Genomic DNA, 57,509 nt, shown 5'->3' on the forward strand with positions numbered 1-57,509 from the left:
CGGGTTTGGGGTGGAAAAACGATACGTGAAGTGGTAAATTCATCGAAGTCTTAATACTTAATACTCCAATCTTAATACTCCATTGATACGTGAAGTGGTAAATTCATCGAGTCTATCCCGATAGCCATCGGGACTAGTTTCCCCCAACACGGTACGTCAAATGGTAAACTCATCGAAATCTTAATACTTAATACTCCTATCTTAATACTCCATTGATACGTAAAGTGGTAAACGTTGCGATTCTGATAGCTATCGGAACTAACTTCTATCCCGATAGCCATCGGGACTAGCTTCCCCTAAAAGATACGTAAAGTGGTCAATTCATCGAGTCTAGCTTCTATTCCGATAGCTATCGGAACTAACCTCTAACTTCTAACCTCCCACTACCAACTTCCGCCACTTCCGCCGCCAGAGAAACCACCGCCGCCAAAGCCACCAAAGCCGCCGCCGCCACCACCAAAGCCGCCTCCGCCACCGAAACTTCCGCCTCCGCCGCTTCTGCCTAAACTGCTTAATATGATGATATCCGCTAAATCAAAACCGCCACCCCGATGATTGCCGTTTCCTCTGCCACCACCGCCTTTGCCAAATTTGCTGATCAATACCAATACGATAACCACAATCACAAACAATAAAGGCAACGGAAAACCACCCGATTTTTTCTTCGGTTCCGCATCGTACTTGCCAGCAAAAAGCTTAATCATAGCATCAACGCCCGCATTCAGACCGCCTACATAATCTCCTTTTTTGAAGTAAGGAATAATGTCGTTTCGGGTTATCGTACCGCCAACTCCAGCGGTAAGTACGTCTTCTACTCCGTAACCAGCCGATATCCATATTTTGCGTTCTTTCACCGCCAGCAGCATCAAAACGCCGTTGTCTTTGTCTTTTGTTCCGCCAATTCCCCATTCTTGTCCCCAGCGCGGCGTCAGTAAACCAATATCTTCGCCTTGAAGCGATTCTATAATAACCACCGCTATTTGTGTCGACGTACTATCCGCGTAATTAACCAACTTTTGTTCCAACATCGCTTTGTCGTTAGCCGAAAGCAAGTTGGCATAATCGTTCACCAAACGCGGTGGGTTCGGAATTTCCGGAATTTTTAGTTGCCCAAAAGCCGTTCCGGCAAGTAAAAGCCACAAGAAAAGTAGGATACGTTGCCGCATTAGCCTTTCGATATTTCGTTAGATAATTCGTTTTGATCGTCTTTCGCGTACGGAAAATATTTTTTCAGTTGCTCGCCAGCAAGCTCAATTCCCGCAATCAAGCCGGCTGCAAATTCAGCACGCTTAAAATGCGATGCCAGCAAATCTTTGGTCGAGTTCCAAAAATCAGCGGGAACCACGGCATCAATACCACGGTCCCCGCAAATAGCAAATTTATGATCGTCGACCGCCAAGTAAAAAAGCACGCCGTTCTTTTGCTCGGTTTTATGCATTTCCAGCAATTCAAAAACTTGTTTCGCACGCTCCAATGGGTCGCCCGAACACAAACGCTCGATGTGCAAACGTATTTCACCCGAAGTAGCGCGTTCCGCCGAAGCAATAGCAGCTACTATTGCCGATTCCTCAGCAGACGTTAAAAAACTTTCTACGGCCGACATCCGATTAAAATTTAACTTCTACAGGCTTGTCAGCACCTTCAACCGATTTGAAATACGGTTTTTCTGCATAACCGCTCAAAAACCATTTCTGTGGAATTTTCAACACATAGCCGTTGTAAATCTGTGCCTGCTCGTTAAAACGCGTGCGCGCCGTTAAAATCTGGTTCTCGGTACTAGCCAATTCATCTTGTAATTTCAAGAAATTTTCGTTGGCTTTCAAAGTCGGATACTGCTCCACACTCACCAATAATCGCGATAAACTGCTGCTAACACCGCTTTGTGCAGCGTTAAAAGCTTGCAATTGCTCCGGTGTTACGTTGCTCGGGTCGATCGTTACCGAAGTAGCTTTCGCACGCGCCTCAATAACCGCTGTTAAAGTCGATTTCTCAAAGTCGGCTGCACCTTTAACGGTATTCACCAAATTGCCAATCAAGTCGTTTCTGCGCTGATACGCCGTTTCCACATTTCCCCATTCTTTCTTAACGGCTTGGTCGTAGCCTAAGGCAGTGTTTTGCATGCCTACAACCCAAAAAATTCCTATTAAAATAATCCCTACAATAACCGCAATCGGTATGAACTTTCTCATGATGTTTGTTTATAATTGTTGTTTAATTTGTATCAATTGTTGTTTAATTGTTTCAAGCTTTGCAATAATTTCAAATGTGTCGAGCGATTTTTTCTTCCCTTCCTTCAAATGCGTTTTCGCTCCTTCCAACGTAAAACCGCGCTCTTTCACTAAATGATAAATCAATTGTAAATTTTTAACGTCGTCTGGCGTAAACATCCTATTGCCTTTCGCATTCTTCTTAGGTTTCAGAATTTCAAATTCTTTATCCCAAAAACGTATCAATGAAGCGTTTACGTCAAATGCCTTCGCTACTTCGCCAATCGAGTAATACAATTTCCCCGGAACTAAATCAATTTGCATACCAAAAATGAATTTCATCTGCCAAGGTAGCAAAATTCGACTTTCTGTCATGCTGCGAAAACGTATTTTTAAATCTCATTAAGTCTGTAAAAATTTTACTTTTGCAGTCAATTTTTTAAAACTTTGTTTTGGCTGCCATTTCCGGCTGTTACTGCAAGCTAAACCTGCATCGGCGGTTTGTGTAGTGCAGCGTGCGGGCTTCCTTCGGTCGCCGCTCGCCGCCCACACGCACACGCCACTGCACGTTCAGGCTTTCCGTGCCATCCGGGGCAGGGCTGTCAGACCCAAAATACGATACTAACCCAATGTCGATTATGAAATCCGAACTCATCCGTAAAAAGTTTCTTAACTTCTTTCAGTCCAAACAACACCTGATTGTTCCCTCAGCACCAATCGTTCTTAAAGACGATCCAACGCTGATGTTCAACAACTCGGGGATGGCACAGTTCAAAGAATTCTTCCTCGGCAACGGAACGCCTCCTTCAAAACGAATCGCCGATACCCAAAAATGCCTTCGCGTTTCCGGAAAACACAACGATCTCGAAGAAGTAGGTATCGATACCTATCACCACACCATGTTCGAAATGCTCGGAAACTGGTCGTTTGGCGATTACTTTAAAAAAGACGCCATCGATTGGGCATGGGAATTCTTAACCGAAGAACTTAAACTCGATAAATCACTTTTATATGTATCGGTATTCGAAGGCAATGCAGCCGAAAACGTACCTTTCGATCAGGAAGCCTTCGATCTATGGAAACGATACGTAGCTGAAGACCGAATTATTCTCGGAAACAAAAAAGATAATTTCTGGGAAATGGGCGATCAAGGTCCTTGTGGTCCGTGCTCCGAAATTCACGTCGATTTGCGTTCTGCCGAAGAGCGTGCACAAATACCCGGACGCGAACTCGTTAACGCCGATCATCCGCACGTTGTCGAAATTTGGAACCTCGTTTTCATGGAATTTAACCGTAAAGCCGACGGTTCTTTGGAGAAACTTCCCGAAAAGCACGTCGATACCGGTATGGGCTTCGAACGTTTGTCTATGGCAATGCAAGGCGTAAAATCCAACTACGACACCGACGTTTTTACACCATTGATTCAAAAAGTTGAAACAATTACGGGCGCTTCGTACACAAAAAACAATCCGAATGTCGAGCAAGAAAAAATCAATATCGCCATTCGCGTAATCGCCGATCACGTTCGTGCAGTTGCTTTTGCCATCGCCGACGGTCAGTTACCGTCAAACACCGGAGCAGGTTACGTGATTCGTCGCATTTTGCGTCGCGCCGTTCGCTACGGATTTACCTTTCTCGATGCGAAAAAACCTTTTGTATGCGAGTTAGTGGCTACTTTAGCCGCGCAAATGGGCGAGTCGTTTCCCGAAATCGTTGCACAACAACAATTGGTTACCAACGTAATCCGCGAAGAAGAACAAGCCTTTTTACGCACACTCGACCAAGGTTTGCAATTGCTCGACCAGGTTATTGCACAAACTAAAGGCGATACAGTAAGCGGACAAAAAGCCTTTGAACTGTACGATACATTCGGTTTTCCAATCGATTTAACAGCACTAATTCTTCGTGAACGCAACCTCAAACTCGACGAAGCCGGTTTCGAAGCCGCCATGTTGGAACAAAAAACACGTTCGCGTGCCGCAGGCGAAGTTACCACCGCCGATTGGGTGCAAGTAAACGATCGCGAACTCGATAATCCGTTTGTAGGCTACGATTCGCTTACCAACGAAACTACTTTGGTTCGCTACCGTAAAATCGATTCCAAAAAAGACGGAATTCGTTATCAATTGGTCTTAGAAAGTACGTCATTTTACCCAGAAGGTGGAGGCCAATTAGGCGATCGCGGAACGCTTACCTTCGGAAATGAAGTAATCGAAGTTCTCGACACAAAGAAAGAGAACAATTTAATCATGCACATCGTTGCCAAACTTCCCGAGCAATTAACTGCCCGCGTTCAGGCAACAGTAGATGCCGTTTGGCGCAAACATATTTCGGCAAACCACTCGGCTACGCACTTATTGCACCAAGCCTTACGCCATATTTTAGGTACACACGTCGAGCAGAAAGGTTCGTTGGTAGCGCCGGGTTATTTGCGTTTCGACTTTTCGCACTTTTCAAAAGTAACCGCCGAAGAATTACAACAGGTAGAATCGTTTGTTAATGCGCGTATTAACGAAAATTTACCCTTGGTAGAACGCCGTGCAATTGCCTTTGCCGACGCGGTAGCTGAAGGCGCTATGGCTTTATTCGGTGAAAAATACGGCGATAAAGTCCGCGCGATTAAATTTGGCGATAGCGTTGAATTGTGTGGCGGTATTCACGTGCCATCCACTTCCGCTATTTGGCATTTCAAAATCAGCAGCGAATCGGCAGTAGCGGCCGGAATTCGCCGAATTGAGGCCATAACCGGCGAAGCCGTTGCAAATTATTTTGCAGAGCAAGAAAGCGAATTGAAGGAAATCAAATCGATTTTGAAAAATCCACAAGACATTCAAAAATCAATCAAGCAATTGCAAGAAGATTTGCAAAAGGCGCAAGAGCAACTTGAAAAACTCAATAAAGCGAAGTTCGAAGCATTAGCAACACAACTGAGTACACAAGGTTCGCTTCAAAACGGTATCGAAGTATTTGCGTTCGAAATAGACGCCGATGCCAACCAAGCCAAGGATGTAGCATTTGCCATTGGCGCCAACCACAATCATGCAGCAATTTTGCTCGCAACCAACACCGACGGAAAGCCAGGCTTGTCGATTTATCTATCTAAAGAACTCGTAGCCGAAAAGCAATTAAATGCTTCGACTATGGTGCGCGAATTAGGAAAGTACATCCAAGGTGGCGGCGGCGGACAACCGTTTTTCGCGACAGCGGGAGGGAAAAATCCAGATGGAATTCAACAAGCTATAGAGGCGTTTAAAGCGCAATTCTAATCATGAAATGGGTAACCGAAGTTAACGTTCCCAAATACAATTTCGACGTTAATCATCGTCAAAAGCAATTGTTTTTGGGTTCGTGCTTCGCGACACATATTTCGAATAAGTTTTCCTATTTCGGTTTCAACCAAGTGTACAATCCGTTTGGTGTACTTTTTTCACCAATTGCCTGTGCAAATCTTATCTCTAGCGCACTTTTAGAAAAATCGTTGCCGCAAAAGCATATCATAAATCGAGACGACCACTTTTTTAGTCTCGACGCACATTCTGAGATATTCGGATCGACCACAGCAGCCTTGCAAAAACGTTTAGACGACGCAAGCCAAAAGCTGAGAACAGCTTTGCTCGAAGCGGATGTTTTGTTTTTAACCTTAGGAACGGCATTTGTTTATCGGTATTTGCATACGGGCGATTTTGTGGCTAATTGTCAGAAAGTGCCGGCAAATCAGTTTGAAAAAGTACTGCTTACCGTCGATGAGATAACGAACGACTTGCAAGCGAGTTTCGATTTGCTTCGCCAATACAATCCGAAGATAAAAATCGTTTTAACGGTTTCGCCCGTTCGTCATACCCGCGACGGTCTCATCGAAAACCAACGCAGTAAAGCACAATTGTTACTTACCATAGAAAAACTACTTTGCACAGACGCTGTTTTTTATTTTCCATCCTACGAAATCATGATCGATGAATTGCGCGACTATCGGTTCTACGAAAGTGATTTAATTCATCCCAACCAAATGGCGGTCGATTATATTTGGGAAAAATTCGAGGCTTCGTTCTTTAACACGGAAACTATACAAATTTGTAAAGCGGTTCGAAATTTAAGAAGTTTCGAAGCGCACAGTCCACAGAGTAAAATCGATTTGCATTTCGATAAATTAGCTGCCATAAAAACAGATTTAATATCTAAATATCCCTTTCTTCAGCTTTAAGCTTATCTAAACATCTACCCCTTTTTTTCGCTAGAAATTTGCAGTAAACTTCGAAAATGGGTTCGGTCTTAATCAAATAAATACGGCTTTATACGTATTTCTTTAGAAGGTGCTGCTATGCATTTTTGCTTCATAATCACTAACAACTTAAATCAACGTAATTATGAAGAAAATTAAAATGACATTTGCGGCCGTTTTAACTGCGGCTACTTTAATTGCAACCTCATGTAGTTCAGACGACGGCGGGTCGGGCGGTGGAAGTAATTTAGATACGTACATCAGTGCGAAAGTCGATGGGCAAACATTCACCACTTTCTCAGCAGGAGGAGTTGCTGCTTCAACTGCGATTCGCTCAGCCGATCTGATTCAAGTAACTGCAACGTCTATGGTAAGTGCAACAGCTACCGACACGAAAACACTTGCCATATCATTGTTTGGTGTAACAGCACCGGGTACTTACCAAGTAGGTCCAAATAGCGATAATTCGCTTTCGTATGTTGAAGGAGCTTCTTTTAGCGCTTTTAGTACTAATGTTTGTGCGGATGCAACGGGAACCATAACCGTCACGACCATCAACGATACAAAGATTGAAGGAACTTTTTCATTTACTGGAAAGAATGACGACAACTGTAGTCAGCAAAGAGTTGTAACCGAAGGTCGATTCCGTGGGACTTTCTAAAGACAACAGACTTTTTCACAAATCGCTCCTAGTGAGCGATTTTTTTTGCCATTTCTGAAAGAGAAAAAGCACAGCAGAATAAGGCAAATTACGTATTGATTCACAACCAGTCAAAGGAGAATTTTACCAAACAAATCATTCGTTATGAAAGTAATCTATCTATTTTTTGCGATTTCTCTATTGCAACTCCCAATTCAAGCGCAAAATCGAAAACTACTCACTTCAGAAGAGGAAGTTCAAGAAGCCGTTAGCGCTGAGGTATCTGATTTATTTAGTTCTGAAAAATTTATGAAGTTGAAGAATAAGAAGTTTCCCGAAGTTAAAGGATATATCGTTTATGATTTATCAATTGTGGGGAATGGAAAAGTATCAACCTGCTTTAAAGTTGATTCAGATATTAAAAACCCGTTGTTCATCAATTTTATTTCATCGTATCTAATTGATCAGAAATTCTTCTTCAAACTCCAAAAGCAACAACGTTACAAAGTGCGATATCGTGCCGAGTTCAGCTAAATTCTTACCAACCAAACCACATACTTATGAAAACTACAAACACTATTTTTGCTTGCATTGCCCTCATCTGCACAATTTCAGGGCAAGCACAAACTACAAAATCACCAAAAAGCAGAGGAGGAGCTGGAAAAAAATCCGGACAATTTGCAACCGTTTGGGAAGGCACATTCGATAACAAAGCAACACGTTTAGCCGTGTCGAGTTCTAATGGAGATATTATTCTTGGAACCGATGATAATTCAGCGTCGGCACTAGACAAAGACGGAAAACCAATCTGGAGCGGCGATTATAAGAAAATGACTACCAACAAAACCAACAAATCAGAATATCAATACGTACAATGGAAAAACGGCGGCGGAGGTTACTTATTCCTTTTCGACGAACGTAAAATGGGCACCGACCGTGTAGCCGTTTTAGATCTCTATTCGGGAAAAGAGTTGTGGAGTTCGGAGGAGTTTCAAAATTTACTTCCCAAAGGAACCAAATCTGAAGACGGAGCCGATCAAGGAGAACTCGACACAGTGAAATATCTCGATGAACTCGACGCCTTTCTCATCTCTCAAAAAGCCTCGGTAATTTTGGTAAATGCGAGTACGGGCGAGAAAATTTGGGAAACGAATCGCTTTAAAGGTGGAGTAGGTAAATATGTGTACAACAAACAAAAAAACGAGATCATCATGGTAAACTTCAAACCTACGGGTCTAGGAGCTTTACTCGCTGGTTTCAAAAACCAAATGGTTCGAATCAATGCAGCAAATGGCGAGGTTTTATGGGATGCAACCTTTGTTGGAACCATAGAAAAAGAATTGGTAACCCGACGTGCAATAATTGATTTATGGATAAAAGACGATAAAATTTTCATGTATCTCGACGGAATTCGCGTTTACGATTACAATAACGGCCAAAAATTATGGGAAGTAATTTATGAAAACGATATGGATAAAGGAAATTCGGGTGGTTTTCTTGGAAACAGAAGCCGAAAGAAAATCTACAGAACTATAGCCGATCCTATTTTTACTAACGATGCTGTTTACTTAGTTGTTTTTGGAAATCGTGATAGAACAAAATACGTTGAAAAACATGATTTAAATACAGGTAAACTGATCTGGGCGTCAGAGAAAATTACGGGAGCGCTTTCTATGCCAAACATTTATAAGGCGGGCGATCGCGTTATTCTTCAAATTGGAGGAAAAGTTCAAGTTCAGGAATTGCGTTTAGAAGAAGTTAGCAGCGGTCTCGGTGGGGGCTTAGGCGGTTTTGGCGGCGGATCGATGAAAAGTTGGGTACCTTATATTTATTGGGAATACAGAAATCAGAAAAACGGATTATTGGCTATAGATGATAAAACAGGGCAAACAGCTTGGCGTTCAGAACGCTTCGATAAACGCATTACCGATTTTATCGTAAACGAAGACAAAACGGTCTTTGTTGGAGATGGCGACGAATTTTACAGCTACGATATTCCTTCCGGAAAACTACTGTTTGATGTAAAGCACAACGATGCGAAGGTCGGGAAAGCTACTGATGTAATTGATTTTGACGATAAAGTAGTCGTACTTTCAGAAAAAGGACTTGCCGCTTACCGAAAAGCCGACGGAACACGTGCTTATGCCTCAGAGAAAATTAAAGGTGTTGATTATTTTTATCTGGTTGGCGATAACTACTTCCTTCGCGATCAGCGCAATAATAAAAACATCATCTACGGAATTGATATGACAAACGGCGAAACGAAAGGCTCGGTACAATCTAAAGGAAAAGGCGGAAGTCCGCAATACGGTGATGGTATTGATATCACTGCCGATGGCGAGTATATTTTTGCCTTCAAAGGAAAAAAAGTGGAGAAAATTAAAGTCAACAATTAGAGTTACTTGAGTTTTGCGATAGAAACCGGTTTACGTATTCTCGTTTGCCGGTTTTTTAATGATTAAAGTTATGAAACTACGAACGTTTTTTTGGATACTACTTGCCATGCAGATGCAGGCACAACAAGTGCAATGGGCATCTAAAGTAGTTAGTTACAGTTCTGATTTAGGAGGAAAGCAGTTCGGAATTAAGCAAATTTTAGGGAAGCCAAATGCGTTTCCGCAATGCGAAAGTTCTCCTACAGCATGGATGCCTAAGTCGGCTTTAAGCGGCGCACAAGTACTTGAAGTGGCGTTTGAGAAAGAACAGACTGTGCAGCAAATTGCCATTTTTGAAAACCTAAATTCGGGTTGTGTCAAAGTAATTTCGGTTGCTGGATCCGATAATAAATACAAAGAAGTTTGGCGCTGGACCACCGATTGGCGTAATCAGCCTTTTAAGCGTAATCTGAAGACTGATCGCTCTTACTATTTCAACCGCAAACGTCGAAAAGTAGAACCCGCACCACCTGTCGACGGTTTTCCAGGAATTCACCGTGTGCTGTTAACCGAACCGGTTGCTAACGTCAAGAGCGTTCGAATCAAATTCGACTTCTCGATACTTCCCGGGCAAAAACAAATCGATGCCATCGGAATTTCAGACAGCAAGATTCCGATTGAAGCCCAGATTAATAACATTCCGAGCGACTTACTATTGAGCAAGCCGGAACTTTTAGCAAACAACTGCGATTCGTTCACCTGCACCGAAGATGGGAAGCAGTTGTTCTTTACCCGTGATCAAGCAGGAAAAAATGTGGTTTTTAGCAGCTCGTTTGAACAACCCTCGCTCGCAACGATAGTAAACGAGTGTAGCCTTAACGCAACTTACAACCATTTGCAAGGAGGCAACGCGAACCTCTTTCTACACGGCGGTGCAGCTTATAAAGCGAGTATGGGTGAAACAGGTTGGAACCTCATGCAGTATAAAAATGGTAGTTTTCAAAATCTTGGAAAGCTTCGTATCGCCGCTTACAGCAACTACGGCGAATCTGCAGACGCGACAATTACGAGTGATGCAAAAATTGTGATTGTAGCAGTGGAAAGCGATCTTACACAAGGCGGCTCCGATTTATATTTAGCCCGAAGAAAAGACGACGGAACTTATACTTACCTAGAAAATCTGGGAAAACAGCTCAATACAGCTGCCGACGAGCTTGCGCCATTCTTATGTGCCGACAATAAGACGCTGCTTTTTGCTTCGAATGGATTTGCTGGATATGGCGGAATGGACATTTTTGTTTCAAAGCGACTCGATGATACTTTTCTAAATTGGAGTGAGCCGCAAAATCTGGGAAATCTTATTAATTCCGATGCCAATGAAGTAGGCGCAGCCATTACAACGAATAATCAGCTGCTGGTAAATAAACAAACCGAGGAAGGTTCCGCTCTTTTTCATGTGGCAATCAAAACCGGCGATTTTGAGAGTAAGTAAAGCATGTATTTAGGAATCGTACATGAGATACGAAAATCGTCGTATGTATCGCAACAACTAAAATCCAGAACTTAGCCAAACAATTTTAACAAACTCCAACAACATTAGCAAGTTTGCTCTACGCGGCAGCGCTTCATTCGACGTGTAACGAAAATTTGAAGATTTTATGATTTGGTCTATTCTCTTTTTACTTGTTTGCGGCTTAGTTTTGGGTTTTCGTTTTTGGAAACAAAAGCGTTTGGATAGCTGTGAAACCAGTAATACAGCCTTGAAGTTACTCGAAGATCAAATGCAACATCAGCAGCAGCTTAACGAACAATTGCAAACTAAGGTATATCTAGCAAAGCAGTTTCAACAATCGTATTTTTCAGCTGCTACTTCGCTCGAGCAAATGCGATTTGAACTTACAAACGAACTCGTTTCAAAAATTGGCGACTGCCAAGAAAAGTAACCTAAAAACAAATTTTGTTAAATTAGAGGAATCCAACCCGCAGTAAAGCATGCCAAAATATTACTTGATTTTATTTCTTTTTGTCCTAGTAGCATGTAAGAATCAACGAGCTGCTTCCCCAAATCTTAGTGCTAAAAGCAATAACGCCATTGCACAATATTACGACCAGATGCTGAAAACCAGTGGAGCGGGCGCCGATTCTAATGCCAAAGCTTTGGATCGTCTCAAGAAGCAATTTAACTCGAAAAGTACCGCAATCGATTCGTTTAAGTACGCAGTAGCCTACGGTATTCACCAATCTACAAAGGGATCATATTCTGAAGCCTTAAAACAATTAGAAGATGCAAAAGAGAATCTGAAACGAATTGAAAACGACACACTCCAAACCGACTGGTTGATGTGGACGGCAATTTGTCATAAAAGTCGCGGCGATTATCCCATGGCGTTTCGCTATGTTTTTCAAGCCTTAAAAAAGTATGAAAAAATGGGCTTTTCACAAGGAATTGCCCGCGTTTACGGAACTTTAGGTCAAATTTATTTACAGAAAGAAGATTTACTTTCGGCCGAAAAATATCTACTTAAAGCAAAAGCTGTTTTAAAAGATAAAAAACCGCTGGAACGTTATCTTTTCACTACACATCATCTGGCAAATGCATACGGCATGCAAGGAAAATTCGACAAAGCGCTTGCTCTCGATCGCGAAGGCCTGCAACTCGCAAAAGACATTCCGTACATAAAAGTTACTTTTCTGGATAACAAAGCTAATTGCATGTTGTACACCGGCAAGTTAGACAGTGCTGCACATTACTTTAGGGAATGTTTAAAAGTGGATTTTCAAGTCGGAAATCAGAAGCAAATAGCCGATTCATACAGCAATTTGGCCGTTGTGGCTTTGTATAAAAAAGAGCTTTCACAAGCAAAAAAGTATATTGATAGTAGCATGAGTTTACTCCAATCGGGCAGCAACAAGTTTAATGTCGCGAAGTCTTTGCAAATTCTCATCGATATTCACAAAGCTGAAGGCGATTTTAAAAAGGCTTTGGAGGTGACTGAGATCTACGATAATTCGTATCGTGAAATGATTAACGAACGTAAAGAAGATGCGCTCGCTGCCTATCATATTCTTTACGAAACCGGAAAAAAAGAAGATGCGCTTGCAAAACAACGCTTGCAGTTAGCCGAAAGTAAAGCGGCTTCGAATCGGAAAACAGCCGTAATCGTTATCTTGTTTTTGATAGCTGTTTTAATGGCAATTATCGGCTTTCTTTTCTACAAACAACAGCGTTTGAAAGTACTTCAGAAAGAAAAAGAATTTCAACTGAAAGAAGCCTTAAGTGTAGTAGAAACGCAAAATAAACTCCAAGAACAACGTTTGGAAATTTCACGTGATTTGCACGACAATATAGGTGCACAACTTACTTTTATCATCTCTTCCGTGGATACAACTCGAAGTAGTTTTGAAATAAAAGACATATCATTAGACACCAAATTGCAAGATATAAGCAGCTTTACAAAATCGACGATACTCGAACTTCGCGACACGATTTGGGCGATGAATTCCAATGAAATTACATTTGAAGATCTACGCATTCGCTTGTTGAATTTTATCGAAAAAGCACAATCTAATGTAAGCGACGTTTCGTTTGGTTTTGAAGTCGACGATGAGTTGAAAGCGCTAAAGCTGAGTTCGGTAGTAGGGATGAATGTGTACCGAACTATTCAAGAAGCGGTGAATAATGCGATCAAACACGCCAAAGCTGCGGAAGTAAATGTACTAGTAAGCAGCGATGAAGCGGCGATAAAAGTTATCGTTTCTGATAATGGAATTGGTTTTAATCAAGAGGTACAAAACTTCGGTTCCGGACTTCACAACATGGAAAAACGAATCGACGAAATTGGCGGAAGTTTTCAAATTATTTCTCAATCGGAAAACGGCACACGCGTGCAATTCCGGCTTTATAAGAATCTTTTAAATACATAGCTATGATTAGGTTTGCCATTGTCGACGATAATATTTTTCTTCAAAAAGCAATAACAGAGAAATTAGCCTTATTTCCAGACACAACTTGTAGATTCACTGCGAAGAACGGAGTGGAACTACTCGCCAAATTAGAAAAAGATCGCCATGTAGATTTGATTCTTATGGATATTGAGATGCCAGTAATGAACGGAATTCAAGCTACTGAAGCGGTAAAAAATAGGTTTCCGCAGATTAAGATCATTATGTTAACTGTTTTTGATAACGACGAGAACATTTTTAAATCGATTAAAGCTGGCGCCGACGGCTATTTATTGAAAGAAGTGAATCCGGAAGATTTGTACCAAGGTATTTGCGATACCATGCAAGGCGGAGCCACCATGACACCTTCTATTGCCCTTAAAACGCTGAAGTTATTTCGCAATCCGATAGCATTTGAAGATACGCAAGTAAGCCGTGAAGAAGTGTCGCTTACGCCGCGAGAAATCGAAGTTTTGGAACAGCTCAGCAAAGGTTTGAAGTATCAGGTCATTGCCGAAAACTTGTTTCTTAGCTTAGGTACTATCCGAAAGCACGTCGAGAATATCTATACCAAATTGCAAGTTCACAATAAACTTGAAGCCATTCAGAAGGCAAAAGACAATTTTTTGCTGTAATGAAACAACCTCAGTTCAACGCAAAATGGGAGCTATATTTTTTAGAATGCTACTCGCTTATAATCTTATCGAAAGGGGCATGTATCGTTTTTGTTATCAACTTTTTCAGCGATTTCCATATCTGATTTTACAAGTGACTTACGGAAAAAATAGGGCAACTGCCTTATTGCAACACCAATACGGGAAAACGAATTTTGATTCAGTTCAAATTCTAATTCTATAAGTTATGAAATCAGTTTCTAAATTTTTCTTTTTGGTGATGCTGTTCGGATTATTTTCTTGCAGCAACGACGACAATGGTTCAGGTGCAAGCTCAGGTTTTTATCTGAAAGCGAAAGTCGAAGGGCAGAATTATCGCAGTTTCGTTTCCCCAACAGCAGTATCGGTTGCAGGAATGCTTATGATTCAAAGTAGTGCGAGTTCAGGAAATTCCATACAAATTCAAATTGCCAATTACAACGGCGTTGGTACCTACACATCGGGTAACAACGACTTAACAGCCGGATACATCAACTATCTCCTTTTAGGCGATACGCCAACAAGTTTTCAAACTTTTACGTCGGTACGCGGAACAGGAACAGTGGAAATAACCGAAGTTACCGAAACTTCGATATCCGGAACTTTTTCTGCGACAGCGCCAGAGAACGTACCAGGTGCCACCAACCAAGTTTCTATTACTGAAGGCAGCTTCAGAGCCGAGTTACAATAAAATGTAGTAGTAGCGTTTGTTTGATTTCCCTCGGCGTCAGTTATTGTGTCGGGGGTTTTCTACTTCAATACGATAGTTTGTTTCCTAAAATTTAGTATCTTACAGAGATTAACCAACCAAACCAACTCATGAACAAGCGCCTATTTTTTAGTCTGCTTTTCAGTCTTGTCGCGCTCTGTAGTTTCGCTCAAAATCAACAGATCGATAGTATGTTGCGGAAGTTAAACACCGGAACGGTCAAAGAACGCTTCAAGAACCTAGTAAAAATAAGCGATGCATACACGCAAACCGACTATAATAAAAGCATTCAATACGCACGAGCTGCCGTTGAGTACGCGCGGAAAGTGAATGACAAAAATTTTGAAGGTGAAGCGTATAACGTATTGGCCAACGGTTTTCAGTTTCATGGAAAACTCGATTCGGCATTAATTTATCATCAAAAATCGCTGGAAGCACGAAAAGCCATTGGTGGAAAGAAGGAAATAGCCGACTCGTACAACAACTTAGGCGTAGCTTACGATACTTCTGGTAAATACCGACAAGCGCTGAGTTACTATTTTGCGGCATTAAAAATTTTTGAAGATTTAGCAGCCACACCGCAAGTAGCGATGACCTGTACCAATATTGGAATTGTGTATAAGGAAATGAAAGACTATACAAAAGCTTTGAAGTACTACAACAAAGCGTATTTGCTTTATCAAAAAACTACCGATGATTTTGGCAAAACCGTTTCGGCAGGAAATATGGGATCGATCTTGATAAATTTTAATCGATATAAAGAATCGCTTTCATACTCAAAACAAGCTTTTGCGGGCTATCAAAAACTTGGTTATGAAACGTATACGGCATATCCGCTGTCGAATATTGCTGTGGTTTACGATAGTTTACACGTTTTTGAAGAAGCAGAAAAAGCTTACCGCAACAGCATAATATTGCATCAGAAGTTCGAGAATACGTTTGAAATTGCCAACATTAGCTGCGCTTTTGCTAATTGCTTGTACAAACAAAACAAATTAACCGAAGCCGTTTTTTGGGCCAAGCGTGCCGAGCAAGTTGCCACCGAAGCCGAACAGTTTTTATTAGTTGTTAGAGCTTATGAAATACTTGCCAAAGCCTATCGAAAAAGTGCCGATTATAAAAATGCGTCGCTTTACGCAGAAAAGTACGCTTCCGGACGCGATCATTTATTTGAATACGAGAAAACCAAAGCCAGTTTTGAATTAGAAACCGTATACGAAACCGCTAAGAAAGAACGCGAATTGTTGGCACAGCAGGCTAAAACAGAACGTCGAAACATTACAATAGTTGCTTTAGGAACAATTGCCGCACTTTCTGTTGCACTCGGATTTTTATTTTATAGACAGCAAAAGATAAAAAACCGACAACAATTGCAAAGTTTTGAACTCCAAACGGCATTGCAGCAGATAGAAACTCAAAAGCGACTTCAGGAACAACGCGAGAGTATTTCCAGAGATTTGCACGATAATATCGGCGCTCAACTCACATTTATCATTTCTTCTGTAAACAACATCGGTTTTGCATTTAAAAACAGCGACGATAAGATTCTGCGAAAGCTAAAGTCGGTGGCCGATTTCACTAAAAGTACAATTGTAGAATTGCGCGACACCATTTGGGCAATGAACGAAAGCCATATCTCATTCGATCAACTCAAATTGCGGATTTTGAATTTTGTGGAAAAAGCCAGCGAAATGTCGCAAGTAGCATTTACGTTTTCGATCGACGAAGATTTGAACGCACGAACTTTTACCGCCATCCAAGGAATGAATCTGTATCGGATTATTCAGGAAGCAGTAAATAATAGTTTGAAATATGCCGAGGCAAAATCCATTGCAGTTTCGGTTTATCAAGACGAAACTCAGCTCACAATTTGTATTTCCGACGATGGTAGAGGTTTTGATATGAAAGAAATTACACTCGGAAATGGCTTATTAAACATGGAAAAACGTGCAACAGAATTGTTGGGCACATTTGAAATTTCCAACAAAAATCCCGGAACGCAACTATGTGTTCGCTTTCCCAAAACTCAATTATTATGATACGTATCGCTATAGCCGACGACAATGTATTTTTGGTAAAATCGACAGTTGAGAAGTTGCAATTTTTCGAAGATTTTACAGTAAAATTTACCGCGAAAGATGGCCTAGAAATTGTAAAGAAAGTTGCCGATAATCCGAATATCGATGTCATTTTAATGGACATTGAAATGCCGGGAACCGACGGAATTGAAGCCGCTCACGCCATTAAACAACGGTTTCCACAAATCAAAATCATTATGCTGACTGTTTTTGATAACGACGAAAACATTTTTAACGCAATTAAAGCCGGTGCCGACGGATATTTGTTGAAGGAAATTGATCCGGAAGAGTTGCACAAGAAAATTCTGGAAACTTGTAACGGTGGTGCTGCTATGCATCCATCAATTGCCTTTAAAACGTTGAAATTACTCCGAAATCCGACCGTTGTCGACAGTTTTGAATCAAGAGAAGAAATTGCGTTAAGCGCTCGTGAAACCGAGGTTTTGGAGCAAATCAGCAAAGGTCTGAATTACATCAATATAGCCGAAAATTTGTTTTTGTCGCCCAGTACCGTTCGTAAACATATCGAAAACATCTACGGAAAATTACGTGTGCACAGCAAGCTAGAAGCCGTTGAAAAAGCAAGAAGAAATAATTTGATTTGAAACCTACTTGTTTTTTGTTTGAACTCCGCACTGATTGAAAACAATCATCAAATACGATTTTCTTCGGATGGTCTACTAGTTAATAGTTTTACAACTTCGTGATGTAAAAAATCAAACATCATGAAAAGAGTACTTTTATTTTTAGTTACCACTGTCGTATTTTCAATTACTGCTTGCAGTAGCAACGACGACAGCTTATCGAATCCTTCACCAACATCAAATTTCTTTAATGCAACTATTGGAACTGCTGAATTTGCGACAAATGATATTGTATTAGCAGAGGTCTCCGCTGGAGGTACGCAAGCATTTGTCGCTACGGGTGCAAATGGTGTGAGTTTTAGTTCGGCTATTTTTCCAAATCAGTTTCCAATTGGGCAAGCCGTAAACATTGCCTATTCATCTAGTATTACATACAAAGTTGGAGATGTAATTTATATTCCAAATTCGGGAACAATGACTCTCGAAATCATGCAAAATTATAAACGAATGAAAGGAAGCTTTTCAGGTACATTCGTTGGCGGAACACCTGCCACAGAAATTGTGATATCTGGAACATTCGACGTTCAAAATCCCTAAAATATCATAGAAAATTTAATCCCTAAAACTTAAACTATAACTTATGAACAGATTTTTTTTTATCCTTTTCGTGTCAACAACTTTAATAACAACTAGTTCTTGTAGCGGCGACGACAGTTCAAACAACGGAGGCGGTAACAATCAAGCGTCTGGTTTTACTTGGCGTGAAAACGATCCGAATGGCATGATCAACCAAGCTGCTTCCGCTACATTTACAAATCAATTTAATACACTCATTGCAAAGAAAGCGGATGGTTCGACCTTGTTCGAAATTAATTTGTCAGGAAGTTCAGCAGCGGCGTACACTTTGTCGAGTTCTGGTGCAAACATGTTTACTTACACCGGCGAAAATCCGTTTTTTGTAGCCGAGTCCGGATCAGTAACTATTTCTTCAAACACCAATAATAAAATCACGGGAACTTACGAGGCGTTTCGAACAGGAAATAGTGGATTAACACGCCTTTACGGAACTTTTACAGATGTTCCCGTGAATTAGACGCATATTTTCTAAATACAGTAGTTCCCTTATACAAACAGAATGAAAAGAGCGGATTTTTGGTCCGCTCTTTGTTTTTTTAATGAAATGCGATTTACAACTTAACCAACGATTCGATTGTCTTTGGCAACAAATTTCGCGAATCCCATTAATGCGCCCGTTACAAGGATATTTCTAAAAAAGTTTACCATTTCGAGCTCCTTCTCACGAGCGAGGTCGGCTGTCATGCGCTCAATTTCAAGTTCCTGACCGAGAGCACGCGGTAAGTGAACTAAAAAAGCCATTAAGATAACGTACACTGCCATCAACGTATAAGCTAATTTATCGTACTTTCCGAGGACTGCACTTCCGATAAAAAGCAGAATGCATACTAGTGTAAAGTAGTTCCAGAATAGCGGAAAGGGCAAATAATCGGGTACAAAAGCGGCTCCTACTTCAGGTTTTCCTAAGTGCAATCCTGCATAAAGCAAGAACGAGAGCGGGAAGAGGTATCTTCCCATGTTTAGTATTTTATCCATAACAAAATTAATTAGTTGGAAAAGGAATTAGCGGACGGATTTCCACTGAACTCTTGGGATATTTAAGGATCGGACAGGTTTGGCTCCAAGCTTCAACTTCTTGCAAATTGTCGGATTTACAAATCAAATAGCCGGATACTAGCACGCTATTGCTTTCTTTGTGCGGACCATCCACAACTGTTTCCGAATTTACCAGCCGAGCTTCATAATGAATGGGAGCCGTGTGGACTAATTTTCCCTGAGCGGCAATGGCACCAATCCATGATTGCCATTTAGGCATGTCTTCGGCCATATCTTGCGATGTTGCCAAATAACTACTCTCATTGCTGGCGTTGCGAAATAATAATAAATACTCTGTCATAACGTTGAATTTTAAATCTGATTAGGAAGTAAAATTCTCGTTTCTGTTTTCGTTTAACGATGACAAAAGTCGATGTTTTATAATTTGGCTTTCAACCGGCTGAAAACATCTTTATTGATTCCTAAATAGGAGGCGAGCAGTTTACTCGACAGGCGAGTCATAAGTGTTGGCCGGTACGTCATGAGCCACTGCATGCGCTCTAAAGCCGTTAGCGAAACAAACGTATTGATGCGATAAACAGAATTGGCATACGATGCTTCTAAGATCTGTTTGTACACCTTGTCAAATTGCGGAATAGTTTCCATCATTTTTTGAAACGACTGTCGGTTGATGGCAAAGAGTTCGCAGGCTTCTACAGTTCGGATATTTTCGGTTGCAGGATTTCCAGTTCCAAAACTTAACAGTTCCGAACACCAATGATCTTCAATAACGATATCCCGTGTCGTTTCGTTAAAATCGCGATCGTAAACGTAAACTTGTAAACACCCTTTTGCGACAAAGTAAACATAATTACACACCTTTCCTTGTTCCACGAGTTGCACGTTTCTTTTCAACGAAAGATGCTCAAATTCGGCTAGGACTTTCTCCAAATTCGGAACATCGGCTCCCAGTCGGTTTGTGATGTGATTGCGGAGAACTGCTTGCATCAGATTTTTTGTAAAAGATAACTTGTCAACTATATCGGCTGCGGCTGTGCCAACTCAATACCATTTTGGATCAAGTGCGCAATTTCTTTGCGATTTTCCTTTCGAGTTTTAAGTAATTGTAGTGCAGCATTTTGTAGTGCTTCGTCTTCGTCTGTATGTGCTAATTCAAGAATTTCGACTGCCAAAAGCCAATCTTCAGGAAAACGTGTTTCTAAGGTTTGTAAAATCTCAGACAAACTAGCTGTTTCAGTGCCGTTTCGATGTTTGCGAACTGCCGCATACAGTGCTTCTAAAGCCGAACGCTCGTCGGATTTTTTAGCTTTTATTGTTGTGGAAGAAGGAACGTGCGTGATTAAATCGAAGCTACGTACGTCGGCTGGTCCTGAGAATGCTGAAACAATTTTCTTGCCCACCGCCATATCGTAAACGCCCCATTCCGGACGGAACAATACGGTATCTCCGTGCTTTACTGTACAATCGCGGAAGCTAATTATTATGATTTCACCTTGTAAATTCCTGCTTCCTGTGATGATTTCACCTTCCACAGTTAAATCGCCTTCAAAAACCAATTCCACGCGTTCGCCTTCGTAAATGTCGTAGGCACGTAAATCCCGTGGCGACATATCTTCGATGGCTAAATTGATGCCTTTTAGTTTTCCAATCGGACTACCAAAGCCGTCTTTGTGCGTTTCGGTTCCGTGACCTACTAGTTCTTTCTCGCGGTATGCTAAAGCGGTTTTACCCGTTGTTTGAATATAAATTGGCTTGCCTTCGTGAGAGATTACATTAGTGAAAACGCCCGAAACTTGAAGTCCGGTGGATAATTCAATAGTTCCTAAGGCTTTGCTGCTTACTAATTTTTTAACACCGCTTAAACCACCTGTTCGAAGCGACATGCTATTAGCAAATTCTTCTAAAACTAAACTCAAATGTGCAAAATCAGGTGTTACAAAAAGCTGAGGTTGTGGTTTAGTGATGTCGAAACTTTGCTGTGCAGCGGCAATGGAGTAGGGGAGCTTTTGTACGGCATCGGTCATGCACCAACTACTTTCGCCAATCGACGACAATAATCCCGCACCGTAAATCTTCGGATCGTCTAAGCTGCCAATCAATCCATATTCCACAGTCCACCAATGTAAGTTACGAATTTGAGCCATTTCCGAAAGTTCGCCCATATTGTTTTGAAGTTCATCGACACGTTTTTCCGCGGCAGCGATATCTTCCGGCGAGGCATCTTCAGCTTCTTTCAAAATCGATAGCAAACGTATCGCCTCGTACATTTCGTAATCCTTGTGCGATGAAATGGCTTTACAACCAATTTCACCAAATCGGCGCAAATACTCAGCATATTCCGGATTTGCAATGATCGGTGCATGACCAGCGCCTTCGTGAATGATATCGGGTGCCGGAGTATATTCGATGTGTTCTAATTGTCGAATATCTGAAGCAATAACCAAAACGTTGTACGCTTGAAATTCCATAAAAGCATTTGGCGGAATAAAACCGTCGACAGCAACGGCTGCCCAACCGATTTCTTTCAGAATCCGATTCATCCCATACATATTTGGAATTTCATCAACACTGAGACCGGTTTTCGTTAATCCATCGACATACGAATGATGCGCAACTTTCGAGAGGTAATCCACGTTTTTACGCATTACGTAGCGCCAAACTGCTTGGTTTATAGGCGTGTAGTCGTCGTAATTCTGTGGCTTAATAAATTGTTTGAGATGTTGCGGTAAGCGGTCGATCAACGGATTGCTAACAAAATGCTCAGACATAGGTAATTTTTTAGCTAAAGTACAAAAAGTACAACGACGCACCACAGCGAAAACGTTGTAAATGCGTCGTTGATTGCGTTAAACTGAAATTAAAATAGCCTTTAAAAAGTTAATATACGTTCGTGGAACAAACGAATTCGTTTACAATTTCAGTGAAAGATGTTTTTATTTTTTTGGTTGTGGCGGATATTGCGCCAAGATTTCGGATACAAATTCGCGGATTTTCGCTTCTTTTCGTTTTGGGTGCAAGTCGAGCAGCCCGTCGCCCTGTCCTTGCCAAACGAGTTCTTGTTTGCGAGCGTCAACCACATCGATGTAGAGTGTGCCGTAGGTGTCGGTAGTTACAGAATAATTATTCCAACCCCAAGGACCTCCCCAGCCCCAACCCCAACCCCAGCCCCAGCCGGCGTTCCAGTTGTTGACGTTCACTTCTTTGCGCTCTTTGGTGAAAATATTTACCAAAACATCCGGATTATCCGATTTTGTAAAACCTTTGCTTTGCAACGATTCTTCAATAGCGGATGTTATGCGGCGCTTGTCTAAGTCTGAAATAGCAACTTTAGCAATCTCAGCAGTCATTAAATTGTAGGTTTTGTAGGCAGTAAAATCAACTTTATTGTCGAAATCTGCCGAAACGTGCACGCTACGGCATCCCACCGTAAGCATCAGCACCATCAGTAAAAAAACAGCCTTTTTCATTTTCTTCTCTTTTCTTTAATACTCGTGTACGCGGCAACTACATTGAGCAATATCGAAGTAAACAGTAAACTGTATTTAATGTACAGACTATCGATTAGCCAACCTAAAGCCAGAAGTACATTTGCGAATAGAAAGATTTTTAAGCTTCCAACTTTTTCCACTGTTTACTTTAGCAACTGCTCATCTACCAGATTTGGGATGGTAACTTTTAGTAAGGGTTGCGCTTCCATGGCGCGTTTTATAGCAAAAACAGCGTTTTCATTTCGCGCCCAGTTTCGTCGTGCAATACCGTTGTTAACGTCCCAAAACAGCATCGATTCCAATCGTTTAGCTGCTTCTTCTGTACCATCAAGAACCATACCGAAGCCGCCGTTTATCACCTCGCCCCAGCCAACACCGCCGCCGTTGTGTATCGATACCCAAGTGGCACCTCTAAAACTGTCGCCTATTACGTTATGAATCGCCATATCGGCCGTAAATCGGGAACCGTCGTATATGTTTGAAGTTTCACGGTAGGGTGAGTCGGTGCCGGAAACGTCGTGATGATCGCGGCCCAAAATAACCGGTCCGAGTTTTCCTTTGGCAATAGCTCGGTTAAATGCTGCCGCTATTTCAACTCGCCCTTCCGAATCGGCGTATAAAATTCGTGCTTTCGAACCCACAACCAAGTTGTTTGCCTTGGCACTTTCAATCCATTTAATGTTATCCATCATTTGTTGCGCGATTTCCGCAGGAGCTTTGGCGGCCAATCGCTGTAAAACTTCTAGTGCAATTCGATCGGTTAAATCCAAATCTTCCATTTTGCCGCTGGCGCAAACCCAACGAAACGGACCGAATCCAAAATCAAAGCACATGGGCCCCATAATATCTTGCACATAACTCGGATATTTAAAATCGATGCCGTTTTCTGCCATAATATCGGCGCCGCTTCTGCTTGCTTCCAATAAAAAAGCATTTCCGTAATCAAAAAAGTACGTTCCGTGCGCTGTGTGTTTGTTTATGGCAGCAGCGTGTCGCTTCAAACTCTTTCGTACCTGTTCTTTAAACGTTTCAGGATCATTAGCCATCAAATCGTTGGCTTCTTCAAAACGCAAACCTACCGGATAATAGCCACCCGCCCACGGATTGTGTAACGATGTTTGATCAGAACCAATATCAATCATAATACCTTGCGTGTCAAAACGTTCCCAAACTTCAACCACATTTCCTAAATAAGCAAGCGACACCGCTTCTTTGGCCGCTTTTGCTTCTTTAACACGGGTAACAAGGGCGTCGAGATCGCTGTAAATTTCGTCAACCCACTTTTGTTCGTGTCTGATTTGCGTAATTTTCGGATTTACTTCCGCACAAACCGTTACGCAGCCCGCAATGTTACCAGCTTTAGGCTGTGCGCCGCTCATGCCGCCTAAGCCCGAGGTAACAAACAAGCCGCCGCTCGGATTCTTGCCAATTTTTCGAAAGGCGTTTAAAACAGTAATGGTGGTTCCGTGTACAATACCCTGCGGACCGATATACATATACGATCCGGCGGTCATTTGTCCGTATTGTGTAACTCCCAGTGCGTTAAAACGTTCCCAATCGTCGGGTTTCGAGTAGTTCGGAATCATCATGCCGTTAGTAACCACTACGCGTGGTGCGTTTTTATGCGAGGGAAATAAGCCCATCGGATGTCCGCTGTACATAACCAAAGTTTGCTCGTCGGTCATAGTTGCCAAATACTGCATGGTTAGGCGGTATTGCGCCCAGTTGCTAAACACGCCGCCGTTTCCGCCGTAGGTAATTAGCTCATGCGGATGTTGCGCTACAGCATGATCCAAATTGTTCTGAATCATCAGCATAATAGCTTTGGCTTGTTCGGATTGTCCGGGATAATCGGATATCGAGCGTGCGTAAATTTCGTAATCGGGCCGGTAACGGTACATATAAATACGTCCGTAGGTTTCGAGTTCGGCTTTAAATTCGGGTAAAAGCGCGGCGTGAAGCTCGGGTTTAAAATAGCGTAACGCATTTTGTAACGCCAATTTGGTTTCGGCTTCGCTGAGAATGGCTTTTCGTTTAGGCGCGTGATTTACTTTCGGATCGTACGCCTTTAATTCGGGTAATTGGTCGGGAATTCCGGCTAGAATTTCTTCTTTAAAAGTCATGCTTTTATTTCTTTTTTCTGATGGTGTTTGTTTTTTTGTCGAATCCGTACGGACAATGGCGACAGCCGCTCTTGCAGCAATAACCGCGCTTTAAGTGCCACTTTTCGGTAAAACAACGATAGCCTTCGGGAGTCAGATAGTAATCTTCTCCTTCTTTGGGCTTTTCTTCTTGGAATTTATTTGGTTGCATAACGACTTAACAAAATTACGGGTTTAATCTCATCTTTGTAAACCGATTTAACATTTAGCAAATGATTGTTGTAGCTCCGTTTTTGTTTTCGAAGCGGTTTCGCGCGCTGGCGCTGTATCCGTTTATTTTTGTGGCTACCACAGCCGATGCGCAAGATCAGGTATTGTTACAGCACGAGCGCATTCATTTCAGGCAACAAAAAGAGCTGCTTTTTGTGTTTTTCTATTTGTTTTATGCCCTCGATTTTTTGCGAAATCTGTTCCGTTTTCGCGGAAATGCCCATCAAGCGTACCGCTACATTTGTTTTGAACAAGAAGCATACACTTTCGAACACGACGCTACTTACCTCAATTCCCGAAAGCTGTTCGCCTGGCGCGTGTTTTTGTAGTTGTTAGCTGTTAACTTTTAGCGTTTAGCAATCAGTATTTAGCTTTTAGCCTCTATTACTTTCCCCCTTTTTTCCATTCTTTCCATTCTTTCCATTCTTTCCATTCTTTCCATTCTTTCCATTCTTTCCATTCTTTCCATTCTTTCCATTTTTTCGCTTTTTTCGCTTTTTTCGCTTTTTTCGCTTTTTTCTATTTTCCGTGCCCATCCTGCCGCCGAATTTAGTGGAAGTTGGTGCAGCGGCAGGTCGGGCTGTTCACTGCAATACACGCGTTTTGGCGCAGTTTCAGCCTACGTATTTGGTTGGGCTTCCGTTGGTCGCCAGCCAAATCCGGGCTTCAATCGCGCCAAAAAGCTTGTATTTTCGTTGCCATCCCTTGTGCGGGGGTGAGGGTGCCTGGTAATTCGTTTTTCCTCGAGCACTTCCGCCGCGGCCGCGAGTGCAACGAATAGCCCGCAGCCAAAAACGCTAGCTTTTGTGGCAGCGAGCGGGCGACCCAAGAAGCCACGCTAAGCAACTACAAAAGCAGCGTTTTTGGCTGTGGCCTAGTAGTGTAAGGCGCGAAATGCCGCCCAAAAAATTACCAAAATAGAAACAGTTGTTCTTGCCTAGGCGTTTATCTTTGCACTGATGGCTTTTCTTCCTACAGAAATAAAAAATCAGTGTGTTTTTTTACCGGGATGCGATCGCGTTTCGGTATCGATGAAGCGACTCGATTTGTGGCATCCGGTGGTTTCTGGCAATAAGTTTTTTAAGCTAAAGTATAATTTAGAAGCCGCTTCAAAAATGGGTGCAAAGCGTATTGTAACCTTTGGGGGTGCGTTTTCAAACCATATTGCTGCTTGTGCGTATGCGTGTAAATCTGCTGGTTTTGAGTCGGTTGGAATCATTCGTGGCGAAGAACTCGAATTTCAAGAGCGCAACGCCACCTTGCGCTTTGCCGAAAGTTGTGGCATGCAGCTGCAGTTTGTGTCGCGCGAAATTTATTCTCAAAAGCAACTGCCGTTTAAAGCTGCGCCAACCGATTTCATCATTCCGGAAGGCGGTGCCAACGAATGGGGCGTGCACGGGTGTCGGGAAATTTTATCGGAATCCGATTCGACGTACGATTACATTGCCGTATCGCTCGGAACTGGAATCACAGCGGCCGGTTTGTCGCATGCCTTGTTTCCACAACAACAATTACTCGTTTTTTCTGCTTTGAAAGGCGCACTAACTGACAGCGATTTTTTTACTTTTGCCGATGCAAAGCGATGCCGGCTTTTTGAGCAGTATCATTGCGGCGGTTACGCGAAATGCCCGCCCGAATTAGTACACTTTATCAACGATTTTTACAAACAAAACGGTTTTTTACTCGATCCGATTTACACCGGAAAAATGATGTTCGGTTTAGGCGATTTAGTACAAAACGGATTTTTTAAAGACGGGGCAAAAATTTTAGCCATTCACACTGGCGGATTGCAAGCAATTTCTGGCATGAATGCACGTTTGAAAGCAAATGGACTCTTAGAAATACAAACTGAATTATGAAGTATTTACTGGCTTTAGTAGCTGTTTTATTTTTAGCAACCAGCTGCAAATCGAAACAAAATTTAGTGCGAACCACCAAAACGGAACCGAAGATCAAAACCGTGAAAACAAAGCCGGTTGCTCAGAGTACTTCAAACCAGTCGCAAACCACTAAACCAAATAATTCGAAGAAAACGGAAACCATTGTATCGACATCAAATACTGTGGTGTACACCGAAGTAGTGCAATCGTACGTGAACGATTTCAAAGACGTTGCCATGTCGAACATGCGTACTTACGGTATTCCGGCGAGTATAATCTTGGCTCAAGGAATTTTGGAGTCGGGAGCGGGTAGAGGTCGGCTGGCGGTTGAAGCCAACAATCATTTCGGAATTAAATGTCATAAAGATTGGACCGGCGAGAGTGTTCGTCACGACGACGACAGTGAGCAAGAGTGTTTCAGAAAATACAATGATGCCAGTGAATCGTATCGGGATCATGCCGTTTTCCTGACAGGAAGACAACGCTATGCTTCGTTATTTCAATTAGAGAAGAACGATTACGAAGCTTGGGCACGCGGCTTAAAAAATGCAGGTTATGCCACCGATCCGAAATACCCAGAGAAGTTAATTTCGTATATAGAACGGTACGAGTTGGCGCAATACGATGCGGCTGTTTTAGGTAAAAATTACATTCCGAACCAGGCACCTAGCGAATCGATTGCCTACAGCGACAGCGATTATTATGAAGTGCAAAAAGGCGATACGTTGTATTCGATTTCAAAGCGGTTCGGACTCAGTGTTGAGGAATTAAAATCAAAAAATAATTTGGCAGACAATGCGATTGCTGTCGGACAAAAAATTAAAATCAAATAATGGAATACAAAAGGAGTAGTGCTTTATTTATTGAAGCGCAACAGTATATTCCGGGAGGTGTAAACTCTCCGGTACGAGCATTTAAAGCGGTTGGCGGACATCCGATTTTTGTTAAATCGGCAAAAGGCGCTTATCTGTATGATGAAGATGGTAACCGATTGATTGATTATATTAACTCGTGGGGACCGATGATCTTAGGACATGCCTACGAGCCCGTAGTGGAAGCTGTGATTGAAAAAGCAAAATCGGGAACTTCGTTTGGAATGCCCACGGAAATTGAAACTGAAATCGCGAAACTAGCCATTGCAATGGTTCCAGGTATCGATAAAATTCGGTTTGTAAATTCCGGAACAGAGGCTTGTATGAGTGCTATTCGTTTGGCGCGCGGTTTTACTTCGAGAAACAAGATTATAAAATTTGCGGGCTGTTATCACGGGCATTCCGATTCGTTTTTAATTCAAGCCGGCAGTGGTGCTAGTACGTTTGGTATGCCAAACAGTCCGGGTGTAACCGCTGGAACAGCACAAGATACGCTATTGGCAACATACAACGATGAAGCCAGTGTTCGCGAATTGTTTGCGGCCAATCCGAATGAAATTGCCGCACTAATTGTGGAGCCGGTGGCGGGTAATATGGGTTGCATTCCTCCTGCAGCAGGATTTTTACAGTTTTTGCGCGACATTTGTTCGGAGAATAATACGCTGTTGATTTTCGATGAGGTAATGACGGGCTTTCGATTAGCTAAAGGAGGCGTACAAGAGTTATACGGTATAACGGCCGATATTTGTTGCTTTGGAAAAGTAATTGGCGGCGGTTTGCCCGTAGGTGCATTTGCAGCTCGTCGGGAAATCATGGATTTTTTAGCACCAGTTGGACCAGTGTACCAAGCCGGAACATTGTCGGGCAATCCGTTGGCTATGGTTGCTGGACTAACGATGCTGCGTGCAATTAATTCCGATGCCGAGTTGTTTAAAAGGCTCGAGGAGAAATGTGCGTATTTAGAAAACGGCTTGCGTGAGGCATTTTCAGAAACTGCGATTCCGTTTACTATAAATCGGGTTGGATCGATGATTTCAATTCACTTCGCCAAGGAAAGTGTTGTTGATTTTGCCACTGCAAAGCTCGGCGATAACGAGTGGTTCAAAAAGTTCTTTCACGGCATGCTGCAGGAAGGCGTTTACATTGCACCTTCGGCTTACGAAAGTTGGTTTTTAACCGACGCTTTAACGTACGAAGATTTAGATTATACGATTACGGCGGCGAAGAAAGTCGCGGCAGAGATGTAACAAAAAGCTGTTTTATGGCGATATGAAACAAAAAAGGCGGTCAATCGACCGCCTTTTTTAATGAGTTAAATTATGGAATACTTGCTGGTTTGCTTTCAACTTCTCATACTGGTCGTTTGGAAGAGAAGCTTCTAGTTTTCTCGCAATGGTTTGATAGATAATTTCTTTACGTTCGTCACTAGCACCCGCAGCTTCATTTAAAAGACGGTATTTGGTAGTAAAAAGTTCTTTGAACATTTCTTTTTGCGGTTCTGTAAGAGATAGTACAGAAGTCATTTCCGCAAGATTAGATTCAACTTTTTTAATATCTACACCTTTTGAAGTTGCCGTTTGACTAGTAGCTAGTTTTGTTACTATTGGTGCTGCTTTTTGTGCCATTCCTGCTAGGGAGAACATCATAAAGCTAAGTAATGCAAGTTTTTTCATAACGTTTTTCGATTTAAAGAAAGCCAAATCTAAAGAAATTATTTTAGATACAATTAATCTTGTGGCTCATTTAGTGCAGGTTCTGCATTTTTTCCTCTACGTCGGTCTGACAGTTTTTTCTCCATCTTATCCGCTCTTTTGTCGCGCGTTGCTTCCCACTTGGCAAATTGTTCCGGTTTTAGAATCTTTTTCATTTGGTCGCGAAGCGCAATTTTTTCGTCAAGGATTTTGTTCTTCATGTCGAAACGATCTTGCTCGGTTGGCTTTACGCCCGACTTTCTTTTAGCGATTAATTCTTCGCGAGTAGCTTCTCTTTTCTTTTCCGCTTCAAGGAAAACTTGTTTAATCTCCTTTTGCTGAGCGGCAGTTAGATCGAGCTGCAATGTCAATTCCTTAACACGCAATTCGGTGCGTTGCTCGGGTGTTAGCGGCGCTTTGCGGGTTTTAACTTCTTTCTCTTGAGCGAAGCCTACGAAACTCGTAAGTACAATCGCAATCATCAATAGTTTTTTCATCTGCTTAAAAATTAAATATATGTCTATGACGATTTCATTTTCAAAAGGTTTAATGTTCAGCTTTTAATTCAAAGTATTTTTCTTCTCCTTCAGTAACTACACCAATTAAACCTAACTTCGTTAAGTTCTTGGTGTATTGATCCCATTTTTTGCCAGACAATTCCGCTTTTCCTTTCAATTCAGAAATAAGCAACTTCCCTTCCGCTTGTTGTAGCAGGTCTAAAAGATGCTGCTCTTCAATGTGCAATTCAATAGTTTTTTTCTGTTTTTCAGGACGCATTTGCGGAAAGAAAAGCACTTCCTGAATCGAAGTATTGTCGGTTAAGAACATGATTAGTCGATCCATACCTATTCCCAAACCTGAAGTAGGAGGCATGCCGTACTCCAAAGCTCGTAGAAAATCTTCGTCGATAAATTGTGTTGCTTCCACATCGCCTTTTTCAGCCAAACGCAGTTGCTCTTCGAAGCGCTCACGCTGATCAATCGGGTCGTTTAATTCCGAATAGGCATTGGCAATTTCTTTTCCACAAACCATCAACTCAAAACGCTCAGTCAACTCCGGATTTTCGCGGTGTTTTTTGCACAGCGGCGACATCTCAATCGGATAATCCGTAATAAATGTAGGTTGAATAAAATTCCCTTCGCAAAACGCGCCAAAAATTTCGTCGATCAGTTTTCCTTTACCCATGGTGCCATCCACTTCAATACCCATACTTTTGGCAGCCTCGTATAATTCTTGCTCCGATTTTCCAGAAATATCAAATTGGGTAAATTTCAAAATGGCATCGCGCATGCTAATTCGCGGGTACGGCGCCTTAAAATCGACATCCATACCGTTGAAAGTCGTTTTTGTAGTTCCGTTAACCGCAATCGCACAATGCTCGAGTAATTTTTCGGTAAACGACATCATCCAATTGTAGTCTTTGTAGGCTACGTAAATTTCCATAGCGGTAAACTCCGGATTGTGCGTACGGTCCATTCCTTCGTTCCGGAAATTCTTCGAAAATTCGTAAACTCCCTCAAAACCGCCCACAATGAGTCGCTTTAAGTACAACTCGTTTGCAATACGCATGTACAGTGGCACATCAAGTGCATTGTGGTGCGTAATAAACGGTCGTGCGGCAGCCCCACCTGGGATAGGTTGTAAAATAGGAGTTTCTACTTCTAAATATCCTTTTTCGTTAAAGAAACTGCGCATCGCATTAAAAAGTTTTGTGCGCTTAATGAAGGTTTCTTTAACGTGATCGTTTACGGTTAAATCAACGTATCTTCTGCGGTACCGCAATTCGGCATCGCTAAAGGCATCGTGTACTTTTCCATCGGCGTCGGTTTTAACCACCGGCAACGGGCGAAGTGCTTTTGAAAGAACGGTCAGCTCAGTAGCATGTACCGAAATCTCACCTACCTGCGTTTTAAAAACAGTTCCTTTTATTCCGATGAAATCTCCTAAATCCAGTAAGCGTTTAAAGACTACGTTATAGGCATTAGCGGCTTCATCAGTCGAAATATCATCTCGAGAAATGTATACTTGAATACGTCCTGTCGCATCTTTAAGTTCTGCAAACGATGCCTTCCCCATGATGCGTTTACCCATCAAACGACCGGCAATGGTTACTTCTTTCCCCGCCAGGGCGTCGTAGTTATTAAGGATTTCTTCCGCGTAAGCGTTGGTGTGAAAGGCCGCCGCTGGAAACGGATCGATATTTAGCTTTTTAAGTTCTTGTAGTGCTTCTCTGCGAAGTATTTCCTGTTCTGAAAGCATGGAATAAATTTTTTGCAAAGATAGCTTTTAAGCTCGCGGCTGCAAAACCCAAAGCACGGATAAATTGAGTAGTAAAATCTTTAGGGTAATTGATTCATTTTCAATTGGATTGTCTGTTTTATCAGGGCGGCTTTTCGCGCTGTTCGTTGCAATACCGCCTTGCCGTACCGGTTTGGGCTGTTTTTCGAGTCAGCTTCCTTTGGTCGCTGGTCTCAAAACGCCCGCACACGGCACGGTTGCGGCTTTATTTCCACTACCATCACGGCCGCGGCAATCGTTGCTAGGAAGCGTATTGTGAAACTTGTTAGAAAGTTATTTTTTTCTTGTGTTTTTTTTGGATTTAAAATATTTTAAATCAATATCTTATACGAGGTAATATTGCAATATTACAAGTGTTAAAATTTAATAGAAAAGTAGCTAATTTTTCAAAAGCATTATCGTCAAAAACAGAATGAATTAGGATTCGTAACTTTGCAGCATGCAAGTACTCCAAAACAAAAAAGTTCTATTAACCGATTTAGGTTCGAAAGATTACAAGGAAACATGGGATTTACAGGAGCAGATTTTTCAGCAAATCGTTTCGCAAAAATTAGCAAATCGTTCAGGAGTCTATCAACCTACGAGAAATCAGTTGTTATTTGTGGAACATCCGCATGTGTATACTTTAGGCAAAAGTGGTGATTTTGAAAATTTACTGTTGTCGGAAGAGCAATTAACTCGAATTGGAGCTACATTTTATAAGATTAATCGGGGAGGCGACATCACCTATCACGGTCCGGGGCAACTGGTTGGTTATCCGATTTTAGATTTGGAGAACTTCTTCACAGATATTCACAAGTACTTACGTTTGTTGGAAGAAGCAGTAATCGCTGTTATCGGACATTACGGTTTAAAAGGACAACGATCGTCGGGTGAAACAGGCGTATGGCTCGATCCCGACACTAAATTTGCGCGGAAAATCTGTGCCATGGGAGTTCGAGCTTCGCGTTGGGTTACCATGCACGGTTTTGCCTTGAACGTAAATGTCGATGTAGGTTATTTCGATCACATCATTCCTTGTGGAATTAGAGGTAAAGGTGTTACCTCTTTGCAAAACGAACTAGGAGTTACTCAGGTTCCTATAGAAGAAGTAAAAGCCTTGTTTTTGAAATTTTTCCAGCAGTATTTCGAAGCCGAAATCGTTACCAATTAAGAGGAAGTTCTGGGTCGGGCAGTAGTTGGAAGGTTTTTCGGTGATGCTCAGTAATCCCAAAGTCGCGAATTCCTTGTCGATGTTTCGGGGTTGGATATCCCATGTTTTTGTGCCAGTCGTATTCTGGATAGGCCTTTGCGGCTTGTTGCATATAGTCGTCTCGATAGGTTTTAGCTAAGATAGAAGCCGCTGCGATATTCATGTATGTCGCATCCCCTTTTATAATGGTTTTATGAGGAATGTCTTTATATTTTTTAAATCGGTTGCCATCAATTAATAGGTGTTGAGGTTCAACAGCAAGGTTTTCTATGGCTCGATGCATGGCTAATATCGATGCGTTCAGGATATTGAATGCTTCAATTTCTTCGACGCTTGCCCAGGCAACTGCGAAGGCTATGGCTTCTTTTTCGATGATCTCACGCAGTTGAAATCGCTGATTAGCGGTTAATTTTTTAGAATCGTTCAATAATTTACTCTCGAATTGTGGAGGCAGAATTACCGCCGCTGCTGTTACAGGTCCAGCAAGACAACCTCTTCCAGCTTCATCGATACCAGCTTCAAGAAGATGGCTTAAATGATTTGATTTTAGCATAACTAATTGAATAAGAGCTTTAAAATGTTAAAAAACTTCATAGAGCGCAACCTTTTTTTTAAATATACTCTTGTTAACATAGTTATTCAAAATTATGAACCTTAGCTTGGAAATAAGTTAATTTTTCGCAATAAAAGGCTTTATGTTGTGTAATTAAGAAATTATTATGAAGTTTGCGGAATAACTAATTCAAATTAATTAAATATGAAATCAAGATTAAAGTGGTTTCTGACATTACTGATCGGATTTTCTCTTCAGTTTGCTTATTCGCAGGAACGAACCATTAAGGGTACAGTCTCTGAGGGACCTATGCCGCTTCCCGGAGCAAATGTTATTGTGAAGGAGACGAAGAAAACAGCCGTAACAGATTTTGATGGAAACTATTCTATCCAAGCAGCGACGGGGCAAACTTTAGTTTTCTCTTTTACTGGATTAGCTACCCAAGAAATTAAGGTAGGTAACGCGTCTACAATTAATGTAACCATGAAAGAATCTGCAGAGATTCTTCAAGACGTTGTCATTGACTACGGATTCGTAAACACGAGTAAGAATAAAGTAAATTCTGCTACAGCAGTAATCTCAGGTAAAGAGTTGGAAAAATTCTCCAGCGTCGTTTCCATAGACAATGCTTTGCAAGGTAAAGTTGCAGGTGTTCAAGTAGTTGCTGCTTCTGGTCGTCCAGGACAGGCTGCTAGAGTTGTAATTCGAGGTGTAAATGGTCCAGATGGATCTTCTAATCCGCTGTACGTAGTTGATGGTATTTATATGAATGCTACCGAAATGACCGCGATTAATCCTGCTGATATTGAAACGCAGGTGGTTCTGAAGGATGCTGCCTCAGCAGCCCTCTATGGTTCTAGAGGAGGTAATGGTGTAATTGTAATTACAACTAAAAAAGGTAGAGAAGGTCGTACAAGCTTTTCGATCAACAGTAGTTATGGTAGATCAGAACGAGTGGATGATAACTTTGCGGTAATGAACGCTCGTCAATATTTGGCATTAGGAGAAAAATATCGCGCAGCTGGAATTACTTCGATTCCTGCAAGAACACCACAACAGCAAGCGATCTTGATTGCAAACGGAACTTCTTGGGAAAATGAAATTTTCAGAGAAGGTACAATCCGCTCAACGCAATTTCAAGTTACTAGCGCAGATGCAGATACAAATTTCCTTGCCTCTTTCGTAACAGACAGTAACGACGGTTTGGTTCGTCCTTGGAATGGACAAGAGCGTCTTACAGGTCGTATTAAAGTTGATCAAAAATTGAAACATGGCATGTTTGTCGGAGCAAACGTAGCGATGTCTTATCAGAGCGACGACCGTCCAAGAGAATCATTTAACGTGCTTTCTCCTGTTTTTACAGCTTATGGTTCTGTGCCAATTATTCCGGTTTTTCAAACGAACGATGATGGTACTTTAGTACGCGACGCAAATGGCAATCCACTTTACAACAGCGCTGGTTTACCAAATAACTTCTCGTATTTCGATATTTACGATAACTATTTTATCACCACACGTCAATTTAGAATTTTCGGTGGTGTAAATGCCGGGGTAAATGATTTATTTATTAAAGGTTTGAACTTCAAGTCGGAATGGTCTGCTAATTACAATAGAGCCGTTTCAGAAACATTTGTGGTTCCAGGTTCAAATATCGCATCTGCTTTTGGTGTCGCAACCGGGTCAAAAGATGATGCTGGTTCTGATGATTTGGAATTTACTTGGATTAATACCTTGTCATATTCTAAAACATTCGCGGAAAAGCATGAAATTGCCGTAACCTTGTTTACTGAATTAAACCAAGGTAATACTTATAGTTACTCATTAGGATCTACAGGTTATCCGAATTCATTTTTACAAGTACAATCTTTAGGTGGTACACCAGTTGAAGCTAGTACTGATCGCTCTGATTTCCTATTTACTGGGGGTGGTATCAACTTTAACTACTCTTACGATAATCGCTACTCCGTAACATTAGCTACTAGAAGAGACGGAAGTAGTTTCTTCGGTGTTGACAGAAGATACGGTAACTTCCCTGCGATCTCTTTGGGATGGAACATTATTAATGAGAAATTTATGCAAGGAAGTAAGATTTTCGACAACTTGAAGTTGAGAGTATCTTATGGAGAAAGCGGTGTGATCACGGGTATTGGACAAACATATCCAACTACAAATGTTATTTTCCCGACTTACAACAACTTAAACGGTGCAGCTCCATCTTTGAATTATTCATCTCCAACTTTAGGTTGGGCTTCCCGAATCAGTAGAAACGTAGGTGTCGAAATGAGCTTCTTGAAGCGTCGTCTTAATATTGTAGCTGACTACTTTTATGACACACGTTCTGACTTTTACTTTGCCGACAACCTTCCAGTTGAAGGTGGTTCTTACGGAAGAACAATCAACGCTGGTAAATTCTTAAACAGAGGTTTCGAGGTAACTATGGATGCAACCATTTTAAAAGCGAAAGATTTTTCTTGGAATATCTACGGTAACATAACTACTATAGATAATGAAATTCAGGATATTAACGGTCTTGAATTCCTTCCTGATACAAATGGTGATACCCGTAACGTTGTTGGAAACACACTTAATAACTACTTTTTGGTTCGTTACGCAGGTGTAAACCCAGCTAATGGTGAGCCTTTGTACTTAACAGCGGATGGAGAAGTGACCAATCGTTACGATGCTAATGATGCTGTAATACTTGATGGAAAGTCTCCGATTCCAACTTACTATGGTGGTTTTGGTACTTCTATTAATTACAAGAATTTCGATGTATCTGCAGATTTCGCTTACCAAGGCGGTAACTACATCTATAATGTAGCAGAACTTGTTCTTACAGATCCTTCAAACTACGCAAACCAAAATATGCGTGTTGAGGCAGCAAATTTCTGGACTACGCCAGGACAAACAAATGTATTGCCAAACCCAATAAATACAAACGGAACAATTCGTCCAATCGAAGGAACAGATCAGTTCTTACAAAAAGGTGATTTTATCCGTTTCAGAACATTAAACATCGGCTATACATTTGGTAAAGAAACCTTTGGTAAATTCCCTATCGATAAGTTTAGAGTTTATTTCCAAGGGCAAAACTTACATACATGGACAAACTTTAAGGGTGACCCAGAAGTTGGTTTCATGGGATTGGAAAGCACTGCTACACTTCCAGGATCTGCATACAGATGGGCGTATCCTAATGCTAAAATCATGTCATTCGGAATCCAGTTAAACTTCTAATTTAATTCAAAGATGAAAAATATATTTTCAAAAACTTTATTCGCTGCTTCTCTAGCTTTAGGCCTTGGTAGCTGCGATGGATTGTACGATCAATACGAGCCGTACAATGCAGTAACTTTAAATACATTTTATAGAACTCCTGAAGATTTTGAACAGGCTATTCTAGGAATGTATGGTGGTTTCCGTTCTAGTGGTTATTTCGCTGGAAGTGGAAGTGCTGGCGATTTGGTTGCTACTCCGGATGTAATGTCAGACAATCTTGTTTTTAACACAGAAGGTCGTCAATCAGGGCGTAGAGCAGCTGAGTTTACCTACAATTCAAACGAAGCGCCGACAGGTTTGTATAGTGGTGCGTATTTTGTGATAAGTAGAGCTAATGCGATTATTTCGAATATCGACAATCTCGCAGACGGCGATTTTAAAAATAACGTTTTAGGACAAGCTTTGGCCGTGCGAGGTATTTGCCATTTCGATGTTGCAAGATTCTACGCTAAAATTCCAACACAAAGCGCTGACGCCAATGCTTCATTAGGTGTTGCTTATGTTGATCGTTTCGATCCGCTTCAAAAGCCGGCACGTCTTGCTACAGTTCAAGAAACCTACGAGCGCATCATTGCTGATCTTGAAGAAGCGAGTACTTTGGTTTCAAATACCAATGAACCATTCACAATTTCTCAAAGAGCAGTAAAAGGACTACTTTCTAGAGTTTATTTGTATGCAGGTAATTACCAATTAGCAAGACAGCGCGCTGAAGAATGTATCGCTTTAGGTACAACTCTTATGACGAGAGCTCAAGTTGCTGGATTTTGGCAAGATAGTTACACTGCAAACGTTGAAGAATTATTTACAGTTCGTTTAACTGCACAAGACAATATTCAGTTAGGTGTAAATTTCAACCAGTTGTTATCTGGCGAAATCTTTTCTGAATTCGTTGGAGACAAAGCGTTTGTTGATTTGTATACTTCAACAGATATTCGTCGTTCAGTTTATTGGGCTACGTCTTCAACTAACGGATTGTTCTATCACCACGTAAATAAATATTTCCGTGATGCAGGAAACTTGCGTTGGGTTGATGGTAAGTATATTCGTCTTTCAGAGGTGTATCTTAATCTAGCTGAAGCAGCTTACAGATTAGGTGATGAAGCAGCTGCTTTAACTGCTGTGAATAATATTCGTTCACGTCGATACAATAACTTTGTAAGTCCGAACGAGGCAGGACAAGCTTTATTAAATGCTATTTTATTACAACGTCGTTTAGAATTAGCAATGGAAGGAGATCGTTTCTGTACTTTGAAGCGTTTAGGTTTGCCGCTTCAGCGCTCTGGGCTCGGACATTTAGCTGATGGTAGCGGAAACATCCCAAGTCCACAAACAGTTGCTGCAGATGATTACCGTTGGCAATTACCAATTGATCAGCAGATTAGAAATTTGAATCAAAATATTGAACAAAATCCTGGTTATACTAACTAACATGAAAAAAGTTATAATTCCCTTTTTGGTAGGAGGTTTGTTCGCATTGTCATCGTGCGAACAAGATAACCATGATCTTTTCAAGACCTATGGTGAAACTGATGTGCTTACTTTTGTAAACACCACTGAAGTTATCTCTTTTACAGAGAATGTCGGACAAGTTCGTATTCCTGTTGCACTTTCTGTTGCACAAGCGCAAGATGTGGTTGTGTCACTCAACGTGGTGGATGATACTGCTGTTACAGGTACTAATTTTACTTTCCAAAATCTATCGATAACGATTCCGGCGGGAGAATTCACAGGTGAATTTGTTCTTAACGTTGTTGACGATGTTGATTTTAACGAAGCTCGCAGATTTAAAGCTACTTTAGCTACCACTGCTCCTAATGTTAGCGTTGGTTTTGAAGCTGCTCTCGGGACTTTTGAAAAAACCTTCTTAATTGCAAATGACGACTGTCCTACCAATTTTGATTTATGGTTTGGCCCTGTAGATGTTGAAGATGTTGGTTTCGGAAGTACGCCAGGTGTAGGTGGTTTGAATGCAAATGGAGATTGTGATACTATCAGAATTGAAAATAATCTCCCTGGAGTTCCTTCCCCAACCAATGAGGTCTATGAAATCGTTTTGGTGCCTGATTTCCCAGGAGCTACTACTGGTACCGCTACTGTGGCCGCTACTGTATCGAGAGTTAATGCTTCAGGTGCATTAGATGCGGTTTACGAAGCTTCGGGTACTTACGATGAAGCTACCAAAACCATTACATTAGATTACGTATTGGCAGCGGTTAATGATGCTGGTGCAACCGTAGGAAATTTCTACACAGGTACCAATGTCATAACAGTTCCTTAAGTATTTTCTTAAAATAATTAAAAATCCTGATTGAAAAATCAGGATTTTTTTACTTTTATATCATGAAAACTTTTACTATCTCAGCTTTTTTGTTAGTTGCCTTATGGGCAAACGGGCAAACCATCGAAGAAAGGGCTAAAATCGCCCAAATGTCAGATTTGAAAACGCTTGATTCTCTTAAATTAGAGTTCCAACGTGAAGAGCAGGAACGTTTTGTGCGTATAGAACAGTATTTGCGTAATAATCCAGGTCAGACAAGAAGATCGAAGTCTGAGAATGGTGTCTTAAAAGAGATTTATGATATAAATCCCGACGGTACTGTAGCGTATTTTGTAGCAGGAAACGCAAATGCAGCCAGAACCGCGCGTGCAAATCGTCTGTATTCAGGTGGTAACCTTGGTCTAAACATCCAAGGTCAGGGAATGAATGCAGTTGTTTGGGACGGTGGCTCAGCGAGATCAACTCATGTGGAATTTCCAAATAATAAGGTATTTGTTGCCGATGGTGGTGAACTAGATGATCACGCAACGCATGTTGTGGGTACCATTTGCGCACAAGGAATAACAGCAAATCTTCGTGGTGTAGCTTTTGACTCTTCTGTTAAATCATACGACTGGAATTCTGATTATTCTGAAATGACAAATGAGGCCTCTAACGGTCTACTTGTTTCAAATCACTCTTACTGGATCTCGGGTAACGGTGGTGGCGGAGCTTGGATGTTTGGCGCCTATGATTCGCGTGCTCGTGGTTTTGATTTAATTGCTGCCGGTGCTCCTTTCTATCTGGCAGTTACAGCGGCAGGAAACGATCGCAACGATTTTTCTGACGCAGTTGTCGGGCCTTATCTGTCCGAGAAATTTGGATACAACCTCACAAGAGGAATGCAAAATGCTAAAAATTTCTTGACAGTCGGTGCTGTTAATCAAGTTCTTAATTATACCGGCCCTAATTCCGTACAAATGTCGAATTTTAGTAGTTGGGGGCCAACAGATGATGGGCGTATCAAACCGGAGGTTGTTACTAAAGGTGTAAGTGTTAGATCAACTTTAAGCAACAGCGATACCGCAAATGGAATTTTAGACGGTACCTCGATGGCATCACCCGGTGTAGCAGGTTCCGCTCTACTTTTACAGCAGTATTACAATAGTTTAAAAGGTTCTTACATGAGAGCAGCAACGCTTAAAGGCCTAATCATGCATACAGCAGATGAAGCAGGTGTTGAAGTTGGACCCGATTATTCGTATGGTTGGGGATTAATCAACTGCGAAGCTGCTGCAAATGCAATTACTGCTAGTGGCCAAACGAGTTTAATCTCAGAGAACACGATTACAACAGGAACTTCCTACTCAATTACGGTTGCGGCAAATGGAACAACACCCTTGAATGTATCTATCTCTTGGACTGATAGAGCCGCATCTGCAAATTCAAATGGAACTAATGATCCAACAACTAAATACTTGGTTAATGACCTAGATTTGAGAGTTACGAAAGATGGTCAGACATTTTATCCTTGGCGTTTAGATGTAGCAAATCCGACTGCTCCAGCTACAAGAGAGGGTGATAATGATGTAGATAACTTTGAAAAAGTTCAAGTTGATAATCCAAGTGGTACATACACAATTACTGTAACCCATAAAAGCAACTTAATTGCTGGTCAGCAACCGTTCTCTTTAATTGTTACAGGGCCGTCTTTGGTACTTAATAATGAAGACATCAACAGAACCAAACCGTTTGTAGTTTATCCAAACCCATCGAAAGGGTTTATCAATGTAGGCTACGAAGCGTCTACAGATCGCGTTCAGATCCAGTTATTTGATATCAGTGGTAGAATTGTTAAAACTCTAGACAGCTCAGCGCTTAATAACTCAATCGATATTTCGGATTTAACGAACGGAGTTTACATCTTAAGATGTAACGATGGTAACAAATCAGTTAGTCAGAAAATAGTACTATCTAAATAAAAATTATTATGCGTAAGCTCCTAGCTTTAATTACTACGCTTACCGCATGCTTATTTACACAAACGACCGATGCAGCACGCATGGGTCGTTTTTGTGTAAATCAATTAGTAAATTGTTCTCTTCTACATGATAGCCCCGAGCCCGACTTAAAGCAACTGGAAGCTTTAGGAGATAAAGCAGGGCAAAATAAAAATTGGGAGCTTGCAATTAAGTATTACAAGCAACTGGTGCAAGCACGACCTGAAATCGCCAATTATCATTACAAATATGGTGGAGCCTTGGGCATGTTCGCAAAAGAGTGCAACAAATTTAAAGCCCTTGGCATGATTGGAGAGATAAAAAACTCTTTTGAAACGGCTATAAAACTTGATGGCAAGCACATTGAAGCTCGATATGCCCTAATTGAATTGTACCTCGAGCTTCCCGCTATAGTTGGTGGTAGCGAACGAAAAGCACAACAGTACGCTAGTGAGTTATTGAAAATCTCCCCAATCGATGGATATCTTTCTAGAGGTCGCATCGCCGAATATTTCAAAAGATACAAAGTGGCAGAAAACTATTATCTACAAGCCTATAAACTCGGAAATTCGAGAACGACCAAGCAAAAACTTATCAATTTATACAAGCTTACTAAGCAATTTGATAAATTGCAGAAACTAGGTTAATATCAAAAAAATGAAAATCCATTTTATTGCAGTTGGAGGAAGTGCCATGCACAACCTTGCACTAGCATTACACGCAAAAGGTGACACCATCACGGGCAGCGACGACGCTATCTTTGAACCCTCGCTTACACGACTTAAGAACGCGGGTTTACTACCTACCAAGCTCGGCTGGTTTCCTGAAAAAATCACAACTTCTTTAGATGCTGTAGTTCTCGGGATGCACGCAAAGGAAGATAATCCTGAACTTTTACGAGCCAAAGAACTGGGCATAAAAATTTATTCCTATCCCGAATTTTTATACGAACAAGGGAAGAATAAAACGCGTGTCGTTATTGGTGGTTCCCATGGAAAAACATCAATTACGTCAATGGTGCTGCACGTTCTCAATTACTGTGATAAACCAACCGACTATATGGTAGGTGCTCAGCTCGAAGGTTTTGATCGTATGGTTTCAATAGAACCTGAAAACGAATTCTTCTTGATCGAAGGCGATGAGTATCTATCTTCACCAATCGATCGTCGACCAAAATTCCATCTCTATAACCCAAATATTGCCGTAATCAGCGGAATTGCCTGGGATCATATCAACGTCTTTCCTACATTCGATTCTTATGTAGAACAGTTTCGGATTTTTATTTCGAAGATTACTCCCGGTGGCATTTTAATTTATAACGAACAAGACGAAGTCGTTAAGCGAATTGTAGAAGAAAGTTCAAATCCAATTCGAAAAATACCTTACAACGTTCCAGATTTCAGCATCAAAAACGGAATTACCTATTTAAAAACCGCACACGGTGAGCTGCCTTTGGCGGTATTCGGAGAACATAACCTCAGTAATTTGGCCGCCGCAAAGTGGGTTTGCCAATGCATGGGCGTAGATGAAGCTGAATTTTACGAAGCGATCGTTTCCTTTAAAGGAGCATCAAAACGTCTAGAACTTGTTGCTCGAAACCAAACAAGTACTGTTTTCAAAGATTTTGCACATGCGCCAAGTAAAGTAAAAGCTACAACTGCCGCAGTAAAAAATCAGTTTCAAGGGGTAAATTTTATTGCTTGCCTCGAATTACATACATACAGCAGCTTGAACCCTGAGTTTCTCGTACAGTATAAAGCTGCACTCGAACTTGCTGATACGGCTGTGGTATTTTACGACTTGGAAGCGCTTAAAATTAAAGGGATGACAAAAGTTAGTCCTGATGACATTAAGGAGGCATTTGATCGAACCGATTTGATTGTATTTACCACCGCTGAGGATTTCCGTAATTATGTTTCTGAACTTCCTCTAGAATCAAGAAATTCAGTTCTACTGTTAATGAGTTCTGGGAATTATGGAGCAATTGATTTTGGAAAATTAAAATCAAGGTTAGCATAAAATCCGTACTTTTAGGCTTATTTAAAAGCCATACAGATGTACGATTTAATAAACGAAGGGCCAATTAATACTTGGCACGAATCCGAACAGCCACGTGAAAAACTTAGCACCAAGGGGGTAAACGCACTATCCGACTCTGAATTATTAGCCATTATTCTTGGAAGTGGTTTTAAAAGTAAATCGGTCGTAGCCGTAGCTCGGCACATGCTTAACTTCAATCAAAACAAACTACATGTACTCGCTAATCAATCGCTAACCGATTTAAAAAAGTTTAAAGGAATTGGTACCGCTAAAGCCGTTGCTATATTGGCCGCTTTCGAACTCGGACGCCGCAGAGAACTCGAAGCCGCCCAAGAACAAAAGACATTTAAAACAAGCAACGAGATGTATCAGTATTTGAAACCACTTATCGGCTATCTCGAACACGAAGAATTCTGGGTCGTTTATCTCAACAACTCAAATAAAATCCTCAGTTCTGTTAAAATTAGTAGTGGTGGCCTTACTTGCACTGTGGTCGACATACGTGTTATTTTCAAACAAGCATTGCAACTATCCGCGGTTGCCATTATATTAGCACATAACCATCCTTCTGGAAATGTCAATCCGAGCAAACAAGATTTCGAAATCACACAAAAAATAGCTCTAGCCGGAAAACAGCTTGATATTGCCGTACTCGATCACATTATTGTTTCTTCAAATAATTATTATAGCTTTAAACGAGAAGAGGAAATGCCCGATATCTAAATGAAAACCAATCAACTCCAACATATTTTCTTTGATCTCGACCATACGTTGTACGATTTCGATACCAATTCTGCGAAAGCACTCGAAGTAGCATTCAACGAATTGAACCTTTTACAACGCGGAATTGCGCTAGCCGATTTTCTACCCGTTTACGTTCCCATCAATAAGAATTTGTGGGATTTATACCGCGATAACCTAATTTCACAACATGAATTGCGCTATCGTCGATTTAAAGACAGTTTCGACCAGCTGATGATCACTATTGCCGACGCAGAAATACAGCAACTTTCGGATACCTATATCAATGAATTACCCAATTTTGCAAGCTTGTTTCCGCATGCTGATCAAGTCCTTCACGAACTCAGCATCAAGTATCAACTTCACATTATTACTAATGGTTTTGAAACGGTTCAGCTAAAGAAAATGAAACAAGCAAACATTCAAAACTATTTTCAAACAATAACGCACAGTGAATCAGTTGGGTATAAAAAACCTGATAAGCGAATCTACGAACACGCACTGCGAACCGCCCAAGCAAATGCTCACGAATCGATAATGATTGGCGATTGCGAAATTGCTGATTATTCGGGAGCGCTAAATGCCGGTATGCATGCCTTGTTATTTGATCCCCAAAATTCGTCAAACCTTAATAAAAAAATATCATGCCTTTCTCATTTGCCAAAAATTCTCGAAAACTATTCTTTGTAATTCTTTTCTGTATCTCCTCCTCTCTAGGATTCGCACAGCAAAAAGTATTTATTGTTCCCACTCAATTTGATTGGCAAACCAAAGAAAATCAATATCGTATCAGTACCATTGTTAAAAACCGTATTGCCGAAAAAGACTTTGTCGTTTATTACAGTAGCGATATTCTACCCGAGGCAGTACTTAATAATGCATGCAATAATTTTACAATTAAAGTAGTACGTCTAAAAGGTACCTTCCTTTCGAAAATTAGAATCGATGTTGCCGATTGTCAAAATCAAATTGTTTTGCAAAGTATTGTTGGCAGTAGCAAAAGCAAAGAGTATGAATTAGCCTATCAGGAAGCACTTAACGAAGCGTTAGTCGATATTATTCCGAAGCTCAGCACTGTTAAACGAAGTGAAATACCTAGCGAACAGGCAGCCAACACAAAACAAACGACAGCAGCTGCTTCTACTGTTGACGAAGATCAACCCAAAAATGCGGGAATTTTGGCGCAACGCACATCAAGAGGCTACAACTTTACAACCGAAAAAGGTGTATTGGTTCAATTACAACAGTCGTCGAAACCTGGTGTATTTTTAGCCTTTCTAGATACGCAGCCGGCTGTAGCGTTTTATAACAGCGGCAAACTACTTGTCGAATATTACGAAGGTAATAACAAGATTAGTATAAACTATGAAGTGCAATTGCCCCAGTAACAACGTTTCAGTATCCGTATTTGTCGCCCCAACGCTTTTTCAAAAACGCACGATCTGTCGTTTCCCGAGAATTAGTACCCGGCTCGTAAAACTTCGTGCCCGATAGCTCCTCCGGTAAATATTCCTGAAAAGCAAAGTTTCCTTCGAACGAATGTGCATACTGGTATTCTTCTCCGTAGCCCAATTCTTTCATCAATTTCGTGGGCGCATTGCGCAAATGCAACGGAACTGCATACGGCGGAAGCTTCTCAATCAGTGCCAAAGCCTCATTAATAGCAACGTAAGTGCTGTTCGACTTCGGACTGCTAGCCAAATAAACCGCACATTGGGCTAAAATAATCCGACTCTCCGGATTGCCAATTGCCGAAACCGCCTGAAAAGTACTGTTCGCTAAAACCAAAGCCGTTGGGTTGGCATTCCCAATGTCTTCCGAGGCTAAAATCACCAATCGTCGAGCAATAAATTTCACATCTTCACCACCGCTCAACATGCGTCCCAACCAATAAATCGCCGCATTCGGATCACTGCCGCGAATCGATTTTATAAAAGCCGAAACCACATCGTAATGCATCTCACCACTTTTATCATAGCGCGATATTTGCTGCTGCGCCACCGCTAAAACCTGAGCATCGTTAATAATTGCAGGCTCCGAAGTTTGCGACAACACAACCAGCTCCAACAAATTCAATAATTTTCGTGCATCACCGCCCGAATAGCGCATCAAAGCTGTAGTTTCCTCAATCTTTACTTCGCGCGTTTTTAGCAAAACATCTTCAGCTAATGCTCGTCGAATCAGCGTTTCCATCTCCGGAACACCAAAGGATTCCAAAACATACAACTGGCAACGCGACAAAAGGGCAGGAATAACCTCAAAACTCGGATTTTCTGTCGTGGCTCCAATTAAGGTCAACCAACCTTTTTCAACCGCTTCCAACAACGAATCTTGTTGCGATTTGCTAAACCGATGAATTTCGTCTATAAACAAAAGCGGTTTTTGCGGATCAAAAATTCCACCGCCGCGTTTCGCCCGATCAATAACCTCTCGCACGTCTTTCACACCTGCGTTTACAGCACTTAATGAATAAAACGGACGCTTCGTTTCCGCCGCCAAAAGCTGAGCTAAAGTTGTTTTTCCCGAACCCGGAGGTCCCCAAAACAACAAACTCGGAACCACACCCGATTCAATAAACTTGGTCAAAATCCCACTCGCACCAACCAAATGGGGTTGGCTAATATAGTCGCGCAAATGCTTCGGCCGCAAACGTTCAGCTAAAGGTATATCCATACCGTAAAAGTAATTCTATTTCATAAATCTTAATACTCCCGTCTTAATACTTAATACTTCTGTCTTAATACTTCCCCGAAGCTAATCCGCCTATCCACTACAAGTTTGCGCACTGGCGTTTGGTTTTGTCTGGCGCTGCAAAGCGCTTCCTGCGGTCGCATGTGCAGCTGCCGTCAAAACGCAAGCGCAAGCACACAAAGCTTTCCGTTTCTATGCGGGCTAGGGCAATCGTTTCCACAATCAAACCTGACAAAAAAGCAGTTCACTAAAAATCGGACTTGTTTTTGCTTTCCACAATTAAATCTAGCTATACAGCGCCATGAATTTAAAATTTACACCTGCAACCTGGCTTTTCCCGCTGCTATTCGTAGGTGCGCTGTGGCTCGTTTTCGGAATCGAAGAGTTTTTAAATACCACTTTCGTGGCGTTCTCGCTCAATCCAAGAACATTCACCGGTCTGGCAGGTGTCGTTTGTGCCCCTTTTCTGCACGCCGATATCGAACATTTAGCCAATAACAGCGTGGCGCTTCTCGCATTGCTTACGGCATTGATGTACTTCTACCGCCGACTCGCATTAAAAGTAGTGGTCATAGGTATCTTACTTTCCGGAATCATCACTTGGTTAATCGGTCGGCCTTCCTATCATTTAGGCGCTAGCTCACTAATTTATGTGGTAGCGTCATTTCTCATTTTTAAAGGCTTGCAAGTGCAGCATTACCGCTTGGTTGCGTTATCTTTTCTGGTTATCTTTTTCTACGGAAGTAGTATTTGGTATATGTTCCCAACAGCCGATGCAGGCATTAGTTGGGAAGGTCACTTGTCGGGTTTCATCGCAGGTTTATTCCTAACCAAAAAATACGCCGATTACAATCCTATTATCGAGCCCCAATACGATTGGCAACGGCCCGATTACGACCCATCGACCGATAAATTCATGCAACGATTCGACGAAAACGGAAATTTCGTAAACCCACCACCGCCCGAACCCGAGCCAGAAGCTATTTCTGAAGTTCAGATAATCTACGATTTCAAACCCAAGAAAGAAGAGTCGAATTAGGCAAGACGCTGCCGAATGGCTTCATACAAAAAAGCACCGCAAGCCACCGAAACATTAAGCGATTCTATGGTTCCGTGCATGGGTAGTTTTGCCGTAGCATCAACAATTTTTAAAACACTTGGGTTTATTCCGCGGTCTTCACTTCCCATAATTATCGCAGATGGTTTAGTGAAGTCAATATCATAAACCAAAGCATTTGTTTTTTCGGTAGCTGCTACTACTTGAAAGTCGCTGCTTTGTAAATAAAATATAGCGTCTTTAATGTGATCTACTTTGGCGATCGGAACATTAAAAACCGCGCCCGCACTGGTCTTTACAGTATCGCCGTTTACAGGAGCAGCTCCACTTTTTCCGATTATAATTCCGTGGACTCCCGTACATGATGCTGTTCGAATAATGGCTCCGAAATTTCGGGCATCGCTAATTTGATCTAAAATCAAAAAAAGCGGCGTCGAAGTCGTTTCAAGTGCTTTTTCTACTAGTGTTTCTAAACTCAAAAAATCAATGGGAGCAATTGTAGCCACAGCGCCTTGATGGTTTCCCGGCGTTAATTTGTTAAGCTTCTCTACCGGAACTTGCGAATAGGAGATACGCTCTCGATTCAAGGTGTTGATTAGCGTTTTCATTAAATCGCTACTGCTATCCTTTTGTATATACACTTTATCGATCGTCGTTTTCGCTTGAATTGCTTCCAAAATAGCGCGAACGCCAAAAATATTTTCTGAATTTTGCATGCGGCAAAGATAAAAACGTAGTTCGACTTTTTGCTCGCCTTTCAGTTTAAAATATGCCGGAAATGCTTGATGTATTTTCACCTCGCTCCCAACTGCTGAAATAGAACTTTTTTATTAAAAATAGCTCTTAAAGCTAATGTGTGCCAATGCGTTGCGTAACGAGTTTTCTGTGCCTGATAATCGCGAAAAAGCATAAGTGAAATTCAGAATTCCATTTTTAGTTGCCAGAACAAAACCAGCACCAGCCGCAATGACAGTTTTTGAAATATTTGTTGTTTGATCACTGAAATATCCAAAGTCACTTAAAATTTGAACATTTAAGTTCGGAGCTACCCGATAGTAATAATTATTCATGAGCGAGGTAAAGCTGTGGGCTTGCAAAACATTTTCATTCAATCCACGAATCGAGTTAAAACCACCGAAACGATATAATTCATTCACAAGAATTTTCTGAGATCCTAAGAAGTAGTTGTCGGTATTTATTTGAACTCTGCTTTTTGCAGAAAAAGCTATATTGTAGCTGCCAGTAAGTCTAAACAGAGTTTGGTCGACCTCGCTGGTTTCACGAACCGATTTCCCAAAGCCTAATTTTAAGTTTACAAAATCCGAGTACCGAAAAAAATCATCACTTTCTGCATTCCTGCTAAAGTCGAAACCAACCGTGTAAAAAGTGCTGCGGAAGTCTTGTAGTGTCTCGCTATTTTGCGACTGAATATCACTGGATTCTCCACTTTCATATCCTAAAAATATCCGTGAATTGTGTTTGAGTAGATAACCAATTTCTATGGCCGATTTTGAAGTTTGAAAGGTGCTGTCTTGCCTGAAAATGTTGAGCTGACCTCGTAGCACTAAGTTCGAATTAAAAAGATAGGGTAGAGTACCGGAGAAAAAGAAATTGCGTTGTTCTTGTCCGTCGGTTTTCCAGTTTAACTGAAATTCTTCGCTAGACTTTAAAATATTGACCAATGCTAAATCTAAATAGCCATTTACCACCAATTTATTGTCTGCGTTTTGTAGTCCTGCAAATCCTTCAAATCGATTATTACGCACTTTCTCATCGTATATATATAGGAGTGTCGAATCTTTGGTAAACAAGACTTCACTTTTGCGCGCAATCCGGGCAAATTTCAAGTTGTTGATTTCTGCTTCGATTTTAGAAATGGTTTTATCGTTGAAAATGCTTTTCCGATAGCGGGCTTTTAAGTGTTTTAAAACGTTTTTAGGAATCTCGGTATTTTCTGCAAAGATTAAATTTGAAATTTTTCGTACCGTCGTATTCGAAATCTCCACTTTTAAAAAAACTTGATCAGCGCGCTCGGCAGTAACCACTGTTTTTAAACCAGCAAGTGCCATTCCTTGATCTTGCAGTTTGGTAGTGATTGATTCCATAAAAGCAGGCAGCTCGGCGGGTTTCATCGATATGCTTTTCGGTCGTTCTGTTAGATAGGGTGTTATCGAGCTTAAGTCGATTTCAACGGTGTTAAATTTTGCTCCAGATTCACATTCAAAAAGAATGCTGTTTTTTTCAATGATGCTCGATTTACAGCTGGCAAACAAATAGCCCGATTGCCTTAAAGAATCTGTGAATTGCTGTAGCCGGTCTTCATCGGATACTTTGGCAGGGATTTTTAGTGTGCGTTCTATCTTTTGATTGGGAAAATTAACTTTTATCAAAACGGTTTTTTGGCCGTAAACCAATGATTGCAGTAGCAAGAAAAGCACTAAATAAGCCGATTTCGGTGTCATACTACCCATAACGTAAAAGTATCGGAAAATCTTTTGCAAAAGCTTGTTTTAGAATTGTATTGAAAATTAATAGTTTAAGATTTGGAAGCATAAATATTATTTCTACCTTTGCAACCCCGTAAAAAGCGGGAATTTAGAAATTTTAGAAACTTGTAGTATTAATTATGCCAACAATTCAACAATTAGTAAGAACTGGAAGAACCCAGATAACTAAGAAGAGTAAATCGGTTGCATTAGATTCTTGTCCACAAAGACGAGGAGTTTGTACTCGTGTTTACACCACAACGCCAAAGAAACCAAACTCTGCAATGCGTAAAGTTGCGCGTGTACGTTTGACTAATGGGAACGAGGTAAACGCGTACATTCCTGGTGAAGGACACAATCTTCAAGAGCACTCGATAGTATTAGTTAGGGGAGGAAGGGTAAAAGACTTACCTGGAGTTCGTTATCACATTGTTCGCGGTGCACTAGACACATCTGGTGTTGCTGGTAGAACACAAAGACGCTCTAAGTATGGTGCTAAACGCCCAAAAGAAGCTAAAAAGTAATTCAAACTTTTAAGAAAAAGACATGAGAAAAAGACAGGCAAAAAAGAGACCTCTTTTACCAGATCCTCGTTTTAACGATCAATTAGTTACACGTTTTGTGAACAATTTGATGTGGGATGGTAAAAAATCTACCGCTTTTAAAGTGTTCTACGATGCACTTGATATCGTAGAAAACAAAAAGCAAGACGCTGAAAAATCAGCTTTAGAGATTTGGAAAGATGCATTAACTAATGTGATGCCGCACGTAGAAGTACGTAGCCGTCGTGTTGGTGGAGCAACATTCCAAATTCCGATGCAAATCAGACCAGATCGCAAGATTTCTATGGCAATGAAATGGTTAATCCTTTATGCACGCCGCAGAAACGAAAAATCGATGTCTCAAAAACTGGCTGCCGAAGTTTTAGCTGCTGCTAAAGAAGAAGGTGCTGCGGTTAAAAAGAGAATGGATACTCACAAAATGGCAGAAGCTAACAAAGCGTTTTCACACTTTAGATTCTAATCGGAAATGGCAAGAGATCTTAAATATACAAGAAATATCGGTATTGCTGCGCACATTGATGCGGGTAAAACAACTACCACTGAGCGTATCTTGTTCTATACAGGAAAATCGCACAAAATTGGTGAAGTACACGATGGAGCTGCTACCATGGACTGGATGGCGCAAGAGCAGGAGCGTGGTATTACCATTACCTCTGCAGCGACAACTTGCGAATGGAATTTCCCAACTGTACAAGGTAAAGTTATTCCAGAATCTAAACCATACCACTTTAACATCATCGATACTCCCGGACACGTTGACTTTACCGTAGAGGTAAACCGTTCATTGCGTGTTCTCGACGGATTGGTGTTCTTGTTTTCAGCGGTTGACGGTGTTGAGCCACAATCAGAAACTAACTGGCGTCTTGCAGATCAGTACCGAGTGCCTCGTATGGGCTTTGTGAACAAGATGGACCGTCAAGGTTCAAACTTCTTGGCTGTATGTCAGCAAGTTCGCGATATGTTGAAGTCTAATGCAGTTGCAATTACACTTCCTATCGGTGAAGAAGCTGATTTCAAAGGAGTAGTTGACTTGGTGAAGAATCAGGCTATCATTTGGCATGACGAAACACAAGGAGCTACTTTCGATATCGTAGAGATTCCTGCGGATATGGTTGATGAGGTTAAAGAATACCGTTCAGCGCTTATCGAAGCAGTAGCCGAATACGACGAGAATCTTCTTGATAAGTATATGGAAGATGAAAATTCTATTACTGAGGAAGAAATCAACAATGCACTTCGTGCTGCTACCATCGACATGGCAATTATTCCAATGTTGTGCGGTTCTTCTTTCAAAAACAAAGGCGTGCAGTTCATGCTAGATGCAGTTTGTAAATATCTTCCATCTCCTTTAGATAAAGAAGGTATCGAAGGTATTCACCCTGATGATTCTGATTTGTTAGAAGAAGATCAAAAGAAAATTATGCGTCGTCCTGACGTTAAAGAGCCTTTCGCGGCTTTAGCTTTCAAGATTGCAACCGATCCTTTCGTAGGTCGTTTAGCTTTCTTTAGAGCGTACTCAGGTCGTTTAGATGCCGGTTCATATGTGTTGAATACACGTTCAGGTAACAAAGAGCGTATTTCTCGTATCTACCAAATGCACGCAAACAAGCAAAACCCAATCGAATTTATCGAAGCAGGTGATATTGGTGCAGCAGTTGGATTTAAAGATATCAAAACAGGAGATACTCTTTGCGACGAGAAGAATCCTATTATCTTGGAATCAATGAAGTTCCCTGCGCCAGTAATTGGTATCGCTATCGAGCCTAAAACTAAGGCTGATGTAGATAAAATGGGAATGGCGTTGGCAAAACTTTCTGAGGAAGATCCTACGTTTACCGTTCGTACAGACGAGGCGTCAGGTCAAACAATCATTTCGGGTATGGGTGAGCTTCACTTAGATATCTTGATCGATCGTATGAAGCGTGAGTTCAAGGTTGAAGTTAACCAAGGTGAGCCTCAAGTAGAGTACAAAGAAGCGTTTACTAAATCAGCACAACACCGTGAGGTTTACAAGAAACAATCGGGTGGTCGTGGTAAATTTGGTGACATTGTATTCCGTCTTGAGCCAGCTGATGAAGTGGATGGAAAAGTTCCAGATGGATTACAGTTTGTTAACGAAGTTAAAGGTGGTAACGTACCAAAAGAATACGTTCCTGCTGTTGAGAAAGGTTTCCGTGAAGCCATGAAAACAGGTCCTTTAGCTGGTTACCAAGTAGATAGTTTAAAAGTTACACTTTTGGATGGTTCATACCACCCTGTTGACTCGGATGCACTTTCTTTCGAATTAGCAGCGCGTATGGGTTACAAAGAGGTAGCTAAAGCTGCAGGTGCAATCATCCTTGAGCCAATCATGAAGCTTGAAGTATTAACCCCTGAAGAAAACATGGGTGATATCGTTGGTGATATCAACAGAAGACGTGGTCAGGTGAACGATATGAGCGACAGAGCAGGTTCTAAGGTTATCAAAGCAAATGTGCCACTTTCGGAAATGTTCGGATATGTAACAACTTTACGTACCCTTTCTTCCGGTCGTGCAACTTCAACTATGGAGTTCTCGCACTACGCTGAGACACCTTCAAACATCTCTGAAGAGGTAATCAAAAAAGCAAAAGGTAACGCTTAATTCTTAAGAAAATGAGTCAAAAAATCAGAATAAAATTGAAGTCTTACGACCATATGTTGGTTGATAAATCTTCGGAGAAAATTGTGAAGACTGTGAAAAGTACCGGAGCTGTTGTTACTGGTCCAATTCCACTTCCAACACACAAAAAACTTTTTACTGTGTTGCGTTCGCCACACGTAAACAAGAAAGCGCGTGAGCAATTTGAAGTAATGTCGTACAAGAGATTGATCGATATTTACTCGTCGTCTTCGAAAACTATCGATGCATTAATGAAACTTGAATTGCCTAGCGGCGTTGAAGTGGAAATTAAAGTGTGATGCTTCGTAAGCAATAAGTCAAATCCGTCGGACACTGTTCGGCGGATTTTTTTTTGAAGAAAATTCAACTCGCAGATTCCTTTGTGAAAATTTTAAAATCAAAACGTACAGCAATTCTCAAATGTTGTACGCGATAAATTTCTTTGAATGGACACATCGCTTCTGTAACTATAAACATCGGCATTTACTCAGAACGGTCGATTTATTCCTTGATGAAATAAGGGATTTTAGTACTGCTATTTAACTTTTTTAAGTTGTTAGGAAAACTTCTTAAAAAAAGGAATATCAATAGTTTGCATTACAAAATAAAAATATTACTTTTGCGCGCTCTCTTGGGAGTAGTATGCACTATTCTCAAATTTAATAATTTATAACTAATTTAATATGTCTGGGTTAATTGGAAGAAAAATCGGCATGACCAGCATCTTCGACGAGAACGGGAAGAATATTCCTTGCACCGTAATCGAAGCTGGACCATGCGTTGTTACCCAAGTCAGAACCAAAGAGGTCGACGGGTATGAAGCGTTGCAACTTGGTTTCGATGACAAAACTGAAAAGCACAGTACAAAAGCTGCTCTTGGTCATTTCAAGAAGGCAGGAACTGTTGCTAAAAAGAAAGTTGTCGAGTTTCAAGAATTTGCAACAGAACAAAAATTAGGAGACATCATTGATGTTACAATCTTCGAAGAAGGAGAATTTGTAGATGTTCAAGGTGTTTCTAAAGGTAAGGGATTCCAGGGCGTTGTTAAGCGTCACGGATTTGGTGGTGTTGGACAGTCTACGCACGGTCAGCACAACCGTTTAAGAGCTCCAGGTTCTGTTGGAGCATCGTCTTACCCATCTCGCGTATTCAAAGGAATGCGTATGGCCGGCCGTATGGGTGGCGAAAATGTAAAAGTTCAAAACCTTAGAGTTTTAAAAGTGATGGCGGAGAAGAACTTACTTCTTGTTAAAGGTTGCGTTCCAGGTCACACAAACTCTTATGTAATCATTCAGAAGTAATGGAAGTAAAAGTTTTAAATACCAGCGGAAAAGAAACAGGTAGAACAATTACGCTATCTGATTCAGTTTTTGGAATTGAGCCTAATAAGCACGCCATTTACTTAGATGTTAAGCAATATCTTGCTAACCAACGTCAAGGAACACACAAAGCGAAAGAGCGTAACGAAGTTACAGGTTCTACTCGCAAAATCAAGAAACAAAAAGGTACAGGTACTGCTCGTGCAGGTTCTGTAAAGAGCCCTGTATTCAAAGGAGGGGGTACTATTTTTGGTCCTAGACCAAGAAGCTATTCTTTCAAATTGAATAAGAATTTAAAGCGTTTAGCACGTCGTTCTGCTTTAAGTATTAAAGCAAATGAGGCGTCTTTAATCGTTCTTGAGGACATTACACTAGACACTCCAAGCACTAAAGGTTTTATTAACATCCTGAAAGCTTTAGGGTTAGAAGGTAAAAAATCTTTATTCGTGTTGGGTGAGTCTAATAATAATGTATATTTGTCCTCACGCAATTTGAAGGTCGCTTCCGTTGTAACAACCTCAGAATTAAACACTTACAGCATTCTTAACGCTAATTCTTTAGTGGTTTTAGAGAGCGCTTTGGAAGGAATTGTAGAGAATTTAAATAAATAAGACGCAAATGGAGATCCTAGTTAAGCCAATTGTAACTGAAAAAGTTACCAAACAAAGCGAGGTTTTGAACCAGTATGGCTTTGTAGTGGAGCGTCGCGCTAATAAAGTTCAAATTAAGAAAGCTGTAGAGGCTGCTTATGGAGTAACTGTAGTTAGTGTGAACACAATGAACGTTCGTCCAGATCGCTCTACAAAATACACCAAAAGCGGAATGATTCACGGCAAAACAAATGCAATCAAAAAGGCAATTGTCGAAATCGCTGAAGGTGAAACAATCGATTTATATAATAACAACATCTAATACAAGGCAGAACAATGTCAGTTAGAAAATTAAAACCTATTACCCCGGGTCAGCGTTTTAGAGTTGTGAATAGTTTTGACGCTATTACAACTGATAAGCCGGAGCGTTCATTACTCGCACCGATAAAAAAATCTGGAGGTAGAAATAGTCAAGGAAAGATGACCATGCGCTACACAGGTGGTGGTCACAAAAAACGTTATCGTGTTATTGATTTCAAAAGAACAAAAGCGGGAATTCCTGCTACTGTGAAATCTATCGAATACGATCCAAACAGAACTGCTTTTATCGCTTTATTGGCGTATGCTGATGGTGAGAAAACATACATCATTGCACAAAATGGTTTACAAGTAGGTCAAACAGTTATGAGCGGTGCAACTGCTCAGCCAGAGATCGGAAACACGATGCCATTGTCGCAAATTCCTCTGGGAACTGTAATCTCTTGTATTGAGTTACGCCCAGGTCAAGGAGCTGTTATTGCTCGTTCTGCTGGTACTTTCGCGCAGCTTATGGCTCGTGACGGAAAATATGCAACAATTAAAATGCCATCCGGTGAAACTCGTTTGATTTTGTTGACTTGTTCAGCAACTATCGGTGCAGTTTCAAACTCGGATCACCAATTGATCGTGAGCGGTAAAGCCGGTCGCAGCCGTTGGTTAGGTCGTCGTCCAAGAACAAGACCAGTAGCGATGAACCCTGTCGATCACCCAATGGGTGGTGGTGAAGGTCGTTCTTCTGGAGGACACCCAAGATCTAGAAAAGGTTTACCTGCTAAAGGATACAGAACCCGTTCTAATCAAAATCCGAGCAACAAGTACATTGTAGAACGTAGAAAGAAATAATAAGAGATGGCACGTTCATTAAAAAAAGGACCTTTTGTTCACTATAAATTAGAGAAAAAGGTATTAGAGAATAACGAGAAAGGAAATAAGGCTGTAATCAAAACGTGGTCTCGTGCTTCGATGATTACTCCAGATTTCGTAGGTCAAACAATTGCAGTACACAATGGTCGCCAATTTGTTCCAGTATACGTTACTGAGAACATGGTAGGACACAAACTGGGTGAATTTTCACCAACACGTTCGTTCCGCGGTCATGCCGGTGCTAAAAATAAAGGTAAAAAATAAGCAGTTATGGGAGTTCGTAAAAGAGAAAGAGCTGAAGGCATTAAAGAAGCTAATAAACAAGTTGCTTTTGCTAAACTAAATAACTGTCCTTCTTCTCCAAGAAAAATGCGTTTAGTCGCTGATTTAGTAAGAGGTCAGAAGGTGGAAAGAGCGTTGAGTCTTTTGAGATTCAGCTCTAAAGAAGCTTCACGAAAGTTGGAAAAACTATTGTTATCTGCCATCAACAACTGGGAACAGAAAAATGAAGGTGGGGATGTTAGTGCAGCCGGACTATTCGTTAAAGAAATCCGCGTTGACGGTGGTATGATGTTGAAAAGACTACGTCCAGCACCTCAAGGTCGCGCACACAGAATTAGAAAACGTTCTAACCACGTAACCGTAGTTTTAGGACAAGCAGATAATACACAAAGCAATTCATAAGCAGTATGGGACAGAAGACAAATCCAATTGGTAACAGACTTGGGATCATCAGAGGTTGGGATTCTAACTGGTTCGGTGGTAATGACTACGGCGACAAAATCGCTGAAGACTACAAAATCAGAAAGTACATCCATGCTCGTTTATCAAAAGCTAGTGTTTCTAAAGTAATCATCGAGAGAACTTTAAAACTTGTAACCGTTACTATCACCACCGCTCGTCCAGGTATTATTATTGGAAAAGGCGGACAGGAGGTAGATAAGTTGAAAGAGGAATTGAAGAAGATTACCGACAAGGAAGTTCAGATCAATATTTTCGAAATCAAAAGACCTGAGCTAGATGCATTTCTTGTTGCTTCAAGCATTGCACGTCAGATTGAAAGCCGTATTTCTTACAGAAGAGCGATCAAAATGGCTATTGCAGCTTCTATGCGCATGAATGCTGAAGGTATCAAAGTTATGATTTCAGGACGTTTGAATGGTGCTGAAATGGCTCGTTCAGAGTCTTTTAAAGAAGGTCGTATTCCTTTGTCTACTTTCAGAGCCGACATTGATTACGCTTTGGCTGAAGCACATACAACTTATGGTCGTATGGGAA

The 57,509-nt window shown here is 41.2% G+C and carries 59 protein-coding genes (1 of these 59 running past the window's edge); 40 read left to right on the top strand and 19 right to left on the bottom strand.

What is annotated here, in order from left to right:
• Positions 1-71: 71 nt before the first annotated feature.
• The 5 genes from Q0064_RS10720 to Q0064_RS10740 all read right to left on the bottom strand — a co-directional run bounded on the left by Q0064_RS10720 (position 72) and on the right by Q0064_RS10740 (position 2,531).
• The gene (locus tag Q0064_RS10720; RefSeq protein ID WP_298148230.1) at positions 72-281 is read right to left on the bottom strand and encodes a hypothetical protein; all 210 of its coding nucleotides are present in this window, start codon (positions 279-281) and stop codon (positions 72-74) included.
• 102 nt (positions 282-383) lie between these two features.
• Complete coding sequence (locus Q0064_RS10725; RefSeq protein WP_298148232.1) at positions 384-1,166, bottom strand: TPM domain-containing protein; 783 nt, start codon at positions 1,164-1,166, stop codon at positions 384-386.
• Positions 1,166-1,603, bottom strand: coding sequence for a TPM domain-containing protein (locus Q0064_RS10730; RefSeq protein ID WP_298148234.1), 438 nt, complete (start codon positions 1,601-1,603; stop codon positions 1,166-1,168). The genes Q0064_RS10725 and Q0064_RS10730 overlap by 1 nt, the downstream gene beginning before the upstream one ends.
• Positions 1,604-1,607: 4 nt before the next feature.
• The gene (locus tag Q0064_RS10735; RefSeq protein ID WP_298148236.1) at positions 1,608-2,189 is read right to left on the bottom strand and encodes a LemA family protein; all 582 of its coding nucleotides are present in this window, start codon (positions 2,187-2,189) and stop codon (positions 1,608-1,610) included.
• A gap of 9 nt (positions 2,190-2,198) precedes the next feature.
• The gene (locus Q0064_RS10740) at positions 2,199-2,531 is read right to left on the bottom strand and encodes a MerR family transcriptional regulator (protein WP_094486482.1); all 333 of its coding nucleotides are present in this window, start codon (positions 2,529-2,531) and stop codon (positions 2,199-2,201) included.
• A gap of 314 nt (positions 2,532-2,845) precedes the next feature.
• On the opposite strand from Q0064_RS10740, the gene alaS reads away from it, so the two are divergent.
• From alaS to Q0064_RS10810, 14 genes are all read left to right on the top strand, one after another.
• Positions 2,846-5,473 carry an alanine--tRNA ligase gene (gene alaS / locus Q0064_RS10745; protein ID WP_298148305.1) on the top strand — a complete coding sequence of 876 codons (2,628 nt, stop codon included), beginning with the start codon at positions 2,846-2,848 and terminating at the stop codon, positions 5,471-5,473.
• A 2-nt stretch (positions 5,474-5,475) separates the two neighbouring features.
• Positions 5,476-6,408: a GSCFA domain-containing protein gene (locus Q0064_RS10750; protein ID WP_298148237.1), complete on the top strand. Its 933-nt coding sequence runs from the start codon at positions 5,476-5,478 to the stop codon at positions 6,406-6,408.
• 163 nt (positions 6,409-6,571) lie between these two features.
• Positions 6,572-7,087 carry a DUF6252 family protein gene (locus tag Q0064_RS10755; protein WP_298148239.1) on the top strand — a complete coding sequence of 172 codons (516 nt, stop codon included), beginning with the start codon at positions 6,572-6,574 and terminating at the stop codon, positions 7,085-7,087.
• Positions 7,088-7,231: 144 nt separating this feature from the next.
• Positions 7,232-7,600, top strand: a complete 369-nt coding sequence (locus Q0064_RS10760; RefSeq protein WP_298148241.1) for a hypothetical protein — start codon at positions 7,232-7,234, stop codon at positions 7,598-7,600.
• Between the two features lie 26 nt (positions 7,601-7,626).
• Positions 7,627-9,462, top strand: coding sequence for a PQQ-binding-like beta-propeller repeat protein (locus Q0064_RS10765; protein WP_298148243.1), 1,836 nt, complete (start codon positions 7,627-7,629; stop codon positions 9,460-9,462).
• A 70-nt stretch (positions 9,463-9,532) separates the two neighbouring features.
• Positions 9,533-10,933 carry a hypothetical protein gene (locus tag Q0064_RS10770; RefSeq protein ID WP_298148245.1) on the top strand — a complete coding sequence of 467 codons (1,401 nt, stop codon included), beginning with the start codon at positions 9,533-9,535 and terminating at the stop codon, positions 10,931-10,933.
• Positions 10,934-11,099: 166 nt separating this feature from the next.
• Positions 11,100-11,384, top strand: a complete 285-nt coding sequence (locus Q0064_RS10775; protein ID WP_298148247.1) for a hypothetical protein — start codon at positions 11,100-11,102, stop codon at positions 11,382-11,384.
• Positions 11,385-11,433: 49 nt separating this feature from the next.
• Positions 11,434-13,365, top strand: coding sequence for a tetratricopeptide repeat protein (locus Q0064_RS10780; RefSeq protein WP_298148249.1), 1,932 nt, complete (start codon positions 11,434-11,436; stop codon positions 13,363-13,365).
• 2 nt (positions 13,366-13,367) lie between these two features.
• Positions 13,368-14,018 (top strand): response regulator transcription factor, encoded by a 651-nt coding sequence (locus Q0064_RS10785; RefSeq protein ID WP_298148251.1) that lies wholly within the window; start codon positions 13,368-13,370, stop codon positions 14,016-14,018.
• 226 nt (positions 14,019-14,244) lie between these two features.
• Entirely contained in the window at positions 14,245-14,727 is a 483-nt protein-coding gene (locus Q0064_RS10790) for a DUF6252 family protein (protein ID WP_298148253.1), read from the top strand.
• A gap of 209 nt (positions 14,728-14,936) precedes the next feature.
• A complete protein-coding gene (locus Q0064_RS10795) occupies positions 14,937-16,784 on the top strand; it encodes a sensor histidine kinase (protein ID WP_298148255.1) in 1,848 nt (615 codons plus the stop codon).
• Complete coding sequence (locus Q0064_RS10800; RefSeq protein ID WP_298148306.1) at positions 16,778-17,428, top strand: response regulator transcription factor; 651 nt, start codon at positions 16,778-16,780, stop codon at positions 17,426-17,428. The genes Q0064_RS10795 and Q0064_RS10800 overlap by 7 nt, the downstream gene beginning before the upstream one ends.
• A gap of 120 nt (positions 17,429-17,548) precedes the next feature.
• Positions 17,549-18,004 (top strand): hypothetical protein, encoded by a 456-nt coding sequence (locus tag Q0064_RS10805; RefSeq protein WP_298148257.1) that lies wholly within the window; start codon positions 17,549-17,551, stop codon positions 18,002-18,004.
• Between the two features lie 43 nt (positions 18,005-18,047).
• Positions 18,048-18,500, top strand: a complete 453-nt coding sequence (locus Q0064_RS10810) for a hypothetical protein (protein ID WP_298148259.1) — start codon at positions 18,048-18,050, stop codon at positions 18,498-18,500.
• 101 nt (positions 18,501-18,601) lie between these two features.
• On the opposite strand, the gene Q0064_RS10815 is transcribed toward Q0064_RS10810, so the two are convergent.
• The 7 genes from Q0064_RS10815 to Q0064_RS10845 form a co-directional block, all read right to left on the bottom strand.
• On the bottom strand, positions 18,602-19,018 hold the full coding sequence (locus Q0064_RS10815) for a hypothetical protein (RefSeq protein ID WP_298148261.1): 417 nt from the start codon (positions 19,016-19,018) through the stop codon (positions 18,602-18,604).
• Between the two features lie 7 nt (positions 19,019-19,025).
• Positions 19,026-19,379: a YciI family protein gene (locus tag Q0064_RS10820; RefSeq protein ID WP_298148263.1), complete on the bottom strand. Its 354-nt coding sequence runs from the start codon at positions 19,377-19,379 to the stop codon at positions 19,026-19,028.
• Between the two features lie 77 nt (positions 19,380-19,456).
• A complete protein-coding gene (locus tag Q0064_RS10825) occupies positions 19,457-20,026 on the bottom strand; it encodes a cyclic nucleotide-binding domain-containing protein (RefSeq protein WP_298148265.1) in 570 nt (189 codons plus the stop codon).
• Positions 20,027-20,055: 29 nt separating this feature from the next.
• The gene (locus tag Q0064_RS10830) at positions 20,056-21,807 is read right to left on the bottom strand and encodes an aromatic amino acid hydroxylase (RefSeq protein WP_298148266.1); all 1,752 of its coding nucleotides are present in this window, start codon (positions 21,805-21,807) and stop codon (positions 20,056-20,058) included.
• Positions 21,808-21,972: 165 nt separating this feature from the next.
• Positions 21,973-22,506, bottom strand: coding sequence for a DUF4136 domain-containing protein (locus tag Q0064_RS10835; protein WP_094486476.1), 534 nt, complete (start codon positions 22,504-22,506; stop codon positions 21,973-21,975).
• 164 nt (positions 22,507-22,670) lie between these two features.
• A complete protein-coding gene (locus tag Q0064_RS10840; RefSeq protein WP_298148269.1) occupies positions 22,671-24,650 on the bottom strand; it encodes a urocanate hydratase in 1,980 nt (659 codons plus the stop codon).
• A gap of 4 nt (positions 24,651-24,654) precedes the next feature.
• Positions 24,655-24,840 (bottom strand): DUF5522 domain-containing protein, encoded by a 186-nt coding sequence (locus Q0064_RS10845; RefSeq protein ID WP_298148271.1) that lies wholly within the window; start codon positions 24,838-24,840, stop codon positions 24,655-24,657.
• A gap of 61 nt (positions 24,841-24,901) precedes the next feature.
• Between Q0064_RS10845 and Q0064_RS10850 the strand changes: the two genes are divergently transcribed.
• The 4 genes from Q0064_RS10850 (at position 24,902) to hemL (ending at position 28,898) form a co-directional block, all read left to right on the top strand.
• Positions 24,902-25,228: a hypothetical protein gene (locus tag Q0064_RS10850; RefSeq protein WP_298148273.1), complete on the top strand. Its 327-nt coding sequence runs from the start codon at positions 24,902-24,904 to the stop codon at positions 25,226-25,228.
• 630 nt (positions 25,229-25,858) lie between these two features.
• Positions 25,859-26,758 (top strand): pyridoxal-phosphate dependent enzyme, encoded by a 900-nt coding sequence (locus Q0064_RS10855; protein ID WP_298148274.1) that lies wholly within the window; start codon positions 25,859-25,861, stop codon positions 26,756-26,758.
• Positions 26,752-27,612: a glucosaminidase domain-containing protein gene (locus Q0064_RS10860; protein WP_298148307.1), complete on the top strand. Its 861-nt coding sequence runs from the start codon at positions 26,752-26,754 to the stop codon at positions 27,610-27,612. The genes Q0064_RS10855 and Q0064_RS10860 overlap by 7 nt, the downstream gene beginning before the upstream one ends.
• Positions 27,612-28,898: a glutamate-1-semialdehyde 2,1-aminomutase gene (hemL, locus tag Q0064_RS10865; RefSeq protein ID WP_298148275.1), complete on the top strand. Its 1,287-nt coding sequence runs from the start codon at positions 27,612-27,614 to the stop codon at positions 28,896-28,898. Before Q0064_RS10860 ends, hemL begins: the two co-directional genes overlap by 1 nt.
• Positions 28,899-28,955: 57 nt before the next feature.
• Here the strand turns inward: hemL and Q0064_RS10870 are convergent, their stop codons facing one another.
• The 3 genes from Q0064_RS10870 to lysS are packed head-to-tail and all read right to left on the bottom strand — an operon-like array spanning position 28,956 to position 31,601.
• Positions 28,956-29,324 (bottom strand): hypothetical protein, encoded by a 369-nt coding sequence (locus Q0064_RS10870; protein ID WP_298148276.1) that lies wholly within the window; start codon positions 29,322-29,324, stop codon positions 28,956-28,958.
• 53 nt (positions 29,325-29,377) lie between these two features.
• Positions 29,378-29,839 (bottom strand): hypothetical protein, encoded by a 462-nt coding sequence (locus tag Q0064_RS10875; protein ID WP_298148277.1) that lies wholly within the window; start codon positions 29,837-29,839, stop codon positions 29,378-29,380.
• A gap of 49 nt (positions 29,840-29,888) precedes the next feature.
• On the bottom strand, positions 29,889-31,601 hold the full coding sequence (lysS, locus tag Q0064_RS10880) for a lysine--tRNA ligase (RefSeq protein WP_298148278.1): 1,713 nt from the start codon (positions 31,599-31,601) through the stop codon (positions 29,889-29,891).
• A 478-nt stretch (positions 31,602-32,079) separates the two neighbouring features.
• On the opposite strand from lysS, the gene lipB reads away from it, so the two are divergent.
• Complete coding sequence (gene lipB / locus Q0064_RS10885; RefSeq protein ID WP_298148279.1) at positions 32,080-32,793, top strand: lipoyl(octanoyl) transferase LipB; 714 nt, start codon at positions 32,080-32,082, stop codon at positions 32,791-32,793.
• Here lipB and Q0064_RS10890 read toward each other — a convergent pair.
• Positions 32,783-33,385 (bottom strand): ribonuclease HII, encoded by a 603-nt coding sequence (locus tag Q0064_RS10890; RefSeq protein WP_298148280.1) that lies wholly within the window; start codon positions 33,383-33,385, stop codon positions 32,783-32,785. The genes lipB and Q0064_RS10890 overlap by 11 nt on opposite strands.
• Positions 33,386-33,589: 204 nt before the next feature.
• On the opposite strand from Q0064_RS10890, the gene Q0064_RS10895 reads away from it, so the two are divergent.
• From Q0064_RS10895 to Q0064_RS10935, 9 genes are all read left to right on the top strand, one after another.
• Entirely contained in the window at positions 33,590-36,622 is a 3,033-nt protein-coding gene (locus Q0064_RS10895; protein ID WP_298148281.1) for a SusC/RagA family TonB-linked outer membrane protein, read from the top strand.
• Between the two features lie 12 nt (positions 36,623-36,634).
• A complete protein-coding gene (locus Q0064_RS10900) occupies positions 36,635-38,092 on the top strand; it encodes a RagB/SusD family nutrient uptake outer membrane protein (protein ID WP_298148282.1) in 1,458 nt (485 codons plus the stop codon).
• Between the two features lies 1 nt (position 38,093).
• Positions 38,094-38,942 (top strand): Calx-beta domain-containing protein, encoded by an 849-nt coding sequence (locus tag Q0064_RS10905; protein ID WP_298148283.1) that lies wholly within the window; start codon positions 38,094-38,096, stop codon positions 38,940-38,942.
• A 149-nt stretch (positions 38,943-39,091) separates the two neighbouring features.
• A complete protein-coding gene (locus tag Q0064_RS10910; RefSeq protein ID WP_298148284.1) occupies positions 39,092-40,903 on the top strand; it encodes a S8 family serine peptidase in 1,812 nt (603 codons plus the stop codon).
• 8 nt (positions 40,904-40,911) lie between these two features.
• A complete protein-coding gene (locus Q0064_RS10915; protein ID WP_298148285.1) occupies positions 40,912-41,568 on the top strand; it encodes a hypothetical protein in 657 nt (218 codons plus the stop codon).
• A 10-nt stretch (positions 41,569-41,578) separates the two neighbouring features.
• Positions 41,579-42,940, top strand: coding sequence for a Mur ligase family protein (locus Q0064_RS10920; protein WP_298148286.1), 1,362 nt, complete (start codon positions 41,579-41,581; stop codon positions 42,938-42,940).
• Positions 42,941-42,976: 36 nt separating this feature from the next.
• Positions 42,977-43,684, top strand: a complete 708-nt coding sequence (gene radC, locus Q0064_RS10925; protein WP_298148287.1) for a DNA repair protein RadC — start codon at positions 42,977-42,979, stop codon at positions 43,682-43,684.
• Positions 43,685-44,392 (top strand): YjjG family noncanonical pyrimidine nucleotidase, encoded by a 708-nt coding sequence (locus Q0064_RS10930; protein ID WP_298148288.1) that lies wholly within the window; start codon positions 43,685-43,687, stop codon positions 44,390-44,392. It begins immediately after the preceding gene.
• Positions 44,347-45,090 (top strand): hypothetical protein, encoded by a 744-nt coding sequence (locus tag Q0064_RS10935; RefSeq protein ID WP_298148289.1) that lies wholly within the window; start codon positions 44,347-44,349, stop codon positions 45,088-45,090. The genes Q0064_RS10930 and Q0064_RS10935 overlap by 46 nt, the downstream gene beginning before the upstream one ends.
• A gap of 7 nt (positions 45,091-45,097) precedes the next feature.
• Here the strand turns inward: Q0064_RS10935 and Q0064_RS10940 are convergent, their stop codons facing one another.
• A complete protein-coding gene (locus Q0064_RS10940) occupies positions 45,098-46,375 on the bottom strand; it encodes a replication-associated recombination protein A (RefSeq protein ID WP_298148290.1) in 1,278 nt (425 codons plus the stop codon).
• Positions 46,376-46,694: 319 nt separating this feature from the next.
• Between Q0064_RS10940 and Q0064_RS10945 the strand changes: the two genes are divergently transcribed.
• Entirely contained in the window at positions 46,695-47,432 is a 738-nt protein-coding gene (locus Q0064_RS10945) for a rhomboid family intramembrane serine protease (RefSeq protein ID WP_298148291.1), read from the top strand.
• Here the strand turns inward: Q0064_RS10945 and rlmB are convergent.
• Together rlmB and Q0064_RS10955 are read right to left on the bottom strand one after the other, a co-directional pair.
• On the bottom strand, positions 47,429-48,166 hold the full coding sequence (gene rlmB / locus Q0064_RS10950) for a 23S rRNA (guanosine(2251)-2'-O)-methyltransferase RlmB (protein ID WP_298148292.1): 738 nt from the start codon (positions 48,164-48,166) through the stop codon (positions 47,429-47,431). The two genes, Q0064_RS10945 and rlmB, sit on opposite strands and share 4 nt — an antisense overlap.
• A 114-nt stretch (positions 48,167-48,280) precedes the next feature.
• Positions 48,281-49,951: a hypothetical protein gene (locus Q0064_RS10955; RefSeq protein ID WP_298148293.1), complete on the bottom strand. Its 1,671-nt coding sequence runs from the start codon at positions 49,949-49,951 to the stop codon at positions 48,281-48,283.
• A 125-nt stretch (positions 49,952-50,076) separates the two neighbouring features.
• Here Q0064_RS10955 and rpsL point away from each other — a divergent pair, with 125 nt between their 5' ends.
• From rpsL to rpsC, 11 genes are all read left to right on the top strand, one after another.
• Entirely contained in the window at positions 50,077-50,460 is a 384-nt protein-coding gene (rpsL, locus tag Q0064_RS10960) for a 30S ribosomal protein S12 (RefSeq protein ID WP_007136570.1), read from the top strand.
• 22 nt (positions 50,461-50,482) lie between these two features.
• Positions 50,483-50,959, top strand: a complete 477-nt coding sequence (rpsG, locus tag Q0064_RS10965) for a 30S ribosomal protein S7 (RefSeq protein WP_094486779.1) — start codon at positions 50,483-50,485, stop codon at positions 50,957-50,959.
• A gap of 6 nt (positions 50,960-50,965) precedes the next feature.
• Entirely contained in the window at positions 50,966-53,122 is a 2,157-nt protein-coding gene (fusA, locus tag Q0064_RS10970; protein WP_298148294.1) for an elongation factor G, read from the top strand.
• 11 nt (positions 53,123-53,133) lie between these two features.
• Positions 53,134-53,439 carry a 30S ribosomal protein S10 gene (gene rpsJ / locus Q0064_RS10975; RefSeq protein WP_091141407.1) on the top strand — a complete coding sequence of 102 codons (306 nt, stop codon included), beginning with the start codon at positions 53,134-53,136 and terminating at the stop codon, positions 53,437-53,439.
• Between the two features lie 384 nt (positions 53,440-53,823).
• Positions 53,824-54,441, top strand: coding sequence for a 50S ribosomal protein L3 (gene rplC, locus Q0064_RS10980; protein ID WP_094486782.1), 618 nt, complete (start codon positions 53,824-53,826; stop codon positions 54,439-54,441).
• Positions 54,441-55,070, top strand: a complete 630-nt coding sequence (gene rplD, locus Q0064_RS10985; RefSeq protein ID WP_298148295.1) for a 50S ribosomal protein L4 — start codon at positions 54,441-54,443, stop codon at positions 55,068-55,070. Before rplC ends, rplD begins: the two co-directional genes overlap by 1 nt.
• 7 nt (positions 55,071-55,077) lie before the next feature.
• On the top strand, positions 55,078-55,371 hold the full coding sequence (rplW, locus tag Q0064_RS10990; protein WP_094486784.1) for a 50S ribosomal protein L23: 294 nt from the start codon (positions 55,078-55,080) through the stop codon (positions 55,369-55,371).
• A gap of 14 nt (positions 55,372-55,385) precedes the next feature.
• A complete protein-coding gene (gene rplB / locus Q0064_RS10995; RefSeq protein ID WP_094486785.1) occupies positions 55,386-56,210 on the top strand; it encodes a 50S ribosomal protein L2 in 825 nt (274 codons plus the stop codon).
• A gap of 6 nt (positions 56,211-56,216) precedes the next feature.
• Complete coding sequence (rpsS, locus tag Q0064_RS11000; RefSeq protein WP_094486786.1) at positions 56,217-56,495, top strand: 30S ribosomal protein S19; 279 nt, start codon at positions 56,217-56,219, stop codon at positions 56,493-56,495.
• A 6-nt stretch (positions 56,496-56,501) separates the two neighbouring features.
• Positions 56,502-56,915, top strand: coding sequence for a 50S ribosomal protein L22 (gene rplV, locus Q0064_RS11005; protein ID WP_298148296.1), 414 nt, complete (start codon positions 56,502-56,504; stop codon positions 56,913-56,915).
• A gap of 5 nt (positions 56,916-56,920) precedes the next feature.
• On the top strand, positions 56,921-57,509 hold the 5' portion of the coding sequence (gene rpsC / locus Q0064_RS11010) for a 30S ribosomal protein S3 (protein WP_094486788.1). It continues 170 nt past the right edge of the window; the window shows 589 of its 759 coding nt (coding positions 1-589); it begins with the start codon at positions 56,921-56,923; its stop codon lies beyond the right edge, outside the window.

The organism is Flavobacterium sp., from assembly GCF_027490375.1.
Taxonomy (GTDB): Bacteria; Bacteroidota; Bacteroidia; order Flavobacteriales; family Flavobacteriaceae; genus Flavobacterium.

What these genes read in the sequence shown, in the direction of transcription:
- Q0064_RS10720 (WP_298148230.1), bottom strand. Translation starts at nt 281, where the DNA reads ATGGCTATCGGGATAGAAGTTAGTTCCGATAGCTATCAGAATCGCAAC.
- Q0064_RS10725 (WP_298148232.1), bottom strand. Translation starts at nt 1,166, where the DNA reads ATGCGGCAACGTATCCTACTTTTCTTGTGGCTTTTACTTGCCGGAACG.
- Q0064_RS10730 (WP_298148234.1), bottom strand. Translation starts at nt 1,603, where the DNA reads ATGTCGGCCGTAGAAAGTTTTTTAACGTCTGCTGAGGAATCGGCAATA.
- Q0064_RS10735 (WP_298148236.1), bottom strand. Translation starts at nt 2,189, where the DNA reads ATGAGAAAGTTCATACCGATTGCGGTTATTGTAGGGATTATTTTAATA.
- Q0064_RS10740 (WP_094486482.1), bottom strand. Translation starts at nt 2,531, where the DNA reads ATGCAAATTGATTTAGTTCCGGGGAAATTGTATTACTCGATTGGCGAA.
- alaS (WP_298148305.1), top strand. Translation starts at nt 2,846, where the DNA reads ATGAAATCCGAACTCATCCGTAAAAAGTTTCTTAACTTCTTTCAGTCC.
- Q0064_RS10750 (WP_298148237.1), top strand. Translation starts at nt 5,476, where the DNA reads ATGAAATGGGTAACCGAAGTTAACGTTCCCAAATACAATTTCGACGTT.
- Q0064_RS10755 (WP_298148239.1), top strand. Translation starts at nt 6,572, where the DNA reads ATGAAGAAAATTAAAATGACATTTGCGGCCGTTTTAACTGCGGCTACT.
- Q0064_RS10760 (WP_298148241.1), top strand. Translation starts at nt 7,232, where the DNA reads ATGAAAGTAATCTATCTATTTTTTGCGATTTCTCTATTGCAACTCCCA.
- Q0064_RS10765 (WP_298148243.1), top strand. Translation starts at nt 7,627, where the DNA reads ATGAAAACTACAAACACTATTTTTGCTTGCATTGCCCTCATCTGCACA.
- Q0064_RS10770 (WP_298148245.1), top strand. Translation starts at nt 9,533, where the DNA reads ATGAAACTACGAACGTTTTTTTGGATACTACTTGCCATGCAGATGCAG.
- Q0064_RS10775 (WP_298148247.1), top strand. Translation starts at nt 11,100, where the DNA reads ATGATTTGGTCTATTCTCTTTTTACTTGTTTGCGGCTTAGTTTTGGGT.
- Q0064_RS10780 (WP_298148249.1), top strand. Translation starts at nt 11,434, where the DNA reads ATGCCAAAATATTACTTGATTTTATTTCTTTTTGTCCTAGTAGCATGT.
- Q0064_RS10785 (WP_298148251.1), top strand. Translation starts at nt 13,368, where the DNA reads ATGATTAGGTTTGCCATTGTCGACGATAATATTTTTCTTCAAAAAGCA.
- Q0064_RS10790 (WP_298148253.1), top strand. Translation starts at nt 14,245, where the DNA reads ATGAAATCAGTTTCTAAATTTTTCTTTTTGGTGATGCTGTTCGGATTA.
- Q0064_RS10795 (WP_298148255.1), top strand. Translation starts at nt 14,937, where the DNA reads ATGTTGCGGAAGTTAAACACCGGAACGGTCAAAGAACGCTTCAAGAAC.
- Q0064_RS10805 (WP_298148257.1), top strand. Translation starts at nt 17,549, where the DNA reads ATGAAAAGAGTACTTTTATTTTTAGTTACCACTGTCGTATTTTCAATT.
- Q0064_RS10810 (WP_298148259.1), top strand. Translation starts at nt 18,048, where the DNA reads ATGAACAGATTTTTTTTTATCCTTTTCGTGTCAACAACTTTAATAACA.
- Q0064_RS10815 (WP_298148261.1), bottom strand. Translation starts at nt 19,018, where the DNA reads ATGGATAAAATACTAAACATGGGAAGATACCTCTTCCCGCTCTCGTTC.
- Q0064_RS10820 (WP_298148263.1), bottom strand. Translation starts at nt 19,379, where the DNA reads ATGACAGAGTATTTATTATTATTTCGCAACGCCAGCAATGAGAGTAGT.
- Q0064_RS10825 (WP_298148265.1), bottom strand. Translation starts at nt 20,026, where the DNA reads ATGCAAGCAGTTCTCCGCAATCACATCACAAACCGACTGGGAGCCGAT.
- Q0064_RS10830 (WP_298148266.1), bottom strand. Translation starts at nt 21,807, where the DNA reads ATGTCTGAGCATTTTGTTAGCAATCCGTTGATCGACCGCTTACCGCAA.
- Q0064_RS10835 (WP_094486476.1), bottom strand. Translation starts at nt 22,506, where the DNA reads ATGAAAAAGGCTGTTTTTTTACTGATGGTGCTGATGCTTACGGTGGGA.
- Q0064_RS10840 (WP_298148269.1), bottom strand. Translation starts at nt 24,650, where the DNA reads ATGACTTTTAAAGAAGAAATTCTAGCCGGAATTCCCGACCAATTACCC.
- Q0064_RS10845 (WP_298148271.1), bottom strand. Translation starts at nt 24,840, where the DNA reads ATGCAACCAAATAAATTCCAAGAAGAAAAGCCCAAAGAAGGAGAAGAT.
- Q0064_RS10850 (WP_298148273.1), top strand. Translation starts at nt 24,902, where the DNA reads ATGATTGTTGTAGCTCCGTTTTTGTTTTCGAAGCGGTTTCGCGCGCTG.
- Q0064_RS10855 (WP_298148274.1), top strand. Translation starts at nt 25,859, where the DNA reads ATGGCTTTTCTTCCTACAGAAATAAAAAATCAGTGTGTTTTTTTACCG.
- hemL (WP_298148275.1), top strand. Translation starts at nt 27,612, where the DNA reads ATGGAATACAAAAGGAGTAGTGCTTTATTTATTGAAGCGCAACAGTAT.
- Q0064_RS10870 (WP_298148276.1), bottom strand. Translation starts at nt 29,324, where the DNA reads ATGAAAAAACTTGCATTACTTAGCTTTATGATGTTCTCCCTAGCAGGA.
- Q0064_RS10875 (WP_298148277.1), bottom strand. Translation starts at nt 29,839, where the DNA reads ATGAAAAAACTATTGATGATTGCGATTGTACTTACGAGTTTCGTAGGC.
- lysS (WP_298148278.1), bottom strand. Translation starts at nt 31,601, where the DNA reads ATGCTTTCAGAACAGGAAATACTTCGCAGAGAAGCACTACAAGAACTT.
- lipB (WP_298148279.1), top strand. Translation starts at nt 32,080, where the DNA reads ATGCAAGTACTCCAAAACAAAAAAGTTCTATTAACCGATTTAGGTTCG.
- Q0064_RS10890 (WP_298148280.1), bottom strand. Translation starts at nt 33,385, where the DNA reads ATGCTAAAATCAAATCATTTAAGCCATCTTCTTGAAGCTGGTATCGAT.
- Q0064_RS10895 (WP_298148281.1), top strand. Translation starts at nt 33,590, where the DNA reads ATGAAATCAAGATTAAAGTGGTTTCTGACATTACTGATCGGATTTTCT.
- Q0064_RS10900 (WP_298148282.1), top strand. Translation starts at nt 36,635, where the DNA reads ATGAAAAATATATTTTCAAAAACTTTATTCGCTGCTTCTCTAGCTTTA.
- Q0064_RS10905 (WP_298148283.1), top strand. Translation starts at nt 38,094, where the DNA reads ATGAAAAAAGTTATAATTCCCTTTTTGGTAGGAGGTTTGTTCGCATTG.
- Q0064_RS10910 (WP_298148284.1), top strand. Translation starts at nt 39,092, where the DNA reads ATGTCAGATTTGAAAACGCTTGATTCTCTTAAATTAGAGTTCCAACGT.
- Q0064_RS10915 (WP_298148285.1), top strand. Translation starts at nt 40,912, where the DNA reads ATGCGTAAGCTCCTAGCTTTAATTACTACGCTTACCGCATGCTTATTT.
- Q0064_RS10920 (WP_298148286.1), top strand. Translation starts at nt 41,579, where the DNA reads ATGAAAATCCATTTTATTGCAGTTGGAGGAAGTGCCATGCACAACCTT.
- radC (WP_298148287.1), top strand. Translation starts at nt 42,977, where the DNA reads ATGTACGATTTAATAAACGAAGGGCCAATTAATACTTGGCACGAATCC.
- Q0064_RS10930 (WP_298148288.1), top strand. Translation starts at nt 43,685, where the DNA reads ATGAAAACCAATCAACTCCAACATATTTTCTTTGATCTCGACCATACG.
- Q0064_RS10935 (WP_298148289.1), top strand. Translation starts at nt 44,347, where the DNA reads ATGCCTTTCTCATTTGCCAAAAATTCTCGAAAACTATTCTTTGTAATT.
- Q0064_RS10940 (WP_298148290.1), bottom strand. Translation starts at nt 46,375, where the DNA reads ATGGATATACCTTTAGCTGAACGTTTGCGGCCGAAGCATTTGCGCGAC.
- Q0064_RS10945 (WP_298148291.1), top strand. Translation starts at nt 46,695, where the DNA reads ATGAATTTAAAATTTACACCTGCAACCTGGCTTTTCCCGCTGCTATTC.
- rlmB (WP_298148292.1), bottom strand. Translation starts at nt 48,166, where the DNA reads ATGCAAAATTCAGAAAATATTTTTGGCGTTCGCGCTATTTTGGAAGCA.
- rpsL (WP_007136570.1), top strand. Translation starts at nt 50,077, where the DNA reads ATGCCAACAATTCAACAATTAGTAAGAACTGGAAGAACCCAGATAACT.
- rpsG (WP_094486779.1), top strand. Translation starts at nt 50,483, where the DNA reads ATGAGAAAAAGACAGGCAAAAAAGAGACCTCTTTTACCAGATCCTCGT.
- fusA (WP_298148294.1), top strand. Translation starts at nt 50,966, where the DNA reads ATGGCAAGAGATCTTAAATATACAAGAAATATCGGTATTGCTGCGCAC.
- rpsJ (WP_091141407.1), top strand. Translation starts at nt 53,134, where the DNA reads ATGAGTCAAAAAATCAGAATAAAATTGAAGTCTTACGACCATATGTTG.
- rplC (WP_094486782.1), top strand. Translation starts at nt 53,824, where the DNA reads ATGTCTGGGTTAATTGGAAGAAAAATCGGCATGACCAGCATCTTCGAC.
- rplD (WP_298148295.1), top strand. Translation starts at nt 54,441, where the DNA reads ATGGAAGTAAAAGTTTTAAATACCAGCGGAAAAGAAACAGGTAGAACA.
- rplW (WP_094486784.1), top strand. Translation starts at nt 55,078, where the DNA reads ATGGAGATCCTAGTTAAGCCAATTGTAACTGAAAAAGTTACCAAACAA.
- rplB (WP_094486785.1), top strand. Translation starts at nt 55,386, where the DNA reads ATGTCAGTTAGAAAATTAAAACCTATTACCCCGGGTCAGCGTTTTAGA.
- rpsS (WP_094486786.1), top strand. Translation starts at nt 56,217, where the DNA reads ATGGCACGTTCATTAAAAAAAGGACCTTTTGTTCACTATAAATTAGAG.
- rplV (WP_298148296.1), top strand. Translation starts at nt 56,502, where the DNA reads ATGGGAGTTCGTAAAAGAGAAAGAGCTGAAGGCATTAAAGAAGCTAAT.